At 64.6% G+C, this 57,176-nt stretch carries 54 protein-coding genes and 1 tRNA gene (1 of these 55 running past the window's edge); 25 read left to right on the forward strand and 30 right to left on the reverse strand.

The genetic code is table 11. The features are described 5' to 3' along the window. Positions 1–97 (forward strand): transposase domain-containing protein (locus J7359_RS16135; RefSeq protein WP_209058315.1); only part of this gene is annotated, 97 nt, incomplete at its 5' end. Between the two features lie 162 nt (positions 98–259). Here the strand turns inward: J7359_RS16135 and J7359_RS16140 are convergent. Together J7359_RS16140 and J7359_RS16145 are read right to left on the reverse strand one after the other, a co-directional pair. After that, complete coding sequence (locus tag J7359_RS16140) at positions 260–517, reverse strand: helix-turn-helix domain-containing protein (protein ID WP_247740473.1); 258 nt, start codon at positions 515–517, stop codon at positions 260–262. A gap of 220 nt (positions 518–737) precedes the next feature. Then, positions 738–1,178 carry a very short patch repair endonuclease gene (locus J7359_RS16145; protein ID WP_209058172.1) on the reverse strand — a complete coding sequence of 147 codons (441 nt, stop codon included), beginning with the start codon at positions 1,176–1,178 and terminating at the stop codon, positions 738–740. Positions 1,179–1,264: 86 nt separating this feature from the next. On the opposite strand from J7359_RS16145, the gene J7359_RS16150 reads away from it, so the two are divergent. Then, positions 1,265–2,758, forward strand: a complete 1,494-nt coding sequence (locus J7359_RS16150; RefSeq protein ID WP_209058173.1) for a DNA cytosine methyltransferase — start codon at positions 1,265–1,267, stop codon at positions 2,756–2,758. Between the two features lie 27 nt (positions 2,759–2,785). Here the strand turns inward: J7359_RS16150 and J7359_RS16155 are convergent, their stop codons facing one another. The 6 genes from J7359_RS16155 to J7359_RS16180 form a co-directional block, all read right to left on the reverse strand. Further along, the gene (locus J7359_RS16155) at positions 2,786–3,583 is read right to left on the reverse strand and encodes a hypothetical protein (protein ID WP_209058174.1); all 798 of its coding nucleotides are present in this window, start codon (positions 3,581–3,583) and stop codon (positions 2,786–2,788) included. After that, positions 3,580–4,434 carry a hypothetical protein gene (locus J7359_RS16160; protein ID WP_209058175.1) on the reverse strand — a complete coding sequence of 285 codons (855 nt, stop codon included), beginning with the start codon at positions 4,432–4,434 and terminating at the stop codon, positions 3,580–3,582. The genes J7359_RS16155 and J7359_RS16160 overlap by 4 nt, the downstream gene beginning before the upstream one ends. A gap of 53 nt (positions 4,435–4,487) precedes the next feature. Then, on the reverse strand, positions 4,488–6,311 hold the full coding sequence (locus tag J7359_RS16165) for a hypothetical protein (protein ID WP_209058176.1): 1,824 nt from the start codon (positions 6,309–6,311) through the stop codon (positions 4,488–4,490). Between the two features lie 5 nt (positions 6,312–6,316). Continuing rightward, the gene (locus J7359_RS16170; RefSeq protein ID WP_209058180.1) at positions 6,317–7,315 is read right to left on the reverse strand and encodes a PD-(D/E)XK motif protein; all 999 of its coding nucleotides are present in this window, start codon (positions 7,313–7,315) and stop codon (positions 6,317–6,319) included. After that, a complete protein-coding gene (locus J7359_RS16175) occupies positions 7,308–10,007 on the reverse strand; it encodes a Z1 domain-containing protein (protein WP_209058182.1) in 2,700 nt (899 codons plus the stop codon). The genes J7359_RS16170 and J7359_RS16175 overlap by 8 nt, the downstream gene beginning before the upstream one ends. Before the next feature lie 1,422 nt (positions 10,008–11,429). Then, positions 11,430–11,506: transfer RNA gene (locus J7359_RS16180), tRNA-Arg, on the reverse strand. 290 nt (positions 11,507–11,796) lie between these two features. On the opposite strand from J7359_RS16180, the gene J7359_RS16185 reads away from it, so the two are divergent. Then, positions 11,797–13,269: an aldehyde dehydrogenase family protein gene (locus J7359_RS16185; protein WP_209058184.1), complete on the forward strand. Its 1,473-nt coding sequence runs from the start codon at positions 11,797–11,799 to the stop codon at positions 13,267–13,269. A 109-nt stretch (positions 13,270–13,378) separates the two neighbouring features. Here the strand turns inward: J7359_RS16185 and ade are convergent, their stop codons facing one another. From ade to J7359_RS16220, 7 genes are all read right to left on the reverse strand, one after another. Beyond that, positions 13,379–15,073, reverse strand: coding sequence for an adenine deaminase (gene ade / locus J7359_RS16190; protein WP_209058185.1), 1,695 nt, complete (start codon positions 15,071–15,073; stop codon positions 13,379–13,381). 75 nt (positions 15,074–15,148) lie between these two features. After that, entirely contained in the window at positions 15,149–16,393 is a 1,245-nt protein-coding gene (locus J7359_RS16195; RefSeq protein ID WP_209058187.1) for a type III PLP-dependent enzyme, read from the reverse strand. Next, complete coding sequence (locus J7359_RS16200; protein WP_209058189.1) at positions 16,380–16,616, reverse strand: acyl carrier protein; 237 nt, start codon at positions 16,614–16,616, stop codon at positions 16,380–16,382. Before J7359_RS16200 ends, J7359_RS16195 begins: the two co-directional genes overlap by 14 nt. Beyond that, on the reverse strand, positions 16,613–18,190 hold the full coding sequence (locus J7359_RS16205) for an AMP-binding protein (RefSeq protein WP_209058191.1): 1,578 nt from the start codon (positions 18,188–18,190) through the stop codon (positions 16,613–16,615). Before J7359_RS16205 ends, J7359_RS16200 begins: the two co-directional genes overlap by 4 nt. Then, positions 18,187–18,657: a serine acetyltransferase gene (locus J7359_RS16210; protein WP_348524405.1), complete on the reverse strand. Its 471-nt coding sequence runs from the start codon at positions 18,655–18,657 to the stop codon at positions 18,187–18,189. The genes J7359_RS16205 and J7359_RS16210 overlap by 4 nt, the downstream gene beginning before the upstream one ends. Before the next feature lie 206 nt (positions 18,658–18,863). Further along, complete coding sequence (locus J7359_RS16215) at positions 18,864–19,910, reverse strand: glycosyltransferase family 61 protein (protein ID WP_209058194.1); 1,047 nt, start codon at positions 19,908–19,910, stop codon at positions 18,864–18,866. A 115-nt stretch (positions 19,911–20,025) separates the two neighbouring features. Then, positions 20,026–21,183, reverse strand: a complete 1,158-nt coding sequence (locus J7359_RS16220) for an SGNH/GDSL hydrolase family protein (RefSeq protein WP_209058195.1) — start codon at positions 21,181–21,183, stop codon at positions 20,026–20,028. A gap of 192 nt (positions 21,184–21,375) precedes the next feature. Here J7359_RS16220 and J7359_RS16225 point away from each other — a divergent pair, with 192 nt between their 5' ends. Together J7359_RS16225 and J7359_RS16230 are read left to right on the forward strand one after the other, a co-directional pair. Continuing rightward, on the forward strand, positions 21,376–22,290 hold the full coding sequence (locus tag J7359_RS16225; RefSeq protein WP_209058197.1) for an aminotransferase class IV: 915 nt from the start codon (positions 21,376–21,378) through the stop codon (positions 22,288–22,290). A gap of 275 nt (positions 22,291–22,565) precedes the next feature. Further along, positions 22,566–24,182: an alpha/beta hydrolase gene (locus J7359_RS16230; RefSeq protein ID WP_209058198.1), complete on the forward strand. Its 1,617-nt coding sequence runs from the start codon at positions 22,566–22,568 to the stop codon at positions 24,180–24,182. An 81-nt stretch (positions 24,183–24,263) separates the two neighbouring features. Here the strand turns inward: J7359_RS16230 and hisH are convergent, their stop codons facing one another. Genes hisH through J7359_RS16250 form a run of 4 tightly spaced genes read right to left on the reverse strand, consistent with a single transcriptional unit; the run spans position 24,264 to position 27,528 of the window. Further along, positions 24,264–24,893, reverse strand: a complete 630-nt coding sequence (gene hisH / locus J7359_RS16235) for an imidazole glycerol phosphate synthase subunit HisH (RefSeq protein ID WP_209058199.1) — start codon at positions 24,891–24,893, stop codon at positions 24,264–24,266. Beyond that, on the reverse strand, positions 24,890–25,477 hold the full coding sequence (hisB, locus tag J7359_RS16240) for an imidazoleglycerol-phosphate dehydratase HisB (RefSeq protein WP_209058200.1): 588 nt from the start codon (positions 25,475–25,477) through the stop codon (positions 24,890–24,892). The genes hisH and hisB overlap by 4 nt, the downstream gene beginning before the upstream one ends. Before the next feature lie 45 nt (positions 25,478–25,522). Beyond that, positions 25,523–26,875 carry a potassium transporter TrkG gene (locus J7359_RS16245; RefSeq protein WP_348524406.1) on the reverse strand — a complete coding sequence of 451 codons (1,353 nt, stop codon included), beginning with the start codon at positions 26,873–26,875 and terminating at the stop codon, positions 25,523–25,525. Then, on the reverse strand, positions 26,872–27,528 hold the full coding sequence (locus J7359_RS16250) for a TrkA family potassium uptake protein (RefSeq protein ID WP_209058201.1): 657 nt from the start codon (positions 27,526–27,528) through the stop codon (positions 26,872–26,874). The genes J7359_RS16245 and J7359_RS16250 overlap by 4 nt, the downstream gene beginning before the upstream one ends. A gap of 244 nt (positions 27,529–27,772) precedes the next feature. Here J7359_RS16250 and J7359_RS16255 point away from each other — a divergent pair, with 244 nt between their 5' ends. From J7359_RS16255 to J7359_RS16270, 4 genes are all read left to right on the forward strand, one after another. Beyond that, on the forward strand, positions 27,773–29,509 hold the full coding sequence (locus tag J7359_RS16255; RefSeq protein WP_209058202.1) for a BCCT family transporter: 1,737 nt from the start codon (positions 27,773–27,775) through the stop codon (positions 29,507–29,509). A 105-nt stretch (positions 29,510–29,614) separates the two neighbouring features. Continuing rightward, positions 29,615–30,259 (forward strand): hypothetical protein, encoded by a 645-nt coding sequence (locus J7359_RS16260; protein WP_209058203.1) that lies wholly within the window; start codon positions 29,615–29,617, stop codon positions 30,257–30,259. Continuing rightward, positions 30,260–30,622: a cell division protein ZapA gene (locus J7359_RS16265; protein ID WP_209058204.1), complete on the forward strand. Its 363-nt coding sequence runs from the start codon at positions 30,260–30,262 to the stop codon at positions 30,620–30,622. Positions 30,623–30,694: 72 nt separating this feature from the next. Next, a complete protein-coding gene (locus J7359_RS16270; RefSeq protein WP_209058205.1) occupies positions 30,695–31,012 on the forward strand; it encodes a hypothetical protein in 318 nt (105 codons plus the stop codon). On the opposite strand, the gene J7359_RS16275 is transcribed toward J7359_RS16270, so the two are convergent. Further along, the gene (locus tag J7359_RS16275; RefSeq protein WP_209058206.1) at positions 31,009–31,782 is read right to left on the reverse strand and encodes an alpha/beta fold hydrolase; all 774 of its coding nucleotides are present in this window, start codon (positions 31,780–31,782) and stop codon (positions 31,009–31,011) included. The two genes, J7359_RS16270 and J7359_RS16275, sit on opposite strands and share 4 nt — an antisense overlap. A 56-nt stretch (positions 31,783–31,838) precedes the next feature. Here J7359_RS16275 and J7359_RS16280 point away from each other — a divergent pair, with 56 nt between their 5' ends. Continuing rightward, on the forward strand, positions 31,839–32,237 hold the full coding sequence (locus J7359_RS16280; protein WP_209058207.1) for a hypothetical protein: 399 nt from the start codon (positions 31,839–31,841) through the stop codon (positions 32,235–32,237). Between the two features lie 103 nt (positions 32,238–32,340). After that, entirely contained in the window at positions 32,341–33,525 is a 1,185-nt protein-coding gene (locus tag J7359_RS16285) for an MFS transporter (RefSeq protein WP_209058208.1), read from the forward strand. Here J7359_RS16285 and J7359_RS16290 read toward each other — a convergent pair. Further along, entirely contained in the window at positions 33,446–34,207 is a 762-nt protein-coding gene (locus J7359_RS16290) for a DUF599 domain-containing protein (RefSeq protein WP_247740474.1), read from the reverse strand. The two genes, J7359_RS16285 and J7359_RS16290, sit on opposite strands and share 80 nt — an antisense overlap. A 216-nt stretch (positions 34,208–34,423) precedes the next feature. Between J7359_RS16290 and J7359_RS16295 the strand changes: the two genes are divergently transcribed. The 4 genes from J7359_RS16295 (at position 34,424) to J7359_RS16310 (ending at position 38,805) form a co-directional block, all read left to right on the forward strand. Continuing rightward, positions 34,424–35,881, forward strand: coding sequence for an FAD-linked oxidase C-terminal domain-containing protein (locus J7359_RS16295; RefSeq protein ID WP_209058325.1), 1,458 nt, complete (start codon positions 34,424–34,426; stop codon positions 35,879–35,881). Then, complete coding sequence (locus J7359_RS16300; protein WP_209058210.1) at positions 35,871–36,911, forward strand: FAD-binding protein; 1,041 nt, start codon at positions 35,871–35,873, stop codon at positions 36,909–36,911. Before J7359_RS16295 ends, J7359_RS16300 begins: the two co-directional genes overlap by 11 nt. Then, a complete protein-coding gene (glcF, locus tag J7359_RS16305) occupies positions 36,911–38,212 on the forward strand; it encodes a glycolate oxidase subunit GlcF (RefSeq protein WP_209058212.1) in 1,302 nt (433 codons plus the stop codon). Before J7359_RS16300 ends, glcF begins: the two co-directional genes overlap by 1 nt. Positions 38,213–38,352: 140 nt before the next feature. Continuing rightward, a complete protein-coding gene (locus tag J7359_RS16310; protein WP_209058214.1) occupies positions 38,353–38,805 on the forward strand; it encodes an Hsp20 family protein in 453 nt (150 codons plus the stop codon). A gap of 94 nt (positions 38,806–38,899) precedes the next feature. Here the strand turns inward: J7359_RS16310 and recR are convergent, their stop codons facing one another. From recR to gloB, 6 genes are all read right to left on the reverse strand, one after another. Next, a complete protein-coding gene (gene recR / locus J7359_RS16315) occupies positions 38,900–39,499 on the reverse strand; it encodes a recombination mediator RecR (protein WP_209058216.1) in 600 nt (199 codons plus the stop codon). Positions 39,500–39,511: 12 nt separating this feature from the next. Then, on the reverse strand, positions 39,512–39,856 hold the full coding sequence (locus J7359_RS16320; RefSeq protein WP_209058217.1) for a YbaB/EbfC family nucleoid-associated protein: 345 nt from the start codon (positions 39,854–39,856) through the stop codon (positions 39,512–39,514). Positions 39,857–39,860: 4 nt separating this feature from the next. After that, positions 39,861–41,645 (reverse strand): DNA polymerase III subunit gamma/tau, encoded by a 1,785-nt coding sequence (locus tag J7359_RS16325; protein ID WP_209058220.1) that lies wholly within the window; start codon positions 41,643–41,645, stop codon positions 39,861–39,863. Positions 41,646–41,703: 58 nt separating this feature from the next. Next, a complete protein-coding gene (locus J7359_RS16330; protein WP_209058223.1) occupies positions 41,704–42,432 on the reverse strand; it encodes a molecular chaperone DjiA in 729 nt (242 codons plus the stop codon). Positions 42,433–42,687: 255 nt separating this feature from the next. Then, entirely contained in the window at positions 42,688–45,012 is a 2,325-nt protein-coding gene (gene clpA, locus J7359_RS16335; RefSeq protein WP_209058224.1) for an ATP-dependent Clp protease ATP-binding subunit ClpA, read from the reverse strand. Between the two features lie 226 nt (positions 45,013–45,238). Next, positions 45,239–45,985: a hydroxyacylglutathione hydrolase gene (gene gloB / locus J7359_RS16340; RefSeq protein WP_209058225.1), complete on the reverse strand. Its 747-nt coding sequence runs from the start codon at positions 45,983–45,985 to the stop codon at positions 45,239–45,241. Between the two features lie 58 nt (positions 45,986–46,043). Here gloB and J7359_RS16345 point away from each other — a divergent pair, with 58 nt between their 5' ends. The 8 genes from J7359_RS16345 (at position 46,044) to J7359_RS16380 (ending at position 53,302) form a co-directional block, all read left to right on the forward strand. Then, complete coding sequence (locus J7359_RS16345; protein WP_209058226.1) at positions 46,044–46,814, forward strand: methyltransferase domain-containing protein; 771 nt, start codon at positions 46,044–46,046, stop codon at positions 46,812–46,814. Between the two features lie 96 nt (positions 46,815–46,910). Further along, on the forward strand, positions 46,911–47,633 hold the full coding sequence (locus J7359_RS16350) for a hypothetical protein (RefSeq protein WP_209058227.1): 723 nt from the start codon (positions 46,911–46,913) through the stop codon (positions 47,631–47,633). A 313-nt stretch (positions 47,634–47,946) separates the two neighbouring features. Next, the gene (locus tag J7359_RS16355) at positions 47,947–48,513 is read left to right on the forward strand and encodes a F0F1 ATP synthase subunit delta (protein ID WP_209058229.1); all 567 of its coding nucleotides are present in this window, start codon (positions 47,947–47,949) and stop codon (positions 48,511–48,513) included. Next, complete coding sequence (gene atpA / locus J7359_RS16360) at positions 48,513–50,048, forward strand: F0F1 ATP synthase subunit alpha (protein ID WP_209058231.1); 1,536 nt, start codon at positions 48,513–48,515, stop codon at positions 50,046–50,048. Before J7359_RS16355 ends, atpA begins: the two co-directional genes overlap by 1 nt. A gap of 10 nt (positions 50,049–50,058) precedes the next feature. After that, on the forward strand, positions 50,059–50,937 hold the full coding sequence (locus tag J7359_RS16365; protein ID WP_209058232.1) for a F0F1 ATP synthase subunit gamma: 879 nt from the start codon (positions 50,059–50,061) through the stop codon (positions 50,935–50,937). Positions 50,938–50,958: 21 nt separating this feature from the next. Next, positions 50,959–52,383 carry a F0F1 ATP synthase subunit beta gene (atpD, locus tag J7359_RS16370; RefSeq protein WP_209058233.1) on the forward strand — a complete coding sequence of 475 codons (1,425 nt, stop codon included), beginning with the start codon at positions 50,959–50,961 and terminating at the stop codon, positions 52,381–52,383. A gap of 10 nt (positions 52,384–52,393) precedes the next feature. After that, a complete protein-coding gene (locus tag J7359_RS16375) occupies positions 52,394–52,849 on the forward strand; it encodes a F0F1 ATP synthase subunit epsilon (RefSeq protein WP_209058234.1) in 456 nt (151 codons plus the stop codon). Positions 52,850–52,954: 105 nt separating this feature from the next. Continuing rightward, entirely contained in the window at positions 52,955–53,302 is a 348-nt protein-coding gene (locus J7359_RS16380; RefSeq protein WP_209058235.1) for an H-type lectin domain-containing protein, read from the forward strand. A 27-nt stretch (positions 53,303–53,329) separates the two neighbouring features. On the opposite strand, the gene J7359_RS16385 is transcribed toward J7359_RS16380, so the two are convergent. Then, positions 53,330–54,106: an alpha/beta hydrolase gene (locus J7359_RS16385; RefSeq protein ID WP_209058236.1), complete on the reverse strand. Its 777-nt coding sequence runs from the start codon at positions 54,104–54,106 to the stop codon at positions 53,330–53,332. Further along, the gene (locus J7359_RS16390) at positions 54,103–54,702 is read right to left on the reverse strand and encodes a 2-hydroxychromene-2-carboxylate isomerase (protein WP_209058237.1); all 600 of its coding nucleotides are present in this window, start codon (positions 54,700–54,702) and stop codon (positions 54,103–54,105) included. The genes J7359_RS16385 and J7359_RS16390 overlap by 4 nt, the downstream gene beginning before the upstream one ends. A gap of 88 nt (positions 54,703–54,790) precedes the next feature. On the opposite strand from J7359_RS16390, the gene J7359_RS16395 reads away from it, so the two are divergent. Continuing rightward, positions 54,791–55,807 (forward strand): ribose-phosphate pyrophosphokinase, encoded by a 1,017-nt coding sequence (locus J7359_RS16395; RefSeq protein ID WP_209058239.1) that lies wholly within the window; start codon positions 54,791–54,793, stop codon positions 55,805–55,807. Between the two features lie 45 nt (positions 55,808–55,852). On the opposite strand, the gene purD is transcribed toward J7359_RS16395, so the two are convergent. After that, positions 55,853–57,109 (reverse strand): phosphoribosylamine--glycine ligase, encoded by a 1,257-nt coding sequence (purD, locus tag J7359_RS16400; protein ID WP_209058241.1) that lies wholly within the window; start codon positions 57,107–57,109, stop codon positions 55,853–55,855. Positions 57,110–57,171: 62 nt separating this feature from the next. Here purD and xseA point away from each other — a divergent pair, with 62 nt between their 5' ends. After that, positions 57,172–57,176 carry the 5' portion of an exodeoxyribonuclease VII large subunit gene (gene xseA, locus J7359_RS16405; RefSeq protein WP_209058243.1) on the forward strand. Its footprint extends 1,552 nt past the window's final position, so 5 of the gene's 1,557 nt are visible here — the first part of the coding sequence; the start codon lies at positions 57,172–57,174; its stop codon lies off the right edge, out of view.

Genomic DNA, 57,176 nt, shown 5'->3' on the forward strand with positions numbered 1-57,176 from the left:
CGCCTACCTCAAGGCCACCCTCACGGCGATCGCCAACGGCCACCCGCAAAGCGACATCGACGACCTGCTGCCGTGGAACTTCGAGCCGCCAAACTGAACAGCCGGTGGTCCGCAGCGAACGCTTACGAATATCCTGCACAGCCCGCGGGTTCAGACCCGCCTGCAGGGCGAGCGCTCGCTTGCTGCTCCCGGACGCCCCGAGATAATCCCGAATTTGATCTTGAACCGTCATGTCTTCACTCCCGTGCTTGGCTGGCGCTCACTCGAGATCGAGATCCGCCCTCCGTACGGGGCGGATCCGATGCTCGAAGAGCGCCAGCCAATCGGGGTGCACGAGCCAGCTCTTGCCAGGCTTTGTCCCGTCCAGGAACACCCTGCCGCGTTCAGTCACGGTCCCTTTCACGATCCAGTCGCGGATCGTCCGCGGGTGTCGCCTCAGTTTCTTGGCGACGTCTGCTGTCGTCAGGTATTCGTCGTGGCTTTCATCTTCGGAGGTCTGCGTTTTATCTTCGGACATCTTGGTCTCCTCTTTGCGACAAGAGGGACCTACGCCCCGGCGGGGCGGCTCCAAAACGCGGACACAATCTTTTTTGGAGGCTCGGCGAAAACCCGGCGATGAGCGGCGAGAAGAAATCTGCTAATTTTGCGAAATCCGGTGCAAGTTAGCCCGATTAGCAGCAATAACCGTGCGTGGGTGCGTGCGCTATCATCTCATGGCGAGCACCGTTGAATGCCTCTCAACCGAACTCGCGATGCCGCCTGCCACTTCGAATGAAATCGATGACTTCTTCGATCAATGCTTGGTCCGCTTGCTTTCCGATAGCGCATTCCCAGACGATCGCAGTTCGCCAGCCCAATTGGTGAAGCTCCTGCAAAGCACGAGAGTCACGAGCCACATTCGCGGAGAACTTCCCGCTCCAAAACTCCACATTGCTGGAAGGCATCGTGGCTTTGGGGCATCCTGCATGTCTATGCCAGTAGCATCCATGTACCTGAACTGCGACATTCCACTTGCGAAGAACTAAGTCGGGAGACCCCGGCAATGATCGAACGTTCACACGATAGCGATATCCGGCGGCATGGAGCGCCTTCCTGAGAAGCATCTCGGGCTTGGTGTTCTTGCCGCGGATGCCGGACATCATCCGCGAGCGCGTCTTCTTGTCGACGATGTCTGTCATGACAGTGATATGGCTCCAAGTGGTAGATTTTCGACCTGGTTCCTGACGGCAAACCTGGTAGAACACCTCGACTCCGGAGGTGTGGTTTGGCGAAGAAATATGCAATCATCGATCTTTTTGCCGGGCCTGGGGGGCTGGGAGAGGGTTTTGCGCGTGCTGGTCAGGAAGCCGAGGCGAAAGCGCGCATCCACCTGTCGGTCGAGATGGAGCCCCATGCGGTTCAGACGTTGCGCCTTCGGTCGTTCCTTCGCAGTTTCGAGACTTTCCCTCGAGAGTATCATGATGCGCTAAATGCGGGTCATGGCCTGCCCGACTGGACAGAGCTGTATCCGTCAAACTGGCAGCAAGCCAACGCTGAGGTGAGGCAACGGGTACTCGGCCAAGAGGGCGTATTCGAGGAACTTGCCGTCGAGTTGGACAGAGCGCGCGAGACTCATCATGGCAATACGATCCTGATCGGCGGCCCCCCATGCCAAGCCTACTCCCTTGCCGGTCGTTCCAGAAACAAGGGCAAGCAGGGATACATACCGGAGGATGATGACCGGCACTATCTCTATCGCGAATACGTGCGGATCCTGAACCGCCTCGAACCGAGCGTGTTCATCATGGAGAACGTCAAGGGAATGCTGTCGTCCAAGGTCGATGGCGGCGGCATCTTCAGTCGCGTGCTCGATGACCTCGAAGCCGCCGGCGAACATGGGTATCGCCTCCTGCCTCTCGCAACGACGCCGCCCGCCGACGGCGAAAGAGCCGATGGCCGCGATTTCCTGATCCGGGCAGAGCAACATGGCGTCCCGCAGGCTCGGCATCGCGTGATCGTGCTTGGTATCCGCAATGACATTCCGATTCCCGCAATCGATGCTCCACTGCTCGGTGAACCACAGCCCTCTGTCACTGTTTCGGAAGCGATCGATGACCTCTGGCGCCTTCGCAGCGGCCTGAGTCGCAAGGACAGCGCCTCGGCCTGGCACGAGGCCGTGCGCGAACAAGCCAAGCGGATCGCGCGCGACAAGGCCACAGAGCCCGATGTCCGCCAGATCGCGCGTGATGTCGCAAAGGCAAACTCCCGGCCCGAGCTTCGGACAGCGCGCATGAGAGGTAACGGCGAGTTCCTTCCGAACCACCTTCGCGACTGGCTACTGGACGACACGCTCGACGTGACGCTTCACCACGAGACCCGGGGCCACATCCCCGCAGACTTGGGCCGATATCTGTTCTCGGCGGCGTATTCCCACGTTCATGACCGGGCGCCGAAGCTCTCGCAGTTTCCGGAGTTTCTGCAGCCCGAGCATCGAAACCGCGGCTCGGGAGACTTCGCGGACCGCTTCCGGACACAGGTCGCGACGCGTCCATCGACGACTGTGACGAGCCATATATCCAAGGACGGACACTATTTCATACATCCTGACCCATGCCAATGCCGCTCTCTCACCGTGCGAGAAGCTGCTCGGCTTCAGACCTTTCCCGACAACTACTTCTTCTGCGGTCCGCGGACCATGCAGTATCATCAGGTTGGGAACGCTGTTCCCCCTTATCTCGCCTATCAGATAGCGAAGGCCGTCCTGCGGCTCGTCGATTGAACCCGGTGTTACGCTATAGGTTGCGGCTCAGCTGTCCGCCGTTGCCAGCGGGCGCGACGCGGGAAAGTCGTCCGTCACGCCTGCCACGCGAAAGAAGATCTTCTCGATCTCCCGTTTCAGCACCGACTGCTCCAACTCCCCGAGATCGATGATCTCGTTGCGCAGCCTGATCATCTTCGTGGCGGCACGCATCACTTCCTCCATGCGCCCGCGGCCGATCCGCCCGGATGTCACCATCCAGGCGGACGCAATGGCTCGGGCCAGCTTGCGGTCCCCGGCAAGTGATGCGCGCTCGAAGATCTGAACCATCGCGTCTTCACTCAGGGCGTGCACCAACTGCCACCTGTCGACCGAGCCGGGGCCGAGATCGAGGGTGACCCCACGGATCCAGAGTCTCTGGAACGCATTGCGCACGCCGCCCCGAAAGCGCTCCAGATTGCGATCAGGGAACCGCCACGAGACGACATCGGCCAGAAGCGCCGACGAAAGGAACGCCCAGACGTCGTCCCTCAAGGCCTCGCCTGTCGAAAGGATGTCCTGATCGCCGAGCCAGGTGGTCACTTCCGCGTCGAATGCAGAGCGCGACTTCTGGTCCGAGCTCTCCGGAAACCCGTGCCTTTCCGCGATCTGCCTGATGTCCCGGGCAATATCGACAGCGGCTTCGACACTGACCGATCCCCCGCTGGGGGCGAACCAGAGGCAGGAGGAATGCTCGTCGAGGATATCGAGCACTTCTTTCGCGGTCGGCATCTCGTTACCGACGTCGTCGATGATCCTCATCACGCCCAGCTCGTTCAGGCGAGGCAACAGCAGGACACGTGTCATTCGCCCTCTCCGACCTGTGCAGCAGCCATGATTGTTGCGCGGAAACGTCCCGGAGCGCCGGCCATCTCCGCCCTGATCTTGTTAAGGGACTGCCCAGGGAACGCCAAGTCCAGCCAGTTCCTGACCTGATCCCCCACCGAGCCCTCGACACAGTCCTCGAGCGCCTCGTCGCAATCGGGCATGGCGACAACGTTCTCGATCATCTGGGACATCACATCCCCCAGCACCGCCTGGACCGTCACCGGATCACCAGCAACGAAGCGTTCGCAGAGTTCGGTGTTGTCGGCGTTCACGTAGACCCGCACGGCACCGCCGAAGTCAGCGTCAAGCAAGCCGCTGCGCCAATGCACATACCAAGGTGCCGAGGCATGCGGCTGGCCGGCGAATGCTGACGCGAAACTGATGGTCTCGAGCGGGAAGCGTGCCGCTCCGCCATCCTCGAGAAGGATGTCCTTGCGGTCTGTCCAGAGTCTGGCGCCCGGCATTGCCGGCGAAAGCGCACCGGGACTGGCAGGCTCTGCATCCAGCAAGATCCCGGCCTCCAGCAGAAGGCGCCCGGACAAGCGCGATCCCGTCACGACAGCACGCACCTCGAATTCCGGGGCGGAAGGCACAAGCTTTCGCGTCTGGATCCGCTCCATTCTTCTGGGCATCTTCCCTGAGCCGGTTCCGGCTTTCAGGACAAGGGCCATCGAAAGCTGGTCGAGCGGAATGTCGAGCTGCGCCGCCGCCCGCTCGAAATCGATCTCGAAACCGACACTGACCTCCAGGTCCCGTTCATAATCCCAGCCTTCGAAGATATCGGTTGCCGGCACCAGCGGTTCACCCGGATCGCCGATCCGCCACCCCATGAACCCCACTGAGGCCGGATCAAGACGGCTGAAGGGAAATGCAACACGCTGATTCATGTGCCCGCCTCCTCAAGCGACAGCCGCAACCCGATGGCCGCCTCGTCGGGCACGGGCACCCTGCAGACGACCCTGCCCGCCATGGTGCCGATTGCCATGCTCTCGCCCGGCTCCGTCGCGTCCGCGACGGTGAGGTCGAGGACCTGCCCGGTAAAGCCGACGTCCACATCATCCGAAGACGCGATGCCCCCATCCATGACCAGATGCGGCACTGCCCTCAGGACAAGATCCGGCGACCTTCCATCGTTCGACAGATCCGCTTCGAAGACGGCGACCTTTCGCCCGGCATCGATTTCCAGACGCGAGAAGCGGGGCGAGGACACTCTTGTCCGTTTCGTCGTTCCACCTCCGCCGCCGCCGGATCGGCGGCCGGGACCTTTGGCCGATCCCCCCTCCAGCAACCGGCCCATGAGCGTCGCCGTCGTCGCCAGGGACTGCCCTCTTTCCTCCGACTGCCCCGAAGCGGACAACGGAATGGCAAAGGTGCGCGCCGCTTCGTTGATCCGCTTCAGTCCGACGTTCACGAAGGTCTTCGAGCGTCCCTTGGGAAGGTTGTCGGGGATCCAGTCGTCATGCGCCGGTGGTTCGGCGTCGGCGAATGCCGCTTCGACCTCGTCGTCATCTGAGCAGACGAAAACGCCCCCCCATTCGAACCGTGCATCCGAGAACGCCTCGCCTTCAACATACTTGACGACCAGCTCGACCGGCCGCATCAGCGCGATGTGGCTGGCCTGTTTCGGGAACGGGCTATCGGCACGCAGCGCGGCCGGATTCCGATCGGAACGCAACCCCTTGACCATGGCAATTCGGCCCAGATCCATGGCCGGACGCTGGCTGCGGACGATCTGGCCGCCACCTGACCTGATGTCCGAAAGCGCCCGGGCGAAATGATCGAGCGGCGGATAGTCTTCCGGATCGGGAACGCGGACGTTCTGTCCGTCCACGTCGATGGACACCGAGAGCTTCCGATGACACGGCGTGTCCCTGCACATCCTCGGCCAGAAATTCCAGAGGACGGTCTCGAGCAGATGCGGACCGACCGGGAGCCGCTCATCCTCGTCGTCTTCCTCATCGAGGCGGGGCGAGACGATCATGATCGTCGTCCCTGTCGCTTCGGCGCTTCGTTCGGGCAGACCGAGCAAGCCTGCCAGACGAATAGCCTCATCCCCTGAGAACGGCTCCACTCCGCTCGTACCGTCGAGACTTCCCCACCAGTGTCGCCCAGTAAATCGCTTCCGCACGTCACCTTCGATCGCCGCGAAGGTTCCGCCAAGGCGGCATGCCATGAGCCTGCGAACCGGAAGGCCGTCGCAGGTCGTCTGGCTGTCGACGAGAATTGTCGAGTGGCGGCTCAACGCATAAAGCGACGTCTTGCCGTAACCATATGTTCCACCGCCATGACGGGTGTCGCGGGCGGCGCCGACATTCCGCATGAAATTCACGAAATCCGGATCTTCCGGCCCATCCGCCACAAGGTCCGCTCGGGTTGGCCCCGAAAGCCCGCTTGTCCCGAAATCAGCGATCTCGAAGACCTCGAGGCTTTCTCCCATCAGCTCCTCCTGAAGAAGAGCAGCGTCGGCGTCCTTCGGAATTTCCGCGAACACGCGACCGCGGAGCGCAGCGAATTCCTCGCCCCGAAGAACCCGGCTTCGCAGCATAACCGTCGGTCCTTGGTCCGGCAGCGTGGCGTCCATCGAGTTCTGCAACGCTTCGCGGATGACCGTCTGCAGAAGCCCGAGCGCCGGCCGCCCGAGAAGCCGTCTGAAGCCCTCGCCGGTAATATTTCCCGTCGTGGCGAAAGGTTCGCTGTAAAGCTCCATAGACTTCATTCCGGAAATCCTTTCAGCAACCCTTCCATATCCTCGTGAGGAACAAGGAAGTCGCGAGCATGCGAAAGATCGATTTCATAGGAAAGCTTCGCGACACCTGCCGGCAAGACAGCGGCCGAGAAATCATCGGGCGTCAGTCGCGGAAACCCCGGCTCTACGCGATAGATGTCCAAGCCTTCGAAAGAGAAACGCGTGCGGTTCCACCTGTCGTCATCAGGCGCGTCGCACCCAAGCTTGCCCAGAGCCTCGGTCAGAAGGTGGGAGTCGGCACCAGCCTCTACGATCGACTTGCACAGACCGGATACAGACAGGTTACCCTCCTCCGCCCTTTCCAGGCGAACGTGCGTCAGAAGTAGTGTGCCCCCCTCCGGCGGATCGAGCTGCAGTATCCCGTTGATGCCCAGATGCCCGGCATCCGCGCGTCCCGATGTCTTCACCTCCAGCGCACGATCACCGCTCCGGAAGTCGTGTCGCTGGCCGAAGGGCCCAGTCCACGATGAAATGGCGCCAGGCTTCAGATCCACTATCCGTTTCAGGATCAGCAACTCGCCGACCAGCCCCATGACCTCTGCCGACGACGGATCCTTGCGGCCCCGGCCCATCAGCAGTGCCCGGAAATCCGATATCGTTCCCGACACGGCCTTGGCAGGCGCCTGCCCGTCGCGAAGCCTGATCAGGATTTCACCTGCGAGCTCCGCGAAGACGTTGTCGAGTTTCCGCTCCGAAACCATCACGTCGATGAAGGACACCGAGCTTCCGTCCATCGTGAACGTGCTGATACCGGCGAAGAGGTTCGGCCCCGACCCCAGATCCTTCGGCGGGGATCTTCTGCCGAAGGGAACAAGCAGGCGCGGCTCGCCATCCGGCCCCACGGCATACAGAGCCGGACCGTATCCCGTCTCGACGCCGGTGTTCAGGGTCGGCACCTCGAGCCGTCCATCACCACCACCTGTCGACCTCAACCGGCTCCAGAACTCCCGTGCGCCGTCAGGCATCCTGAGGCTCCCGCGGTTCGCCGATTTCCTCCAACTCGTCCTCTTCGAACTGATCCGCGGCTGGCGCATCCAGTTCCACAGCGAAGTAGCCGCCCGAGCGATCCTTCTGCCCCGGAAAGACGATACCGAAACCCATTACATCCTCGACCGCGTCGAGAGGAACACGCGTCTTCGCTGGCCCCTTCGGTGGAGATTTGGAATCGATCGGGTAAAGCAGCAGCAAAGGCACCTTGGGCCGAAGGGACTTCAGGTTCGTCCAGTCTTCCTTGCCGTCGAAATCAGTGATGCGTTTGGGCTCCGCATCGACAAGGACGTCTCGTTTGGACATGAGCGCCTTTATGTCCGCGTAGTGATCCGGGGACGCCTCCAGCCGCGAACGACGTATCGTCCCGACCTGCCCGAGTTCACCGAGTTCCCGCGTGGATCTCGTGTCGCTCCGCGGTTGCATGACAGCTACGTTCCAAGGTCCGAATGTCTCTCCCATCTCGTCAAGATAGCCGAGAAGATGAGGCTTTTTCAGATCCATGTGCTCGTTGCAGATCTCGGTTGCCACGAAGTAACTCCGGATCGCTTCGAATGGCACCTCCCGAAAGAGCACGTGGCTATTTTCATTCGATCTCGTCCCGGCTCCCTCGATGCAGGCGTCCACAAGGTTTGCTGCAGCGCGCCAGTTACCCCGCAGAACATCCGCCTTCCTGTGATCGAAGCGGATCGTCTGAACATGCTGACCGTCGTAGCTCATGCTGGTGCGATGGACATGCTTCATCTTTGCTGCCGACGTGATGGCCATGCCGGGAATCGACCGGACTTTCACGGCGAAGTGCATAGGCGTCAGATTACGGTTGTTATATTCGGCGATGTCTTCCCGGATCTCCTCTTCGATTCGCGCCAGCGCCCGGAAGTTCGCGATCAGATCCGCGGTCGTCCACAGCCTCGGAAGGTCGTCATAGCCGGGCCGGTATCCGAACCAGCGCCCCATCTGCAGAAGCGTATCGTATTGTTTCGAGGTCCTGAGGAAATAGGACACGGTCAGCCCCTCCAGCGTCAAGCCGCGCGCAAGGACCGTGCCGCCGACCACGATGCAGGTGACGGGACCCTTCTCGTAGTCGAGCCGCCGATCGCTTCTCCCGTTTTCGACCGGGAAGGTCAGCGCGTCCAGAACATCCGGCAGATAGTCACGGACGGCCTCGAGACTCTCCGGAATGCGGTCCGCGCCCGGAGGCGCCGTGCGCTCGACCTCGTCAAGGAAAAGCGCGTCGAACCGTGCGCCCGTCTCTCCGGAACCGGAAACGATGTCGGGGCCATGCGTTTCGATCCAGTTTCTGATCAGGTCGGACATGTAATCGTGTTGGGCGACATACTGCGACGAGTGAACCAGCATCGACATGTGCTGGTCCTGATGCCCACGTGACCGCCGGATCGCGCAACTGGCGAGGAACCACATGATCGCGTTCTCGAGGCTTGCCGTCATGATCGGACGGAAGCTTTCCTTCCCGTCGTTTCTGGTTGGTCGGATCAGGTCCGGGTCGTTCTTGGCAAGCAGCCGCACCATGTCGCGACCGTCGTCCTCTTCTTCGGCCGAGTCGCTTCCGAATACTTCTGCCGCCCCGAAGTAACCGATCGGCTTCTCGAGCGCCGTGATGAAGTCGGCAGGATACAGATCGTCCAGTTCCTCCTGATTGAACGGGAACGGATCGATGAAGACATTCGCGAAGGGAGTCGCGGTATACCCGACATACGAAACTGCCGGTAGTTCGGCCAAGACTTGCCGGATCGCCTCGTTGATCCGGGTCATGTCGAAATCCCCCCTCGATGAATTGACAGACGCCTGATCGCATTCGTCATCGATCAGCAGAACCTTCAGTTTGTCCATGACGATCTTCGGGGTCTTCCTGATCGTCTTACGCAAGGCACGGAGGCGGCTGACCTCCTTCTTCATCACGATGAGCTGCGCATGACCCTCATGCGGCATCGTGAAGGCGCCGTTTGCGGGGTGGCTGAAGTCTCCAGTTTCGTCGCTGGTGGTATAAAGCTCCCACAGGTGCCTGTGCCTTCCGACTACGTCCTTGGCAAAGCGATCCTGGGTCTGCTTCCTGAGCTTATTCGTCACGCCGCCCAGTACGATGATCAGGTTGTAGCCAGCATCGACGGCCTTCGCCATCACGGCCGTCATGTTGGCCGTCTTTCCGGATTGGACATAACCGACAACAAGCCCACGGCATCGAAACTGATCCTTCGAGGGGTTGTCGAGGAGTGAAACCACTTCGTTGGACGCTTCATCCAGCGACCGGATCGTCTCTTCGGCCCAGCCTTTCGTGTTCAGCAGATAGGCGTGGAGCGCGGGCCAATGACGATCGTTGCCTCGAGGACCGTCATACCATTTTTCCCGATCCGAGATTATCGAATTCTTCCGGAGAATAACGACATCCTGCTCCGTTGCTCGCACCCTCTGCACTGCCTCGTCGAGGTCCGAGATCATCTGCTCGGTGAAACTCATGCCCCAGCTCTCGAGGTTCTCTCTCACTGCCGCGGCAACCTGTTCCAAGTTGTCGTAGTTCGACTTGCGGTCTCGAATTTCTTTTTCGAACTTGAGAACCTGTGGTGAAGCGGTGATCACTATGTTGCCCTCCTGCAATTTCTCTCTTTCTGCGTAATCGCGGCAAACAAATCCAGAGAAGTCGATTCGCAGCATGTATTCGAAGCGACCCATGTGCCGTAATTGAGGCAGGTTGGTTCATTTCTCTCAACAATGAAAAGCTCGGTGTTGTTTGCTTCGCGAGAATGAACCCCCACGCTAAGGTCGCCCAATCTGGGCGAAAGCGGAGGCCCCAAAATAACCGGGACTTCCGTCGCTGTCGAAGGTGTCCCAGGCGGAGAGCACGGGGGCCAAGCCTCGGACACGGCCGCATCGACAAGTCGCGCAAGCACCCGCCGCGACGCCGCGTGCAGTCTCATCTCCCGACGCGCTGTCGCGCGCCGCTCGGGTCTTGAGCGGCGAGTCGAGGTGGAGATCAGCCACGTGGAGGAACTCCACGGTCTGGTCCTTTCGATCCGGACGGCCATCATGCGGCCGAGGGAGCGGTCTGCAAGGGGACTGTGGCGGCGCGCGGCGCGCCGGTGCCTCGGACCAGCCGCCGTGCCAGACCCTCGGCCGCATCTCCTCCTCACCCAAGAAGGTGCGCACAGAGAAGACTGGAAGCGACCTTTCTTTGCGCCCACGAGGGCCGGTCCCCAAGCGGGATCGGATACCAGCGTGGCGAGCTCGCCGTCCCAGACCCCGTTGGGGAGAGGCAGGTATTCGTCATCTCCGTCACGCAGTGGGTCCTCGCAGTCCAGATGGGCGAGCTTCTCGCCAGCTTGCGAAGGTATTGGTCGATGGCTAAGGACCGCTCGGGGCATATCGGAACCGAGGGCACAACAAGGCTGGTGGGGCCCCTAAGGCTGGCCCGGTAGAGCTCACCTGCGTGGCTACATCCCGTAACAATTTTCAGTGCTTGATTTGGTGCCCGGAGTACGCCACGACTCCGGGCACATCTTGGAGTCTGCCCGGAGCCGGTGCACGGCCGCGTCGGAAATTCCTTTGAAATCAAGGGGACTTGGCTGCGCGGAGGGGCCCCTACCGCCGGAGCCATAAAAATCAGGCGCTTAAGCTGATTTTCGTGCTGCCTTCAGGGCCCAAGAAAACAACGCGCTCAGCGGTAGATTGAGCTTCGGGCGTCGTCGCATTCGCCGGGATCGTATGTCATCGCATCGTTGACCTCATCCGCCTTTGCGGCTCTTCACATTGGTGGTGACTTGGTCGTTCGTCTGGGTCGGGCCGTTCGCGGATCTCATGCGCAGGCTCGGAAGCTTGGTCAGTATTCGCCGGTTCGCGACCTGGCCCGTCAGGTCCCGCCGACAAATCGTCTGCCGGGTGGCAGCTCGCCGCAGACCAGTCGCGGAGAAAACCTGTTTGTTCCAGCTATTCCAGCCGTTCCCTGTCCAATGAGCGAAAGGATGGTTCCTGCGACGATCAGTGGGATTTCCCTGATCCACCCGAATTCGTTCCTCTGACGCGCGCCATACAGCGAACCGATCAATTTCCATGCATGGCGTGGCACCAGGGCAGGCATGGTGGCGACCCCGCCAGGACTTGAACCCGGAACCTAGCGCTTAGAAGGCGCTTGCTCTATCCAGTTGAGCTACGGGGCCGGGCCGTGTGCTTCGTCGCGACATTTCCGACCAGCGCCCCGCGCCAAACGGCGATAGCCGGATCGGGATGCGGGGCACCGACTGTCTAGCGATTCCATGATGGCTGCGCAATCTCACATGACGCAGATCGCAGAGACAATATGGCGAATGCCGGTGAACCGGTGCGTTTGCGGACCACCTGTTGCTGCGTGACATGCTCGCAGCCCGTCGCCGGTCAGCAATGCATCTTTCCCGGACCGCTTGCACCCAAGATCGCGATGCGCAACTGTCCTGCCGCGAGGAGAGATGACATGAACCTTCAGTCCCCGAACCCAAGCCCGGCAGCCGTGTCTGACGGGGTCTTCATCGACAACGACTGGCGCGCATCGGCCAGCGGCGCGACGCTGGATGTCGTCGCCCCCGCGACAGGCGAGGTGTTCACCCGCATCGCGGCCGGAAATGCCGACGATATCTCGGCGGCGGTCGCGGCCGCACGGCGCGCACGCGAAGCCGACTGGGGCCAGATGACCGCGACGCAGCGCGGCCGCATCCTGACGCGCGCGGCGGATCTTGTAATCAGGTGCCACGACCAGCTTGCCGCGTTGGAGGCCCGCGACACCGGCAAGCCGCTGTCCCAGGCACGGGCCGATATCGCGGCGACCGCGCGCTATCTGGAATTCTACGGAGGAGCCGCGGACAAGCTGCATGGCGACACGATTCCGTTCCTGCCGGGCCATTTCGTCACCACCGAATATGTGCCGTTCGGGGTCACCGGGCATATCATCCCTTGGAATTATCCTGCCCAGATGTTCGGCCGCACGATTGCCGCATCGCTGGCGATGGGCAATGCCTGCGTGCTTAAACCGGCCGAGGACGCCTGTCTGACACCGCTGCGGTTATGCGAGATCCTGCGCGAGGCGGGTCTGCCTGCCGGGGCGCTGAATTGCGTGCCGGGGCGGGGCGATCAGGCCGGCGCGGCGCTTGCGGCGCATCCCGGCGTCGATTTTCTCAGCTTCACGGGCAGTCCCGAAATCGGTGCCGCCGTCCAGATCGCGGCGGCGCGGAATCATGTCGGCTGCACGCTGGAACTGGGCGGGAAATCCCCTCAGATCCTGTTCGAGGACGCCGATCTGGACCGCGCCTTGCCTGTGGTCATGAAGGCGATCACCCAGAATGCCGGGCAGACCTGTTCCGCCGGGGCGCGGCTGCTGGTTCAGGAAAGCCTGCTGGCGACGGTGACCCAACGGCTGCGCGCCGAATTTCCAGGGCTTACCGCCGCAGATCCCGAAAGCGACCGCGATCTTGGCCCCTTGATCAATCCACGGCAGATGGACCGGGTGCGGCGGTTCTGTGCGCAGGCGGACGCCGACGGCATACCGCTGATCGCCGAGGGCCGCATCGATTCGGGCGTGGTCACGGGCGGCAACTGGATCGCGCCGCGTGCCTATGGTCCCGTGCCGCGCGACCATCCGCTGGCGCGACAAGAGGTGTTCGGCCCGGTACTGTCGGTCATGAGCTTTGCGGACGAGGCCGACGCCATCGCCTTGGCCAACGACACCGAGTACGGTCTGGTGGCGGGAGTCTGGTCCAGTGATGGATCCCGGGCGATCCGCGTCGCGCGCCAGATCCTGGTCGGACAGGTCTTCGTCAACGCCTATGGCGCGGGCGGCGGCATAGAACTGCCATTCGGCGGCATGAAGAAATCCGGACATGGCCGCGAAAAGGGCTTCGACGCGCTTTATGAATTCGCGGCGACCCGCACCATGGTGATCCGCCACGATTGAGGCATGTCACGCGTCTTCTTTGCCTAAATACCCCCGGGGTCCGGGGGCAGCGCCCCCGGTCATCGCCGCCGCTGGCGGCCGACATCCCGGATCGCCACAGATCGGCATGCTAACCGGCGATGATCTCGAACGCCTCGACATCCACCATGCCCCGATCGGTGATCTTCAATGCCGGGATCACCGGCAGCGCCAGGAATGCAAGCTGCAGGAAAGGCTCTTCCAGCTCGACGCCCAGGGTCTTCGCGGCGTCGCGCAGTTCCGCCAGACCGTCGCGCACCGTCTCGAAGGGCTCCAGGCTCATCAGCCCTGCCACCGGCAACGCCAGTTCGGCCAGGATCCGGCCGCCGTCGGTGACCACGAAGCCGCCCTCGATCTGGGACAGGCGGTTGGCCGCCAGCGCCATGTCATCGTAGTCCGCCCCGACCACGGCGATATTGTGGTGGTCGTGACAGACCGTTCCGGCGATCGCGCCGCGTTTCATGCCAAAGCCGCGAACGAAGCCCGTCGCGATATTGCCGTTCCGCCCATGTCGTTCGATCACCGCGATGCGCAGCAGATCGCGGCCGGGGTCGGGACGCTTGTCGCCATCTTGTGGTGCGATCTCCTCGTTCAGATGCTGCGTTATGATCTTGCCTTCCATGATCCCGATGACCGGCGTCCGCGTGGTATTGCCAGTGCAGCGGAAATCGCCGGCAGCCACGCTCGGTGCCTTGACCGAGCCGCGCCCGACCGGAGGAATGGTTTCACGTCCGAGAAAGGCCGTGTCATCGACCACGCGACCGCCGCACAACACCAGCGAGGCGTTGCAGCCTTCCAGACTGTCCAGCGCCACGATGTCGGCGCGCATGCCCGGTGCGATCAGACCGCGATCCTTCAGCCCGAACGCCTCGGCCGCCGACAGCGATGCCGCCCGATAGACGGCCAGCGGCGGGGTGCCCATCGCGATCAGCGTGCGGATCATGTAGTCCAGATGCCCGTGTTCGCCGATGTCCAGCGGGTTCCGGTCGTCCGTGCACAGGCACATATAGGGCGCGGTCCGTTCGGTCAGCACCGGCTGCAGTGCCTGCAGGTCCTTGCTGACCGACCCTTCGCGGATCAGGACCCGCATCCCCTTTCGCAGTTTTTCCAGCGCCTCTTCTGCGGTCGTCGCCTCGTGTTCGGTCCGGATGCCCGCGGCGACATAGGCGTTCAGGTCGCGCCCGGACAATTGCGGGCAATGCCCGTCGATATGGCCGCCGGCGAACAGCCGCAGCTTGGCCATCGCCGCCGGGTCGCGATGGATCACGCCGGGATAGTTCATGAATTCAGCCAGTCCGATCCCCGACGGATGGTCCATCATCGCCTGCAGGTCGTCCGCCTCGATGCGCGCGCCTGATGTCTCCATTTCGGTCGATGGCACGCAGGATGACAGCTGCACGCGCAGATCCATCAGCAGATGCCGTGACGCGACCTGAAAATAGCGGATGCCGTCCAGACCGATCACATTCGCGATCTCGTGCGGATCGCAGATCGCCGTCGTGATCCCGCGCGGCGTCACGCAGCGGTCGAATTCGAACGGGGTGACAAGGCTGCTTTCGACATGCAGATGCGTGTCGATGAAGCCGGGCACAAGCACCTGTCCGGTGACGTCGATCACCCTGTCACCGTCATAGTCCCCGATGCCCGCAATCCGGTCGCCGCAGATCGCCACGTCGCCGTCCAGCATCTCGCCGGTGATCAGGTCGAAGACCTGGCCTCCGCGCAGGATCAGATCGGCGGGTTCGTCGCCGCGTGCTTGCGCGATGCGTGTTTCCAGGTCGTCCATCGTGGCCTCCGTCGTCGTGATGGCGACCACAGAACCCGATCGCGGCGGCGGCGTCCAGATGCGCCGCCGCATGGATCAGTCGCGCAGGCCCGCGCCTTCGATCCTGGTGGCGTCGGTCATCTGACCGCCCGTGACCAGCACTTCGCGCGGGGTCGGGTGGCTGATGAAGTTCACCGGGCTGGACGTCGGCCCATAGGCGCCGCTGGCATGGATCGCGATCAGGTCGCCTTCCTCGACACGGGGCAGCACGACATTCGTGCCCAGCTTGTCGATCGAGGTGCAGAGCGGCCCGGAAATGTCGATCTTTTCCTCGCCCTCACCACCGCCGACGCGGTGGATCACATAGTTGCGGCGCAGCACCATGCCGAAATGGCCCGACGCGGCCAGATGTCCGTTCATGCCGCCGTCGCAGATGGCGATCCGCGCGCCGCGCGAATCCTTGGTCGAGGTGACGCGCGTGACGAAATACCCTGCCGGTCCGACCAGGTAGCGGCCCAGTTCCAGAACCAGTTCGGTGTCCGAAAAGCGTGGTTCCGCCTTCAGCGCGTCCAGTTCGGGCGCGGCGGCGGCCGCGACCTCGTCCAGATTCAGCGCCTGATCGCCGGGGTGATAGGGGATGCCAAGGCCGGATCCGAATATCAGTCGGTCGGGCCGCAGATCATGCGCGGCGCACAGTTCGCGGAAAATACCGATGAAGATGCCCCAATTTTCGACGATGGAGGCCGGTTTCAGGCATTGCGTGCCCGAATAGATATGCAGCCCCGCGACGCGCAGGTTGGGCAGCGCGATGATCTCGGCCAGTGCCGCCTCGGCCTCCTCGATGTCGATGCCGAAGGGGCTGGGCCGGCCGGCCATCTGGTCACCAAAACCCTTCGGCACGCGGTCGGGCGCGATGCGGATCACCACATCCTGACGGCGGCCCGCCTCGGCCGCGATGCGGTCGGCCAGACGCGCCTCGCGCAGCGATTCGACGACCAGCTCGCCCAGTCCGGCCTGGATCACCGTCCGCAGTTCGATCTCGCGCTTGGCGGGTCCGGTAAAGCTGGCGTGTTCCGCCTCCCAGCCGGCCGATTGCGCCAGCAGGAATTCCCCGCCCGATGACACGTCGATGAACGGCACGCGGCTGCGCAGCCAAGACAGCAGCGCCGGGTTCGGGTTGCATTTCATCGCGTAGGACAGCCGGAACCAGCGTCCGAACGCGGATTCCAGCGCGGCGATGCGGTCTTCGACAAGATCCGTCAGATAGACATAGGACGGCGTGCCGAAACGGTCGGCAGCGTCTGTCAGGATGCGGTCGATGTCGGATTCAGGCCTGGTCACACGCGTAGTCCACGATCCGTTTGCAGGTGTCGAAATTCTCCAGCGTCACGTCGGCGGGCCGCACCTCGATTTCGGCCTTTTCCTCGACGAAGCCGATGATGTTCATCATCGCGACGGAATCGAGCACCCCGGTCGAGAACAGTTCCGTTTCGGCATCGATGTCGTCCTCGACATTCAATTCGTCGCGGATGAAGCGGATCAGGTCTTCGGCGGTCATGCTCATGTGGCGTCCTTCTGGTGGGCCGCTTTCGTCGCGGCAATGATATTGGGGCGGTCCAGCTTGCCGCTGGCGGTTCGGGGCATTGCACCCTGCCACGCGTGAATATGGCGCGGAACCATGTAATGCGCCATGGCCCGGCGGCAGTGCGTCAGCAAGGCAGGCGTATCGGCATCGCCGATCAGGCAGGCGGCGACATGCACGACCTGTCCGGCATCGTCATCGTCCACACCGAACGCCACGACATCGGTGACGATGCCGGACTGAGACAGGATATCCTCGACTTCGGTCGGCGACAGGCGAAAGCCCTGGGTCTTGATCATGTCGTCCATCCGGCTGACGAACCACAGATCGCCGTCATCGTCCACGCGCACCAGATCGCCCGAACAGACCACCGGCGCGTCGCCCAGGTGATCGCGCAATTCAGGAAGCACGCGGATCTTTTCGGCGGTCAGTTCAGGACGTTCCCAGTAGCCAAGGCTGACCAGCGGGCCGCCATGGACCAGTTCGCCCTGTTCGCCGGGTCCGGCGACGCCTTCGCCGTGCTTGACGACAAAGATCTGCGCATTGGGGATGCCGCGCCCGATCGAGCCCATCTTGGCCGCGAATTTCGCGGGGGGCAGATAGGTGGACCGGAACGCCTCGGTCAGACCGTACATCAGGTAGATGTCCACGCCGGGAAAGACCTGCGGCATCATCTGCAGGATGTTCGGGGGGATCTTGCCGCCGGTATTGGTCACGCGCCGCAGTGCGGGCAAGGCCGTGCCGCTGTCTGCCAGATAACGCACCACCTGGTTCCACAAGGGCGGCACGCCGGCGATGGTCGTCGCCTGATGATCGGCTGCCATGCGCACCACCTCGGACGGCATCGAGACGGGCTGGTGGATGACCGTCGCGCCCATCAGGAACGCATCGGTCAGCTGGTTCAGCCCGGCATCGAAGCTGTAGGGCAGGACCGACAGCAGCCGGTCGTCCTGCGTCAGTCCCAGATATTCGCTGACCGAGATGGCGCCCATGCGGATGTTGCGATGGCTCAGCATCACGCCCTTGGGTTTGCCGGTCGATCCAGAAGTATAAATGATCGCGGCAAGATCGCCGGGGTCGGGCACATGTTCGATGGCGGCACTGGGCGAGACGGCTTCCCACAGGGTTGCGCTGTCGGGCAGGGCGGCCACGCGGCCCTGGACCAGAAGATGTTCCAGCGACAGGGGCAGCGGATCGGCGGCCAGGCCCTTCAGCACATTGGCGCCCAGAATCGCGGCACGCGCCCGGCAGTCATGGGCGACATAGGAAAGCTGCGCGGGCGTCCACTGATGATTGACGTTGACCACGACGGCGCCGATCTTCCACGCGCCGAACATCGCGGTCACCTCGTCGATGCCCTTGCGCAGATGGACGATCACCCGGTCGCCCGGCTGAATGCCCTTGGCCGCCAGCCAGCCAGCGACCAGACCGGCCTCGTCCGTCACCTGCGCATAGGTCGCCTGCCGCTTGGCGTCGATCAGCGCGACCTGGTCCGCGTGCTGCGGCAGGTTGTCTGCCAGAAGCCGCCACATCGATGCATCGCCTGTCGCGTTCACGCCTCGCCTTCCTTCTTCTTCGCCGCGAAGATCGGCAGCTTCGGAAAGATGCGGGCGGGCGATCCGATCACGATGCTGTCGTCAGGGACATTGGTGCTGACCGCGGTGTTCGCGCCGATATTCACGCGGTTTCCGATCTTGATGCGTCCCAGCACGGTCGAGTTGACGCCGATGAACACGTCATCCCCGATCACCGGCGCGCCGCCGCGCATGTTGGTGCCTATGGTGACGTTGTGCATGACACCGAAGCGGTCGCCGATGACGACGTCGGGATGGATGGACAGCGAGCCTTCGGCGTGGATGATGTGAAATTCGTCACCGATCCTGACGGTGGGGGGAATCCAGACCTTGGTGATGTTCAGGATCAGGATGCACAGCAGACCGTACAGCTTGTTGGCAAACCACCGCCCGACCCGGCTTTCACGCTGCAATGCCCATCGGCCATAGCGATAGATTGCCAGCGACACGAAGGCAGGATCACTGATCCTGCGGCCATGTCTTTCATAATCCTTGCGAATTTCGCCCCACACTGATCGAACACTCCGAACCGAGAAAACAAGTGGAGGGTGAACATCCTCCTGACCGCACTGCCCCCGAGGGCGCCGCAAAAATGACCGGCAAGCCGTGTCATTTCAAGCGCATATTGGATCGATTGCAGCCAAATTGTCCAAAACTACAGGATGAGGTCCAGCGTCCGGCGCAGATCGTCCCATGCGATGCGGAATGAACCCGCGTGTCCGGCGCCCACGATCATCGCAAAACGCTGCTGCCAACGGTCGCTCAGCAGCTTCATCGCGGTGGTCGCGCGGTCGGCGGGCTGCAGCGTCAGCAACGTGCCGCCCGGCGGCATGACCGCCATGCCGTGATTCAACTGGCTTCCCTCGACCCCGGCGACGATCCGGGTCGCACCACAGGCTTCCAGCAGTTCGTCCACCGTGTGATCTTCGGGAAACATGATCCGGAAACCGTATTGCGCCTGAAGTTTCTCGGCCAGCTCATCTTCGTTCTCCAGCACCCGCGCATCGCCGCTGCGCCCGCGATACAGGAACACGCCCGGGTTCGGCGCAGGATCGCGCCCGGCCAGCAGCCTGTCGCGCATGTCCTGCGCCCGCGCCAGACGGCCCGAGTTGTTGTGATGGTCGTCAAACAGGATCAGTTCGTCGAAGTGAACATCCTCGACGCGCGCGGGCGACATCGACAGCAATTCCTCGTAGCGTGGAACGTGACCGCCGCGCGGCGGTGTCGAGGTCACGGGATCACCGGCGGTCTCGGCCAGCCTGTAGGACAGGCAGTCATCCAGCAGCCAGTTGCCGAACCAGCGATTGCCTACCCACGTCTCGTAGATCGCGCCCGAGATGCTGTGCCGGGGCCTGCGATGCGCCAGTGGCGACCGACGGCGCCGGCGCAGATGCAGTTCCGCGTTGCCAGCGTAAAGCACGCCATCGACGAAATCCACGTCGCGCAAACGATAGGCCATCGTCGCGGGGATGTGTTCGCAGGGGTCGCCGTGCAGCGACATCAGGACGTCGCGCAGCGGCGCGAATTCCGTGCGGGTGATCCGTTCGGCCTGACCCGGCAGGCAGATCGCGGGCGGCACCTCGCGGATCTCGGCGGGGCTGATTTCCCAGCGCTCGATGGCAAGATCGGTCAGGTCGCCCGAACCAAGTCCTGCCATCCGTCGCAGCTTGTTGGTCAGCGGGCGCAGATCCTGAAGATGCATGGAGTGATCGCTCGGACTGATGGTTCGTGAAGCGCGCGAACAGTTTAGTCGAAAATCGTCCAACTGGAAACCCGGCGGCAAGCGACGCGCTGCGGCGGGCGACGGCTTTCGGCCGCTATGGCAGACCCGACGTGGCCTTGAGCAGTCGAGTCAGTTTCGCCGAGATGACCTGATGATCGTTCAGCGAGGGATGCCAGTGACAGGCGGTCCGCGCCAGTTCGGGAAGGACAAGCAGGTCGGCGGCATCGCCTTCGGCGACGAACGCGTTCCGGGCCTGCCTGTGCGCGGCGACCAGATCGTCGCCGTATTCGCCGAATGCCAACAGCACGATGCGCGCCGAGGGTGAATCGGCCCGCCGGTCGCGCATGAATTGCAGCAGCGCGTCGGCAAAGCGGTCGCGCTGGCGTTGCAGTTCCCTGCGGCTCTGATCCGGTTCCGGTCGTTCGGCGAAGTCGTTCGATCCCAGCCCGATCACGACCACATCGGCCGCGCGCTCTGGGGCCGAGGCTGCGTCGGGGCGCGATGGCAGGGCGCGGTCATACAACTGCGCCATCGCCGGATCGGAACCGCCGCCCAGATTGCGCACCAGCCCGATCCCGGATGCGGCGATCACGCGATAATCCGCACCAAGCGCCCGCGCCGTCATCGGCCCATAGGCCTGCGAGGTGTCGGTTGCCAGATATTGCTGTTCAGACGTGCAATCGCGTCCCGGCGCCGTGTTGCCGTAGCCGACGGTATCGGAATCGCCCACGAACTCGATCAGCGGAACGGCTGCCGGCGGGGGCAGGGCGGTGCCTGCAGCGGGCAGGAAGAAGCCGTCGAAGCGGCCGATCTCGGACCGCTCGCTCAGTTTTTCGATGCGGATCTGGTGCGGGCCGTCGGAAAGCCCTTCGATCCGCAGCATTCCGGCACCCGGCCTGGTCAGCACGATCGCAGCGTCGTCCAGCGTGACGCGATACCTGTTGACGGCATCGTCAAGCGCGACCGCGACGCTGTGGCCCGAAAACCGGGCAGAGGCGTGAAATGCCGGCCACTGATGTTCATATCCACGCGCCCCGATACTGGCGCGGCCGGTGATGCGTGCATCCAGACCTGTCATGTCGGATGTCGGCTGCGCGCCGGGGATGAACTGCGCGGACATGCCGGCTGGCGCGGCGACCACGGGAACCGGGCCGTCCGCCGGACGCGGCGGCTGCGCGGCCAACAGCCCAAAGGCCAGAAGACCGGCCGAGGCCAGCGCGGGCAGCATCGCCCAGACAGTGTTGACGGACATCCGTCCCCCGCGATTCCAGCTTGATTCGTGGCGATCATATCGCTGGCGCGGCGCGGGGCAACGACCATCGCTGCGCCTTGCACAAATCGACAGGTCATGATTGCTTTCGGCAAAGCAGGACCGCCGAGCCGCAACACGATGATGGTCGTTGGCGCGGCGATATCGGCGCAGTGCCGCAGGAGACATCAGATCATGACCGACGCCAGCCGCGACAGCGCACAAGCCTATGCCCCCGATCCGCGCAACGCCGAGGTGCTGGTCTATGTGAACGGCGCATTCGTGCCGCGCGATCAGGCGGTCGTATCCATCTTCGATGCGGGCTTCGGCCTGGGCGACGGTGTCTGGGAAGGGCTGCGTCTGGTCCGCGGGCGGATCCTGTCGCTGGAGGCGCATCTGGACCGGCTGTATGAAGGCGCGAACGCGATCCGGCTGCAGATCGGCATGGATCGCCAGGCGCTTGCGGGCGAAATCCATCGGACGCTGTCGGTCAATGGGATGCAGGACGGCACCCATCTGCGACTGATGGTGACGCGGGGCACCAAGTCCACGATCAATCAGGATCCGCGCTTTGTCCTGGGCGGGCCGACCATCGTCATCCTTGCCGAATACAAGCGTCCCGACCCGGCGCGGAAGGCGCGCGGTCTGACGCTGATGACATCGGCCATTCGCTGTTCGACCCCTGATGTATTCGATCTGCGGCTGAATTCGCATAGTCGGCTGAACTTCATCCAGGCGCTGAACCAGGCCATCGACATGGGCGCGGACGAGGCGCTGATGCTGGACGATCGCGGCTTCGTGGCAAGCTGCAACTCCACCAATTTCTTCATCGTGCGCGGCGACGACCTGTGGACCTCGGACGGGGGGTGCTGCTTCAACGGGATCACGCGGGCGACGGTCATCCGGCTGTGGCGCGAGGCGGGCGGCACGGTGCGCGAGGGGGATTTCACGCTGGCCCAGACCTACGGCGCGGACGAGGCGTTCGTGACCGGCACGCTGGGCGGTATCACGCCGGTGGCCAGCATCGATGGCAGGCCGCTGCGGTCCGGGCTGCCGGGACGAGTCACGGACCGGGTGGATCAGCTTTACACCGCCTATGCCGAAGGCTGATCGGTGTTGCGCAACGCAGCGTGCGTTGCGCGATGACAGCCGGACGACGGAGATTGCGCTGCGGCCAGCAAATGCTGGGAAATCGGCGGCACAACCCGTACACCGGCGCGACACAAATCGTGCACAGGCTGTACACAGCTAGCGCGCGCAGCTGTTGCGCGGTGTGGTGCCCGGCCGCACCGATCCGTCTTTACCCAAGCGCGGCCCGGACATAGCATCATGTATGTCCACAAGGTCGGGACGCGAGTCTCGGCCAAGATCCGGGGATCTGCGCCATGCAGCTGCGTCCGATTGCCGTTCTTGTCCTTTCTCTGACGTTCTGCGGATCGTCTGCCTTCGCCGAAGAGCCCGGCACCCTGACATGGGCGGCCTGTCCGCCTGCCGAACAGGGGGCCGCCGGCACCGAAGGTCTGGTCTGCACGATGGCCTCTGTGCCGATGGACCATCGCGATCCCGGCGGTCCGGGTTTCGATCTGGCGGTCATCAAGGCCCCGGCGCGCGGCCCCGGCGACCGGATCGGCACGCTGTTCTGGAACCCCGGCGGCCCCAGCGATTCGGGAACCGCCTATCTGCCCGCCGCGATCGGCGGTTTCCCGGACGAGGTGCGCGACCGGTTCGACATCGTCAGCTGGGATCCGCGCGGGATGGGCGGGCGCACGACCCCAGTGGTGCAGTGCTTTGCCAGCGCCGAGGAAGAGGCGGCATTCCTGCACGGCAACCTGCCCGATGGCCTGCCGCTGACCCCGTCCGAGATGGCGCGGAACCATGCGGGTCGCACCGCCTTCAGCAAGGCATGCGCGGCACGGGCTGGCGATCTGCTGGCCCATGTCTCGACCGCCGACAACGCCCGCGACCTGGATCTGCTGCGGCAGGCGGTGGGCGAGGAAACGATCAGCTATTACGGCACATCCTATGGAACCTTCCTGGGCGCGACCTATCTGAACATGTTTCCGGACCGGGTCAGGGCGGCGGTGCTGGACGGTGCCATCTCGCCCTCGGCATGGGTGGCGGGGCCGGGTGAGGACGGCGGGCTGAGCACCTTTGTGCGCGTCGGGTCGGATTTCGCCGGACAGTCCAGCATTGGCGCGTTCATGGATGCGTGCGGCGCGGTGCCCGCCTCGGCCTGTGCCTTCTCGGCGGGATCGCCCGAGGCCACGCGGGCCAAGTGGGATACGCTGCTGACCCGCGCGGCGGCGGGGCTGTCGCTGGATGGCGACAGGATCGATGACCGCGACCTGATGACCTATCTGGGAAGCTCGATCTACACGGTCGAACCGCTGCCGGGTTTCGGCCGGTTTCCGGGATTCGTGGCCGTCGCGCAGTTTCTGGAACGGCTGTGGCAGGCCGATGCCGCGCCGGACGTGGCGACGGTCGCGCCCGATCCGGACAATGCCGCCAACGCGACGCCCGCAGCGGCAGGGGCCGCGGGCGCCACGACCGTGGATCAGACCTATGTGACCAGCGCCGGGCGGCAGCTTTCGGTGATCTGCGGGGAAAGCCCCAACCCGGTGGACGCCGAGGCGATCGCGGCACAGATCAGGGCCAGCTATGCCCGCGCGGGATATTCCGGCTGGCCGCTGGCCGCATCATGCGAGGGTTGGACCGCGCGCGCCGCCGACCCTTATCCGGGGCCGTGGGACAGGCCGACCGGCGCGCCGGTTCTGGTCATCGGCAACAGTTTCGACCCGGCGACGCCCTTTGCCGGATCGGTGCGCATGGCGCAGGAACTGGCCGATGCGCGGCTGCTGGTGGTGCATGGTTTCGGCCATACCGTGCTGATCAATCCCAGCCGCTGTGCGCAGGATTACATCGCGGCCTATCTGATCGACGGGGTTCTGCCGCCCACCGGCGCGACCTGCCGACAGGACCGGGCGCCGTTTCCCGGCGGCTAACGGGACATTGCATCGTGGCGCGCGCGGCGCGCGGGCGGACCGGAAGCCGCCGAAAATGCGGCTCTGACGCGCGCCCCGGCCTCAGGGTGTCCAGTGCAGGAAGTTGGCGATCAGGCGCAGGCCGATGGCCTGCGATTTCTCGGGGTGGAACTGGGTGCCGACGATATTGTCGCGGCCCACGACCGCCGTCACGGCGCCGCCGTAATCGACATGCGCAAGACGATGCGCGGGGTCGGCCACGCGGAACTGCCAGCCATGGACGAAATAGGCGTGATCGCCGGTCGCGATTCCGTCCAGAACCGGGTGCGGGTGGTCGATCACCAGATCGTTCCAGCCCATATGCGGGACCTTCAATCCGGGCGCGTCGATCTGCACGACCGCGCCGCCGATCCAGTCCAGACCGGCGGTTTCGCGATATTCATGGCCGGTCGTCGCCAGCATCTGCATGCCGACGCAGATGCCAAGGAACGGCACGCCGCGCGTCAGAACCGCCTCGCGCAGGGCCTCGGCCATGCCGTCCACCTCGCCCAGGGCGGTGCGGCAGGCGGGGAAGGCACCGTCGCCGGGCAACACGATGCGGTCGGCGCGGGCGGCCACGTCGGGGTCCGAGGTCACCACCACGTCGGCGCCCATCTCGCGGCCCATCAGCTGGAACGCCTTTTCCGCCGAATGCAGGTTGCCGCTGTCATAGTCGATCAGCGCAACCTTCATAGCGCGCCCTTGGTCGAGGGCAGGGCGCCCGACATGCGCGGATCCGGCTCGACCGCCTCGCGCAGGGCGCGGGCGACGGCCTTGAAGGCGGCCTCGGCGATATGGTGCGAATTGATCCCGTCCAGACGCGCGACATTCAGGCTGATCCCGCCATGGGTGGACAGCGCCTGGAAGAATTCGCGCACAAGCTGGGTGTCGAAGCTGCCGATCTGCGGGGTGGGGAAATCCACGTTCCAGACCAGATAGGGCCGTCCCGACAGGTCCAGCGCCGCGCGGACCAGCGAATCGTCCATCGCCAGCAGGAAGCTGCCATAGCGGCGGATGCCGGTCTTGTCGCCCAGGGCCTGCGTCAGGGCCTGGCCGATGGCGATGCCGGTATCCTCGACCGTGTGGTGGTCATCGACATGCAGGTCGCCCGTCGCGCGGATGGTCATGTCGATCAGCGAATGCCGGGACAGCTGGTCCAGCATGTGATCGAAGAACCCGACGCCGGTCCGGTTGTCATAGGTTCCGGTGCCGTCGAGGTCGATCGTCACCTCGATCTGCGTCTCGGCGGTGTTGCGGATGATGGTGGCCTTGCGCATGCGGTTTCCTTTCAGGACGCGGGCCTTATAGGCCGGGCCGGGCGATCAGCCAAGATGCACCTGACCCTCGGGGTAACGCACGCGCGGGGTGATCCGGGTGGCCAGAAAGAATCCCAGCGTCAGCGGACCGACCCGGCCCAGGAACATCACCACCATGATGACGATGCGCCCGAAATCGGAAAGCTCGGCCGTGTAGCCGCGCGACAGGCCGGTGGTGCCGAAGGCCGAGGCGACCTCGAAGCTGATGTCCAGAAAGTGCCCCTCGTGGCTGGCGATCAGGACGAAGGTCGCCGAGAAGATCAGCACCGAGGCGATGGCGATCAGCGCCATGACCTTCAGGACCTCGTCCAGCCCGATGGATCTTCCGAAGGCCCAGATCTGGGTGCGGCGGCGAAAGAACGCCAGCGTGGCCAGCAGCATCACGACGACGGTCGTCACCTTCAGCCCGCCGCCGGTCGAGGTCGGCCCCGCGCCGATCACCATCAGCGCCATGTAAAGCAGCGAGGTCGAATCGTGCAGCCCGCCGATATCGGTCGTGTTGAACCCCGCCGTGCGGGTGGTCACGCCCTGGAACCATGCCACCGTCAGCCTTGCGCCGGCGCTGTCGAACTGCGCCAGCGTGCGCGGGTTGTTCCATTCGAGGATCGCCGTCAGTCCGACGCCGATCACGATCAGCGCCGCGGTGCCGACCAGCATCAGCCGGGTGTGCAGCGTCCAGCCGTGCCAGAAGCGCCGGTTGTGGATGTCGGCGACCACGACATAGCCGATGCCGCCAAGAATGAAGAGGGCGGGAATGACGAGGTTCACGACCGGATCGGTGGCATAGCCCGTCAGCCCGGCCGAAAAGGTGGAAAAGCCCGCATTATTGAAGGCCGACACGGAATGGAAGATCGCGTGCCACAGCCCCGGCCCCAGCCCGGTCGCCGGCATGAAGCTGAGACACAGCAGCATCGCCCCGGCGATCTCGGCCATCAGCACGACGCGGAAGATCGTCCAGACCAGCCGGGTCAGCCGGCTGTAGGATGTCTGGTTCAGATCCTCGCGCAGATAGGTGTGGTGGGTGATGCCCATCTGCAGCCCCAGCGCCGACCAGACGAGGACCGCGAAGGTCATCAGCCCCAACCCGCCAAGCTGGATCAGGGTCGCCAGCACCAGCTGACCCCAGAAGGTCAGCGCATATTGGGTGTCGATGACCGCAAGGCCGGTCACCGTCACCGCCGAGGTCGAGGTGAACAGCGCGTCCGAAAGGCTGATCGTCTGGCGCGTCATGAAGGGCAGTTTCAGCGCCAGCCCGCCCAGAACGATCAGCGCCAGATACAGCACCGCCAGCACCGCCGGGGGCGGCGTGCGCCCCAGCCAGCGGCGCAGGGCGACGATCGGCTGCGGACGGCGTCTCACAGCTGGTCGCCGAACCGCGTCAGATCGACCCGCTTGCCCAGAAGCAGCAACCGGTCGTTGGTCTGCAGGGCCGGATCATTGTCGCGCAGTTCGATATATTCGGTGCCGCGCATCAGTCCCAGCGGCGTGATCCCCGGTCCGGTGTTCAGATCCGAGAGTTTCCTGCCCTTCAGCCTTTCGGGGATCAGCAGGTTGACGACCGAGAAGCCGTTGCCCAGGGCGACATAGTCCTGCACCGCCGGGTTGTTCAGCATCTGCGCGGCATGACGGCCCATTTCCAGACCCGGCAGGATCACCCGGTCGGCGCCGATCTTCGACAGGATGCGGTGATGGGTGCGGCTTTCCGCCTTGGCCCAGATCGTCTCGACCCCGATCAGGCGCATGTTCATCGCGGCGATGACATTGCTTTCCAGGTCGTTGCCGATCGACACCAGCCCCACGTCATAGCGGTCAACGCCCGCCTCGCGCAGCGCGCCTTCGTCCGTGGCGTCCAGGATGACGACGTTCGACAGCTGTTCGGCCAGCGCGGCGACGCGCCTGTGGTCCTTGTCGATGCCCAGCACCCGGTTGCCGAAGCGCGCAAGTTCGGTCGCCACGACGCTGCCGAACGCGCCAAGTCCGATCACCACGAAGCTGCGGTTCTGTTTGCCCATGACACCCCGGCAAGTTTGCGGTCCAAGAGCCCGCGATACTGCATGGGCCAGAGAAGGCGTCAAGATGACGCAGCCCGCAGTCCGGGATGTCGTTTCCCGTCACGATCCCGTCGCTTGCGTGCGCAATTTTCCGCGCCGGTAGCCATTCTGAGCGAATTGTGAGAGGTATGTGACCGAACCGGCAGCTTCTTGCCGGTGCCCGTGCACGAACGACCCGATCCAATAGAGAAAGAGAAAGGGACGCATGTCAAACCAGAAAACACCAGAGGGCGGTCGCAAAAACCTCAAGGGCCGACCCGGCGATGAACGCCGCGAGCAAGAGGCGCTGAAGGGGCGATACGAGCCCGAACCCGAACCCGAAGTAGAAGCCATTCCCCAGCCCGAGGGCGTCACCGAAATCATCGAGACCGACTACGAGATCGGCCAGAACAATATCGAGGGCGTGAAGCCGTTCCCATTCGATATCCACAACCCGGTCTTCGCGATTTCGGCCATTTCGGTCGTGCTGTTCACGGTCGTGACGATGCTGTTCCCGACCCAGCTTGAACCGCTGTTCGTGCAGATGCGCGATGGCGTGACGGGCAATCTGGACTGGTTCTTCCTGATCGCAGGCAACGTCTTCGTGCTGCTTTGCCTGTATCTGATCGTCACACCGCTGGGGTCCGTGCGACTTGGCGGGCCGGATGCGACACCTGATTTCAGCCTGACGGGCTGGTTTGCGATGCTGTTCGCGGCCGGCATGGGGATCGGGCTGATGTTCTATGGCGTCAGCGAACCGATCAGCCATTACCAGACCGCGTTCGGCGGCGTCACGCTGGAAGATGGCGTGCGCACCGACTGGGCGCCGCTGGGCGGCGCCGAGGGCAACGAATTGGAGGCGCGCCGTCTGGGCATGGCGGCGACGATCTTCCACTGGGGTCTGCACCCCTGGGGCATATATGCGGTGGTCGCGCTGGCGCTGGCGCTGTTTGCCTATAACAAGGGCCTGCCGCTGACCATGCGCTCGATCTTCTATCCGCTGCTGGGCGAGCGCGTATGGGGCTGGCCGGGCCATATCATCGACATCCTGTCGGTGTTCGCCACGATCTTCGGTCTGGCCACGTCTTTGGGCTTTGGTGCAGAACAGGCGACCGCCGGTCTGAACTTCCTGTTCGGGATCCCGAATTCTGACATGACCAAGGTCATCCTGATCCTGGCGATCAGCGGCGTCGCGACCCTGTCTGTGGTGCTGGGCGTCGAGAAGGGCGTCAAGCGCCTGTCCGAGATCAACATGGTGCTGGCCTTCCTGCTGCTGCTGTTCGTGATCCTGGTGGGTCCGACGGCGGAAATCTTCCGCGGGTTCTTCGGCAATCTTGGAACCTACGCCAAGGAATTGCTGCCGCTGTCGAACCCGTTCGGGCGCGATGACGACAACTTCCGCCAGGGCTGGACCGCGTTCTACTGGGCGTGGTGGATCAGTTGGTCACCTTTCGTCGGCATGTTCATCGCCCGCGTCAGCCGCGGCCGCACCGTGCGGCAGTTCCTGATCGCGGTTCTGATCGTGCCGTCGCTGATCTCGGTCCTGTGGATGACCGCGCTGGGTGGCACCGCGATCAGCATGACCATCGGCGGCTTTTCAGGCATCACCGACGCCGCGCTGGAACTGAAGCTGTTCCAGATGCTGGGCCAGTTGCCGCTGACCGCCATCACCAGCTTCATCGGGATCGTCCTGGTGATCGTGTTCTTCGTCACCTCGTCGGATTCCGGCAGCCTGGTGATCGACACGATCGCGGCGGGCGGCAAGGTCAACGCACCGGTTCCGCAGCGCATCTTCTGGTGCACCTTCGAAGGTCTGGTGGCGATCGCGCTGCTGCTGGGGGGCGGTCTGACCGCGCTGCAGGCGATGGCGGTCTCGACCGGGTTGCCGTTCACCATCATCCTTCTGGGCGCATGCTGGGCGATCGTGAAGGGTCTGCAGGGCGAGCGGCGAGAACTTGCCTGAAGCCTGACCGGCAGAGATATGAACGGGCGGGGTTTTCCCGCCCGTTCTTGTTTTATGACGCAGGCGGTGTCAAAACCGTGACTGAGCCAACAAAGGACCGACGCGATGAGCGATATTTCCGTCAGCGAACGCCGCCTCAGCGCCGCGCTGGACCGCATCGACCAGTTGCTGGAGGCCGGGACCGGGCATTGCCGGGATGCGCAGGCGTCTGCGGACACGCCCGACCGGGCCGCGTTCGAGACCCGGATCGAGGACCTGCAGTCCGAGAATGCGCGTCTGGCGGGCGAATTGGCGGCGCTGCGCGCGGATCGGGGCGGCCCGCTGGAGGCCGCGCTGGCCGAGGCGCGGACGCGGCTGACCGGGGCCAGCGAACAGGCCGCGCGACTTTCGGCCGCGAACGAGGAACTGGCCGAGGCGAATCGTGTCCTGATCGAGGCGGCCTCGTCCGAAGGCGGTTCGGAGGATGCCTCGATCGCCGCGCTGGAAGCCGAGATCGAGGCGCTGCGCGCCGCCCGCGCCGCCGAGATCGCGCAGATGGGCGATATCATGCAGGAACTTGAACGCCTGCTGTCCGAGGACGATCAGCGACCGGCGACCTCGGCATCGCGCGCCGGGGATGACGCGGTTCTGCCCGAGGTCACCGGCGACACCGCCGGCGTGCCCGAGGACGAGGTGGCCGAACAGGCCGACGACGCGGGGCACATGTCCGGTGGCGATCATGACGACGCATCCAGGGGCGGGGACAGGTAAATGGCCGAAGTCGATTTCACCATCGGGCACAAGGAATATCGTCTTGGCGCACAGGATGGCGAGGAAAAGCTGCTGAAACGCGCCGCCGCGCTGCTGGACGGCGAGGCGCAGCAGATTCTGGAACAGGCCGGGCGGATGCCGGAACCGCGCCTGCTGCTGCTGGCCGGGCTGATGCTGGCGGACCGATATGCGACCATGGAAGACCGTGCCGAGAAGGCCGAGCGGCATCTGAACCGCCTGCAGTCGAACCCCGCGCGGGTCGAGGTGCCGGTGATTCCCGCCGACCTCAAGGAGGCGATGGCCGAACTTGCCGCGCGGGCCGAGGCACTGGCCGAGCGGCTGGAGGATCAGCAGGCCGACTGAGCCGGGGCATCGTCCGCGAAAGCCGGGACCGCGTTAACCCTGCGTTAACGGTTGCCGTGTCATGAACGGCGCATGCGCCATTATATGTCCGCCCTTGTCCTGCTGATCTCTGCCTGCGCCAGCGGCTCGCCCGACATGCTGGGCGCGCGCCGCCACGAACTGCGCCAGGACGGCATCGAATTCGTGATCCTGCAGAAGGACTCCGAGGCTGAGGTCATCCGGATGGGTTATCTTGGCCGGGCACAGCGCGCCGCCGTTCCCGCGGCGATGGCGCGCGCGGTGGCCACGGCCACCGGCTGTGCGGTCGTTCCGGGCAGCATGACGACGCGCATTCCCGGCGATACCGGCGTCGCGCGGTTCGATCTGGATTGCCGCGCCGGTCAGGGCTAGCCGTCGCCCAGAAACGCCGCCAACGTGTCGGCCACTGCCTCGGGCGCATCCGCATGCATCCAGTGACCGGCATTCTTCAGGGTCACCAGCCGCGCCTGCGGGAAATGGCCGCGCATCGCGTCCTCGCCCTGCGCATCGATATAGTCCGACCGCTCTCCGGCCATGAACAGGCACGGCCCGTCGAAGGTGGCGCGCGGCAGGTCATCGGGCCATCCCGTCACCTCGTCCATCGACGCGCGCAACACCGGCAGGTTCAGCCGCCAGCGCGCCGGCTGCGCCTTCAGGTCAAGCTGTTGCAGCAGAAAGGCGCGCAGCCCGTCCGAATCGATTCCCGCCGCAAGTCGGCTGTCGGCATCGCTGCGACGATCGAGATCGTTCAGATCCATCGCCTGCATCGCGTCGATCAGATCGTTCTGGCTGTGCCGGTAGGCCACCGGCGCGATGTCCATCACCACCAGCTTGCGCAGCAGGTCCGGCTGCGTCAGGGCCAGCGCCATGGACGCCTTGCCGCCCATCGAATGCCCGACCAGATCGGCGCGACCGCCGAACTCCGCGATCGTTTCGGCCAGATCCCCGGCCATCGCCCGATAGCTGTGATCGGCATCATGCGGGCTGTCGCCGTGATTGCGCAGATCGACGGTGACGACCTGCCGCCCGTCGGCCAGCCGACGCGCGATCGCGCCAAGATTGCGGCCCTGACCGAACAGGCCGTGAACCAGGATGACGGGCAGGCCGGATTGCGGCCCGGTGACGGTGCGATTCAGTTTCATGCCGCCGATCCTAGGGCGTCTGGCGCCCGCCCGCCATCCCGTCTATTCTGCGCGCCATGAGCCGCGATGTGCAGAGTTTCGAGGATATCCGGGTGATGGCCGACGAGGTGTCGCGGCTGATGGTCGCGCGTTTCGGCGGTGCCCGCCGCGGAGAGCGCCCGTCCCTGCAGGTGATGCTGCGCCGTCGCGGCGGCGCGTTGCCGGCCAAGCTGCGAAAGCCCGCGCGCAGGCTGGCCGAGGCCGATCGGATCAGCGCCCAGCCAAAGGTCGCCCGCCAGCTTGACCTTGCCGCGCTGAGCCGCGCCCACGCGGCGCTGACAGAACATCTGCGCCCGCTTGGCGAGCTTAGCCGGTGGCGCGGCAGGGCGATCAGCTTTGCCGCTTCGGTGACATTCGGACTGCTGGTACTGGCCGCCGCGGTCATCTGGATCATGGTCCGGCGCGGCCATCTGTAAGGGCTGGCTTGCACGACACGCAAACCGGCATCCTGCCCGGCGCCCCTTGTCAAGGCAGCGTTCGGACGCGATGTTGGGGCTAACATCCTAACAGGACCGCGCCATGACCCAATCACGTGATCTTCGTCACGCCATCCTTGCGCTTGCGCTGGGGGCGTTCGCCATCGGCACATCCGAATTCGCGGCAATGGGGCTGCTGCCCTATTTCGCCGCCGATCTTGGCATCACCGAACCGCAGGCAGGTCATGTCATCAGTGCCTATGCGCTGGGGGTGGTGGTGGGCGCGCCCGTGACCTCGATCCTGGGCGCGCGGCTGCCCCGGCGACGTTACCTTGCCGCGCTGATCGCGTTCTATGGCGTGATCAACCTGCTGGCGGCGGCGCTGCCGGGATATGCCACGCTGACCGGGATGCGGTTCCTGGCCGGTCTGCCGCATGGTGGCTTTCTGGGCGTTGCGATGCTGTATGCCGCCGACGCCCTGCCGCGCGAACATCGGGCACGGGGCGCGGCGCAGATCGTGATGGGGCTGACGGTGGCCAATATCGCGGGTGTGCCGCTGGCGGGCGCGCTGGGACAGGGCATCGGCTGGCGCTGGGGATTTGCGCTGCCGGGCGTGCTGGCACTGGCTTCGGCCTGGCTGATCCTGAAGGTCGCGCCGCGTGTCGGCGGCGACCCCGACGCGCGCCCCTGGGACGAGGTGCAGGCGCTGCGCAACCCCCGCGTTCTGTGGATCCTGGCTGTCGGCGCGATCGGCTTTGGCGGGTTGTTCGCGGTCTATGCCTTCCTGACGGCCGCGATGCTGGCGACCACCAGCGCGCCGGGCTGGGCGATTCCGCTGGCGCTGGCGCTGTTCGGGGTCGGTGGCACGCTGGGGATCTGGGCCGCCGGACGCCTGACCGAACGTCTGGGCCAGATCCGCGCCGCCTTTCTGCTGCTGGGAACGATGGCCGTCACGCAGGGCTTTGCCGCGCTGGTGGTGGGCGACTGGACGCTGATGGTGCTGTCGTCCTTCTTGCTGGGGGCCGGGTCCGGGCTGGTCATTCCGTTGCAGACCCGGCTGATGGATGTGGCGGGCCGGGCGCAGAACATGGCCGCCGCGATGAACCACGCCGCCTTCAACGCGGCCAACGCGCTGGGGCCGTTCCTGGCGGGTCTGGCGCTGGCCGCCGGTTGGGGATGGGCCGCGCCCGGGCTGGTGGGCATCGTGCTTACTGCGGCGGGTGCGGTGGTTCTGACGCTGGCCGTGTGGCAGGATCGTGCCGCCGCGGCGGCGGCAGGCAGCGCATGATCGCCCGCCGCGAGGCCGAGGCGAACTCGCGCCGCCAGGTGACGAACAGGACCACCGTGACCCCGGCGATCAGCGCCCAGGGCCCCGCCAGCCAGCCAAGCGATCCCATCGCGAAATAGACGCTGCGCAGGCCAGAATTGAAGCTGCGCGCGGCGGTGATGTTCAGGTCGGCGGCCTGCTGCGCGCGCTGCGGCGCGACCGGGTCGGTCGGATCGTTCGGCACCGCCGCCATCATGATCGCGCAGTAGCCGAACAAGCGGTGCGACCAGACGAATTTCAGGAAGGCGTTGACCACGAAGAACATCGTGACAAGCAGCTTCGCCTCCCACAGCACGGCGGCGCCGCGCGAGAAGTCGAATTCCTGCGCCAGTCCCTGCAATTGTTCGGCATTGCCGATCAGCGCAAGAATGCCGCCCGTCGCGATCATGCAGGCCGAGGCGAAGAAGGCCGTGCCCTCGCGCAGGCTGGCCAGGATGTTGCTGTCGAAGATGCGCGGATCGCGGGTGATGAACTGCAGCATCCATTCGCGGCGAAACCGCATCATCAGGATCGACACCGACGGCCTGCCCGCGGGCGGATGTTCGGTGACCCAGCCGATGGCGAACCAGCTGACGAACAACAGCACGAGCGCGGCCAGATCGGCTGTCTGAAACATCGTCGGCAGGCTGAGATCGATCCGCATGACCTAAGTTCTACGCCGCGCCGCACCGCCTTGAAAGCCCCGGTCGCGCGCTCTATCGTCGATCATGGGACACGCGCCCGGTCCGGAGGTTTTTCGGGGCATCCCCCGTGCCGTTTGCGAAGATTTCCCGACGGCGGGGGCTGTTGCGCGGCATGACGTCGCGCAGGTCCCGCGCGCCAGCCGGACATCGAGGCCAGGGGAGGGGCCGCCGCGATGATGCAGATGCCTGAACCCGATGCGTCGGTTCTGTCGCGCCGCGAGGCGATCGTCGCGGCACTGCGGGATGCGGTGCCCGGCGCGGTGATCGACGACCCCGCCGAGACGCGGGTCTATGAATGCGACGCGCTGTCGGCCTATCGCTGCGCGCCGCTGGCGGTCGTGCTGCCGCGCACCACCGACGAGGTGTCGCGGCTGATGTCCCTGTGTCATCAGCATGGCGTGCCGGTGGTGCCGCGCGGCGCCGGAACCAGCCTTGCGGGCGGGTCGATGCCCACGGCGGACGCGGTGGTGATCGGGCTGGCCCGGATGACCGAGGTGCTGGAGATCGCGCCCGGGGACCGGCTGATCCGCGTGCAGTCGGGGCGCACCAACCTGTCGGTCTCGGGCGCCGTGGACGGGCAGGGCTTCTTCTACGCGCCCGACCCGTCAAGTCAGCTGGCCTGCGCGATCGGCGGCAATATCGGCATGAATTCCGGCGGCGCGCATTGCCTGAAATACGGGGTCACGACCAACAACCTTCTGGCCGTCACCATGGTGCTGATGGACGGCACGGTGGTCGAACTGGGCGGGCCGATGGGCGAGGCAGGCGGGCTTGACCTTCTGGGCGTGGTCTGCGGGTCCGAGGGTCAGCTTGGCATCGTGACCGAGGCGACGCTGCGGATCCTGCCCAAGCCGCCTGGCGCGCGACCAGTGCTGATCGCCTTCGACAGTAGCGAAACGGCGGGCGCCTGTGTCGCGGCGATCATCCGCGCCGGTGTGCTGCCGGTCGCCATCGAATTCATGGACCGGCCCTGCATCCGCGCGACCGAAGCCCATGCCCATGCCGGTTACCCCGATTGCGCCGCCCTGCTGATCGTCGAGGTCGAGGGAACCGCGCCCGAGATCGATGAACAACTGGCCCTGATCCGCGACATCGCGCAGGGCTTCGATCCCGTCGAGTTCCGCGAAAGCGGGTCCGAGGACGAATCCCGCCGCATCTGGCTGGGCCGCAAATCGGCCTTCGGCGCGATGGGCCAACTGGGCGACTATATCTGCCTGGACGGCACGATCCCGGTCTCGGCCCTGCCACGGGTGCTGGCCCGGATCGAGGAACTGTCCCAGGATTACGGCCTGTCGGTCGCCAATGTCTTCCACGCCGGCGACGGCAACATGCACCCGCTGATCATCCATGACGCGAATACCCCCGGTGATCTGGACCGGGCCGAGGCGCTGGGGGCCGATATCTTGCGCCTTTGCGTCGAGGTGGGCGGATGCCTGACCGGCGAACACGGCGTCGGCATCGAAAAGCGCGACCTGATGACCGCGCAATACACGCCCGCCGATCTCGAGGCGCAGATGCGGGTCAAGGACGTGTTCGATCCCCGCTGGCTTCTGAACGCCGCCAAGGTGTTTCCGCTGGACGTGTCGGCCAGCCGACGAAACGCGCGACCGAACAGGGGCCGGGATGCGGCCTGACAGCGAAGCGGCGCTGGCCGCCTGTATCCGCGACACGCGAGAGCCGCTGTCGATCACCGGCGGGGCCACGCGGCTTTGTCCGGGCGAGGGGCTTGGGACGCGGCTGGACGTGTCGGGCCTGTCGGGCATCATCCGTTACGAACCCGAGGCGCTGACTCTGGTGGTGCGCGCCGGCACGCCTTTGGAAACCGTGCAGCAGACGCTGGCCGCCGATGGGCAGATGCTGGGATTCGAGCCTTCGGGACTGCCGGGATCGACGATCGGCGGGGTGATCGCCGCGAACGCATCGGGTCCGCGCCGCGTGCAGGCGGGGGCCGCGCGCGACGCGTTGATCGGGGTTCGCTTCCTCGACGGCAACGGCGATGCGGTCAGCAATGGCGGGCGGGTGATGAAGAACGTCACCGGCTATGATCTGGTCAAATTGATGGCCGGCAGCCGGGGCCGTCTGGGCGTGCTGACCGAACTCAGCCTGAAGACCGCGCCGGCCCCGCCGCTGCGCCGCACGTTGTGCATGCCGGGTCTGGATGCCGCCGCCGCGATCCCGGCCCTGACCGACGCGCTGTCCGGCCCGTTCGAGGTCAGCGGCGCCGCATGGTTGCCCGGTCGCGGCGCGTTGATCCGGCTTGAGGGGCTGGAAGGCTCGGTCGCGATCCGCATCGCTGCCCTGCGGGACCGGCTTGCCGTGCATGGCGATGTCACCGAGACCGGCGATGACCCCTGGCATCTTCTTTGCCCAAATACTGATGAAACCGAAGGCGATCTGTGGCGCATCGTCTGCCGACCGTCCGAGGCGCCTGCGATCATCGCCGCGCTTCCCGCGCCGCTGTCGGTGGATTGGGGCGGCGCGCTGATCCATGTGCAGCTGGAACGCGACCAGATTCCGCGATTGCAGCGCTTTTGGGGTCATGCCCGGCGGATCGGCGGCAGCGCGGCGATGATCCTCCCCGCCCCCGATCCGGTGACGCACCGGCTGCAGGCGGGGCTGCGGCAGAAATTCGATCCGCGCGGGATCTTTTCGGGGGGCGACTGATGCAGACCAATTTCACACCCGAACAGCTGAAAGACCCGGCCACCGCCAGATCGAACCAGATCCTGCGAACCTGCGTCCATTGCGGGTTCTGCACCGCGACCTGCCCGACCTATCAGGTTCTGGGCGATGAGCTGGACAGCCCGCGCGGCCGGATCTACCTGATCAAGGACATGCTCGAGGCGGGACGGCCCGCCGACGAAAAGACCGTGAAACATATCGACCGCTGCCTGTCCTGCTTGGCCTGCATGACGACATGCCCGTCGGGTGTCCATTACATGCATCTGGTCGATCACGCGCGCGCGCATATCGAGGCGACCTATCGTCGCCCGTGGCGTGACCGGGCGCTGCGCTGGCTGCTGAAACAGGTGATCCCGCATCCGGGGCGGTTCCGGCTGGCGCTGGCGGGGGCGAAACTGGCCCGGCCCTTTGCGCGGCTGATGCCCGATGCGCGGTTGCGGGCGATGCTGGCGATGGCGCCGAAAACCATTCCCCCTGTCAGCCGCAACGATGACGGCCAGACCTTTCCCGCGATCGGCGAACGCCGCGCGCGGGTCGCACTGATGATCGGCTGCGCGCAGCGAGCGCTGAACACCGAGATCAACGACGCCACGATCCGCCTGCTGCGCCGCGCGGGTTGCGAGGTCGTGATTCCCGAAAAATTCGGCTGCTGCGGTGCGCTGACCCTGCATATGGGCCAGCAGGACGATGCCAAGACGCGTGCCCGCGACAGCATCGCCCGGCTGTTGGCCGCCGAACGCGACGGGGCGCTGGATGCGATCATCATCAACACCTCGGGCTGCGGCACGACTGTCAAGGATTACGGCCATCTGTTCGAAAACGACGACATCGCGGCCGAGGCCGCGCGGGTGTCGGGGCTGACCCGCGATGTGACCGAGTTCCTTGAGGGGCTGGGCCTGCCCGACCGCGCCCGGACCGAGGGGCAGGGCGCGCGTGTCGCCTATCATTCGGCCTGCTCGCTGCAGCATGGCCAGCAGATCAAGTCCGCGCCAGGGACCTTGCTGACCCGGGCCGGTTTTCGGATCGTGGAGCCTGCGGACCCGCATCTGTGCTGCGGCTCGGCAGGCACCTATAACCTGTTGCAGCCGGAGCTGTCGTCCGAGCTGAAGCGCCGCAAGGTGGCCACGCTGGAGGCGACCTCGCCGCAGATCATCGCGGCGGGCAATATCGGCTGCATGATGCAGATCGGCGGCGCGACCGATGTGCCAGTGGTGCACACGGTGCAATTGCTGGACTGGGCGACCGGCGGACCACGGCCCGACGGGCTGGGCGCGATTGCCTGAGATTTGCGCATCGCGCGGGTCTTGAACCGCGATAAGCGCTGCCTACATTTTTCCTGCCGGCGGCCATAAAGGCGTCGGAATGCGCCCGCCCGATGACCGGGGGGCATGACATATGCATCGCTTATGAGAGGATGTGACACATGCGTAACTTTGACCTGACCCCGCTTTATCGTGCCTCGGTCGGCTTTGACCGTCTGGCCGATGTCGTGGACCGCGCCATGGCGGCCGACGTGTCGGTGCCGACCTATCCCCCCTACAATATCGAGAAGACCGGCGAGGATGCCTATCGCATCTCGATCGCGGTGGCCGGATTTGCCGCCGATGATCTGAGCGTCGAGGTGCGCGACGGCGCCGTGATCGTCGCCGCCCGCAAGGCTGACGAAGACGACAGCCGCAGCTATCTGCATCGCGGCATCGCGACCCGCGCCTTCGAACGCAAGTTCACCTTGGCCGATCACGTCCGCGTGGACGGCGCCAGCCATGTCGATGGCATGCTGCATATCGATCTGGTCCGCGAGATCCCCGAGGCGCTGAAACCGCGCCGGATCGAGATCGCCAAGGCTTCGCCCAAGGTGGAAAAGCTGGACGCCTGAGAATTGCGTCCCGCGACGGCCGGGGGGCCAGCCCCCCGGACCCCCCCGGGGATATGTCGACAAGGAAGAAAGGGCTGCACCACGCAGCCCTTTTTCACAGCTTGCGGCGTGCGCGCAGCGCGGCGCTGATCGTGCCGTCGTCGAGATAGTCGAGTTCGCCGCCGATCGGCACGCCCTGGGCCAGGCCGGTGACGGCGACGCCGCTGCCCTCCAGCACCTCGGCGATGTAATGGGCGGTGGTCTGGCCATCGACGGTGGCGTTCAGGGCCAGGATTACCTCGGTGATGCGTTGGTCCCGGATCCGGTCGGTCAGGGCGGGGATGCCCAGATCGTCGGGGCCGATTTCGTCAAGTGCCGACAAGGTGCCGCCCAGTACGTGATAGCGGCCGCGAAACGCACGGCCACGTTCCAGCGCCCACAGATCGGCCACGTCCTCGACCACGCAGATCTCGCCATTGGCGCGGGCGGGATCGGTGCAGATCGCGCATTCGTCGCGGTCGGTGATGTTACCGCAGATCAGGCATTCGCGGGAACTGGTCGCGACGCTGCCCAGAAGCTGGGCAAGTTGTGCCATCTGTCCGCCGCGTTTCCGGATCAGGGCCAGCACGATGCGGCGGGCCGAGCGCGGGCCCAGGCCGGGCAGTCGGGCCATCAGGGCGATCAGGGCCTGAATATCGTCGCTGCCTTCGGCCATGCGCGGCGGTCGTCAGAACGGGAATTTCATGTCGGCGGGCAGGCCCAGATCCTGGGTGATCCGACCCATTTCCGACTGCATCTTGTCCTGCGCGCGGCGCTGCGCGTCCTTGATCGCGGCAAGGATCAGGTCTTCGACCACCTCTTTTTCCGAGGGCTGGAAGATCGACGGGTCGATATCCAGCGCGGTCAGTTCCCCCTTGGCGGTGCAGGTCGCCGTGACCAGCCCCGCGCCGGATTCGCCGGTCACGGTCAGTTTTTCCAGATCGGCCTGCATCTGGCCCATCTTGTCCTGCATTTCCTTGGCGGCCTTCATCATCTTGGCCATGTCGCCAAAGCCGCCCAGACCTTTCATCATCGTCTCAATCCTCATCCTCGAACGGATCCCATTCCTCGACTTCGGCAACGGGACCCTGGGTGTCATGGGGGTTCGCGGCACCATCGGCCGCGATGTCTTGCGCAATCTCGGGATCCGCAGCGATCCGGGTCACGGCCTTCAGCCGTGCCTGCGGAAACGTGGCCATCACCTGCTGCACGATGGGCAGGTCCAGAGCGCGCCGATGAGCCTCGGCCATCTCGGCCGCGCGCCGCTCGGCGACGGTCGGGGCACCACCCGAACTGGTGACGCTGACCGCCCAACGCTGGCCCCCGCACCAGCCGCGCAGCCGTTCGCCCAGCTTCTGCGCCAGATCGGCCGGGGCGTTGCCGCGCGGTTCGAATTCGATCCGGCCGGGGCTGTAGCGGACCAGCGCGACGTGGTTTTCGACCTGCACCAGCAGCAGCATGTCACCCATCCTGCGGATCAATTCCAGCACCGAGGCGAAATCCGGGAACGCCGCGAAGGCATCGGGCGAGACGGCCAGCGCGGCCGCGCTGCCGTTCTGCCGGACGCTGACCGTGGGGGCGCTGCGTGCGGCGCGCGGGGCCTGTTGCTGGTCGTTCGATGCCGCCGGCGTGGCGGCGCGGGTAAAGTCACCCGCAGCCTGAGCCTGCTGGACCTTGCGGATCAACGCCTCGGGATCGGGCAGATCGGCCACATGGGTCAGCCGGATGATCGCCATTTCCGCCGCCATCATGGCGTTGGGTGCGGCCGAGACTTCGTCCAGCGCCTTCAGCAGCATCTGCCACAGCCGGGTCAGGACGCGCATCGGCAGGCGGTCGGCCAGATCCTGTCCGCGGGTGCGTTCATCAGGTGAAATCGTTGGATCTTCAATGGCTTCCGGCGTGATCTTCACAACCGAAACCCAGTGCGTGTTCTCGGCCAGGTCGCGCAGCACGGCGACCGGATCGGCGCCATCGGCATATTGCGATTGCAGTTCGGTCAGCGCCGCCGCCGCATCGCCGCGCAGGATCATCTCGAACAGGTCGATGACCCGGCCGCGATCCGCAAGGCCCAGCATCGCGCGCACCTGGTCGGCGGTGGTCTGCCCCGCGCCATGGCTGATCGCCTGATCCAGAAGGCTGGTGGCATCGCGGGCCGACCCTTCGGCGGCCCGGGTGATCAGCGCCAGCGCATCATCGGTGATCTGAGCGCTTTCCGAGGCCGCGATCCGGTTCAGAAGTCCGATCATCACCTCGGGCTCGATCCGGCGCAGGTCGAATCGCTGGCAGCGCGACAGGACGGTGACGGGCACCTTGCGGATCTCGGTGGTGGCGAAGATGAACTTCACATGCGGGGGCGGTTCCTCCAGCGTCTTGAGCAGCGCGTTGAACGCGCTGGTCGACAGCATGTGAACCTCGTCGATGATATAGATCTTGTAGCGCGCGGACGCCGCCCGGTAATGCACGCTTTCGATGATTTCACGGATGTCGCCGACGCCCGTGCGGGATGCAGCGTCCATTTCCAGCACGTCGACATGGCGGCCCTCGCTGATTGCGACACAATGTTCGCAGGTGCCGCAAGGTTCGGTCGTGGGCCCGCCCTGTCCATCGGGTCCGATGCAGTTCATGCCCTTGGCGATGATTCGGGCCGTAGTCGTTTTTCCGGTTCCCCGGATCCCGGTCATGATGAAGGCCTGCGCGATCCGGTCGGCGGCGAAGGCGTTCTTCAGGGTGCGCACCATCGCATCCTGACCGACCAGATCCGCGAAGGTTTCGGGCCGGTATTTCCGGGCCAGAACCTGATATGTCTGCTGCTCGTCGCTCATGCGCCACCCGGGTCTTTGCGCGTCATTCTAGCCATGGTTGGTTGGGCCTACAACCGGATCACGCGGGGCGTGGTCCCGCGCCGGCATGCATCGCGCGAAACTTCTCCCACGCCTCGTTCAGACGGCGGGTGCGGGCTTCGGCAAGGCGCACGGCCTCGGGCGGCAGCCCTCGCGCGATGGCGCGGTCGGGATGGGCGTCACGGACAAGATCGCGCCAGCGTTTGCGGGCCTCGGGCAGGGGGGTGTCGATCGGGATGCCCAGCACTTCGCAGGGGGGGCAGCCTGCCTTGGGATCGTGGCTGGCGCGGATCGCGGCGATCCGGGCGGGGCTGAGCCCGAAGATGCGGCCGACCTCGTCCAGGAAGGCGATCTCGGTCTGGTGCATGTCGCCGTCGGCCACCGCGATGATGCACAGCCCCTCTAGCACATCGGCCAACACCGGATCGCCGGCAGGAAACATCGCGGCGATGCGGCGTGCCCATGCGTCGAATCCCGCCACGTCCTGTCGGGCCAGATCGAAGACGCGGGCCGCGTTCTTTTCCTCGGCGCGCGGGATGATGAAGACGCGGCGGAAGGCCGCGACCTCGGCCCGCGCCACGGTGCCGTCGGCCTTGGCCATCTTCGCCCCAAGCGCGATCACCGCAATGGTGAAGGCGACCGAGCGTTCGGGCGGCGTTGTCGTCCGCTGACGCCCCAGCATCGCGGCCATGCGATCGGCGATGCGCTGCCAGAAGCTGCGGGGCTTCGGCAGGTTCGGGCAGTCGTATTGTCGCGCGCTGGTGTCCATCGGGTCACGATCCTAACCGGCTTCGTGGCAGGACGATAGGGCGAACTGGCTCGTGGCCAACCCGATCATGTTCAGTTGAACACCGAATAGTGCACCTTTTCCCACATCGCTGGTCTGATCCGAGTTCAGGGCGCGTCGTGTTGACGTCACGACCGCCAAATCAAACCGGCCTGCAGCGTCTGCTGCAGGCCGGTTCGTGTGCCGGGTTACGGTTCCACCAGGACGGCGATGTGCCGTCCTGTCGCCTGAATGACTTTAGTCCGCAGTCAGAAGAGGCGGCCTGGACTTGCCGATTCGCAAGGCGTCGGGGCCGGTGATGTCGAAGACCGGCTTGTCGTCCTCGATCTTCACGCGCACCACGCCGCCCTTTGTCAGCCGCCCGAACAACAACTCCTCGGCCAGAGGCTTCTTGATGTTCTCCTGGATCACGCGACCCAGCGGGCGGGCGCCCATCTTGTCGTCATAACCCTTTTCGGCCAGCCAGTCGGCGGCTTCCGGGGTCAGCTCGATATGCACGTTGCGATCCATCAGCTGTGCCTCGAGCTGCAGGACGAACTTTTCGACGACATGAACCACGACATCGCGGGACAGTGGCGCGAAGCTGATGACGGCATCCAGCCGGTTGCGGAATTCGGGCGTGAAGGTGCGCTCGATCGCGGCGGTATCCTCGCCTTCGCGGCGATCGCGGCCAAAGCCTATCGCGGCCTTCGCCTGATCGGCGGCGCCGGCATTCGACGTCATGATCAGGATCACGTTGCGGAAATCCACCGCCCGGCCATTGTGGTCGGTCAGCTTGCCGTGGTCCATCACCTGCAACAGGATGTTGAACACATCCGGGTGCGCCTTCTCGATTTCGTCCAGCAGCAGGACGCAATGCGGGTGCTGGTCGACGCCGTCGGTCAGCAGGCCGCCCTGGTCGAACCCGACATATCCCGGCGGTGCGCCGATCAACCGGCTGACCGCATGTTTTTCCATGTATTCGGACATGTCGAAGCGCAGCAATTCCACACCCAGCGTCGAGGCAAGCTGCTTGGCGACTTCGGTCTTGCCGACACCCGTCGGTCCCGCAAAGAGATAGTTCCCGATGGGCTTTTCGGGTTCACGCAGACCTGCGCGTGCCAGCTTGATCGCAGAAGACAGCGCCGCGATTGCCGCGTCCTGGCCAAAGACCACGCGCTTCAGGCTGGTTTCCAGATCGCGCAAGACCTCGGCGTCGTCCTTGCTGACATTCTTGGGCGGAATCCGGGCGATCTTGGCCACCACGGCCTCGATCTCCTTCGGACTTATGGTCTTGCGCCGCTTGCTTTCCGCAACCAGATGCTGCGCCGCGCCGGCCTCGTCGATCACGTCGATCGCGCTGTCGGGCAGTTTGCGGTCGTTGATATAGCGGTTCGCCAGTTCGACCGCAGACTTGATCGCGTCATTGGTGTAGCGCAGCTCGTGGTGCTTTTCGAAATGCGGCTTCAGCCCCATCAGGATCTTCACCGCGTCGGGCACCGACGGTTCGTTCACGTCGATCTTCTGGAACCGGCGGCTGAGGGCGCGATCCTTCTCGAAATGCTGGCGATATTCCTTGTAGGTGGTCGAACCCATGCAGCGCAGCTTGCCGCCCGCCAGTGCGGGTTTCAGCAGGTTGCTGGCATCCATGGCCCCGCCAGAGGTCGCGCCCGCGCCGATCACGGTGTGGATCTCGTCGATGAACAGGATGGCGTCTTCGTGGTTTTCCAGTTCTTTCACGACAGCTTTCAGACGTTCCTCGAAATCACCGCGATAGCGCGTGCCGGCCAACAGCGCGCCCATGTCCAGCGAATAGATGGTCGCCCCAGACAGGACTTCCGGTGTCTGACCCTCGACGATCTTCTTGGCCAGCCCCTCGGCGATGGCGGTCTTGCCGACACCCGGATCCCCGACCAGCAGCGGGTTGTTCTTGCGCCGCCGGCATAGCACCTGGATGCAGCGTTCGACCTCGTTCTCGCGGCCGATCAGGGGATCGACATCGCCCTTTTTCGACTTGGCGTTCAGATCGACGCAGAATTTCGCAAGCGCGGTTTCATCCTTGGCCTCATGCGCGGCCTCGGCCTGCTTGGCTTCGGCCGGCTCGTCCGAACCGACCACCTTGCGGCTTTCGCTGAAGGACGGATTCTTGGCCACGCCATGGGCGATGAAATTCACCGCATCATAGCGGGTCATGTCCATCTCCTGCAGGAAGAACGCGGCGTTCGATTCCCGTTCCGCGAAGATCGCGACCAAGACGTTGGCGCCGGTGACCTCTTGCCGGCCGGAACTTTGCACGTGAATCGCCGCGCGCTGGATGACGCGCTGGAATGCCGCGGTCGGCACCGCCTCGGAGCCTTCCACGTCGGTGATCAGGGTGGACAGGTCATCCTCGATGAAATCGACCAGCAGCTTGCGCAGTTCGTCCAGATCCACATTGCAGGCGCGCATGACCTTGACCGCATCCGGTTCCTCGGTCAGCGCCAGCAACAGATGTTCCAGGGTCGCCAGCTCGTGTCGATGTTCGTTCGCCAGCGCAAGCGCCTGGTGAATGGCCTGTTCCAGAGAGGTCGAGAAACTTGGCACGGTCGTCTCCTGTCAGTCGGCTGGCGGTATGGGCATATCTAGCGGCCCACCTGCCCAGACTGTCACGATACAGTTAAGATTTGGTGGATTTCGCCCGGCATCAAGTGCTTTTTCGCCAAACCGGCACGTTTTTCCCATGATTGAGGCAGATGTGATCGCGGGGAAGGCGGATTTCAAGCACCGACAAGAAAACTTGGGAAAGCGCTTGCCGGTCCGTGCGACCATCTCAGAACTCGTCCTTCAGCTTGCGCAGCCGTGCGAACACCTCGGCGTCGGTGGCGCCCTGCATGCCCAGAGGATCGCGCAACTCGTTGACGCGAAGAAAGGGGTTGGTGGCGCGTTCCTCGGCCAATGTCGCAGGCGAGCAGGGCTGTTGGGATTGGGCGACGGCGTCCAGGCGTTCCCGAAGCGCCGTGTTGTCGGCGTCGACGGACAGGGCGAAGGCGCCGTTCGCCGCACAGTAATCGTGACCCGAGCAGATCAGCGTCTCGGCGGGCAGGGCGTTCAGGCGCGACAGGCTTTCCCACATCATCGCGGCATCGCCCTCGAACAGGCGTCCGCATCCCATTGCCATCAGGCTGTCGGCGGTGAACGCCATGCCGGACTGCGGAAAGTGGAATGCGACATGGCCGATCGTGTGGCCCGAAACATCCAGCACGGTGATGGCTTCGCCCAGCACCTCCAGTTGCTCACCCGGCATCGCCGCGATATCCAGGGGCGGCAGGCGGCGGGCATCGCCAGCATTGCCGATGACACGAGCGCCCGTTGCAGCGACGATCTCTGCGACGCCGCCGATGTGGTCATCGTGGTGATGGGTCAGCAGGATGGCATCCAGCCCCCAGCCCTGCGCCTCGATCTCGGTCAGGATCGGCATGGCTTCGGGCGCGTCGATCAGGACGGTGCCCGCCGGTCCGTGCAGCAGATAGGCATAGTTGTCGCGCAGGCATCGCAACGTGACCAGTTCCAGCGGCATTGGCAAATCCTTCCCTCTGTGCTGTGGTCAAGGGTGACAAAAGCGCGGCTTGGGTGCAATGCATCACGACATCGAGGAACTTCGGCGGTTCTATTATCAGCGTTCCCTCGGGCGCGTTGTGCAGCGAATTCTGCGCGACCGGCTGACCCGTCGCTGGCCCGCCGAGGGAACGACGGGGATGACCGTTGCGGGTTTCGGTTTCGCGGCGCCGCTGTTGCGTCCGTATCTTGGCCCGGCGCGCCGGGTCACGGCGCTGATGCCCGGTCCGCAGGGCGTGATGGCCTGGCCGGCGGGGCTGCCCAATCACAGTGTCCTGTGCGACGAGACCGCGTGGCCGGTCGAGACAGGCAGCATCGACCGTCTGGTGCTGCTCCACGGGCTTGAGACAAGCGATCATCCGGGCGCGCTGCTGGCCGAGGCATGGCGCGTTCTGGGACCCGGCGGACGGCTGATCGCCATGGCTCCGAACCGGGCTGGATTGTGGGCGGCGTCTGACCGGACCCCGTTCGGGCTGGGGCGCAGCTACACGGCCGGTCAGTTGGAAGGACAGATGCGGAGCGCGGGATTCGTGGCGGAATGGCATGGGTCCGCGGTCTATATCCCGCCCTCGGACCGGCGTTTCTGGCTTGGCAGCGCGCAGATGTGGGAACGGACCGGGGCGCGGATCAGCCGGGTGCTGATCGCCGGAGTGGTTCTGATCGAACTCAGCAAGCAGACGCGCGCGCCTGCCGGGCCCGGCGTCAAGGTGCATGTTCCCAGCCCGCTTGATATTCTGGACGGGGTCAGGCTGCCCCGACCCGGACGCGCGCCCAGTGCCCGGAATTTCTGACCGCCTGGTTCGAAACCTGTCCAAATGGTGAGGTGTCAAATAGGCGAAAAATCGCCTATGCTGACCGAGTAGTAAGTTTTTAGGCGGTATGGTGTCATGTGTGCTGTTTGCGTTTCGCCGGCATTGGAAGGCTGGCCGATCTTCATTCTATGTGGTGCGGGTGTGCAGCGTCGCGAGGGTCAGTTGACCGAGACGCTTCGTTCCTGCCGGGTGCCGTTTCAGGTTGTGGAAACGGTGCGCGGCGGTTCTTTGGTCGGATGGAGGTCCGGGCTTCACCGGCGCGCCTGGCGCCAGATCATTGATCAGGATTTGCCGGGTGCGATCATCATCGAGGACGGGGCGCGGCTGAAGCCGGGCTTCGTCGAATTCCTGGCCTCCGGCGGGTATCTGCACGCCGATCTGACGCAGTTCTGCTATGGCCGCGCGCGGGTCTGGCGCTGGGGCGGCGCCGAGGCAGCGCCTGGGGTCAAGCTTCAGCCATTGGCAGCAAGCAGCGGTCTGGCGGCGGGATATTCGCTGTCGCGTCGCGGTGCGGGCTATCTTCTGGAGGCGCCCGTTGCGGCCCGCGCAAATTCGCCGTCCTCGCAGGCCGACTGGCCTCGCGACGTGGCGCGGCTGGACGCGCTTGTGACACGGCCGGGGCTGGTCGATCCACCGGATTGGTTGCTCGATTCCGCACCGGCACCCTTGCCGACCCCACAGGCCGACCGCGCCGCCTGGCTGGATCTTCCGGCAGCGACATTGCCGCAAAGCACGGCCGATCGGCTGCGCGGCTTCGCGCGGAACAGCTTCAGCCGCGAATTGTCCCACGGGTTCTGAGTTTCTGCAGGGTTGTAGCATTTGAGTGGCCGTCGCCGCGTTTGCCGGTGGCGGCCCCGATTTGTGCGTGGATGCGACATGCTGCCGCACCCCCTGCGCGGCGTGCAGGATCTGCGGACCGGACGAGGCGGATCTGTGCGTCCCTGATGCTCTCCTTTCCGTGTGCTTGCCTGTTGCCGCCCGCGAAATCACCTGCTAGAGACGCCGCAGATTTCCGCACGACCCTCCAACAGCCGTGCGACCGCGACCCGCACCCCGCGACAGACCGGACGGACGTCCGGCCCGCCAGCGGGGTTTGCGCAAACCGTAAAGGATGACCGTGGCCAACTCTGTCTCCATGTCCCAGAGCATCGCCGGGCGCTATGCGCAGGCTGTCTTCGACATCGTGAAAGAAGAAGGAGGGCTGGACGATCTGGCCCGCCAGACGCAAGATCTGGGCGCCGCGCTGGCCGAAAGCCGCGAATTGCGCGACATGATCTCGTCACCGATCTACACACGGGACCAGCAGTCCCGTGCCATTTCAGCGCTGGCCGAGAAGATGCAGCTGTCAAAGACGCTGTCGAACACGGTCCGGCTGATGGCGCAGAATCGCCGTCTGTTCGTGCTGCCGCAGCTGGTCGGCAAGCTGCAGGCCCTGATCGCCGAGGCCCGCGGCGAGGTCACCGCCGATGTCACCAGCGCGATTGCGCTGTCGGACGAGCAGCAGCAGCGTCTGACGCAAGCCTTGACCGAGAAATCGGGCAAGACGGTCAAACTGAATACCCGTGTCGATGAAGGACTCATCGGCGGAATGATTGTCAAGCTGGGCTCGCAGATGATCGACTCGTCGGTCCGCTCGAAGCTCGCCTCCCTCCAGAACGTTATGAAAGAGGTCGGATAATGGGAATCCAGGCAGCCGAGATTTCGGCGATCCTCAAGGATCAGATCAAGAATTTCGGTCAGGAGGCCGAGGTGGCCGAGGTTGGCCAGGTGCTTTCCGTCGGCGACGGGATTGCGCGCATCTACGGTCTCGACAAGGTGCAGGCCGGCGAGATGGTGGAATTCCCGGGCGGCGTCCGGGGCATGGTGCTGAACCTTGAAACCGACAACGTCGGCGTCGTGATCTTCGGTGACGACCGTGACATCAAGGAAGGCGATACCGTCAAGCGCACCCGTTCCATCGTGGACGTTCCGGTGGGCAAGGCGCTTCTGGGTCGCGTTGTGGACGGTCTGGGCAACCCGATCGACGGCAAGGGCCCGATCGAGTCGACCGAGCGTCGTGTTGCCGACGTGAAGGCACCGGGCATCATGCCGCGCAAATCGGTTCACGAGCCGATGGCGACCGGGCTGAAGGCCATCGACGCGATGATTCCCGTCGGCCGCGGCCAGCGCGAACTGATCATCGGTGACCGTCAGACCGGCAAGACCGCCATCGCGCTGGACACGATCCTGAACCAGCTGAACTACAATGGTCGCGAAGACGACGGCATGAAGACGCTGCACTGCGTCTATGTGGCTGTCGGGCAGAAGCGTTCGACCGTCGCGCAGCTGGTCAAGAAGCTGGAAGAAACCGGCGCCATGGCCTACACGACCGTCGTCGCCGCGACCGCTTCGGACCCCGCGCCGATGCAGTTCCTGGCACCCTATTCGGCGACCGCAATCGGGGAATACTTCCGTGACAACGGCATGGACGCGCTGATCATCTATGACGACCTGTCCAAGCAGGCCGTGGCCTATCGCCAGATGTCGCTGCTGCTGCGCCGTCCGCCCGGCCGTGAAGCCTATCCGGGCGACGTTTTCTACCTGCACTCGCGCCTGCTGGAGCGTTCGGCAAAGCTGAACGAGGCCAACGGTTCGGGCTCGCTGACCGCGCTGCCGATCATCGAAACGCAAGCGGGCGACGTGTCGGCCTATATCCCGACCAACGTGATCTCGATCACCGACGGCCAGATCTTCCTGGAAACCGACCTGTTCTTCCAGGGTGTCCGTCCCGCCGTGAACACCGGTCTGTCGGTCAGCCGCGTCGGATCGTCGGCGCAGACCAAGGCGATGAAATCGGTCGCCGGTCCGGTCAAGCTGGAACTGGCGCAGTATCGCGAAATGGCGGCCTTCGCCCAGTTCGGTTCCGATCTGGACGCCGCGACCCAGCGTCTGCTGAACCGCGGCGCGCGCCTGACCGAATTGATGAAGCAGCCGCAGTATTCGCCGCTGACCAACGCCGAAATCGTGATCGTCATCTATGCAGGCACCAAGGGGTATATCGACAACGTGCCGGTGCGCGAGGTCGTGGCCTGGGAACAGGGTCTGCTGCAGTTCCTGCGCAACCAGAAATCGGATCTCTTGGATGACATGACCAAGAACGACCGCAAGGTTGCGGGCGATCTGGAAGAGGCGATCAAGGCTGCGCTGGACGAATACAACAAGACCCGCGCCTGAGGGGGAATAGATGCCCAGTCTCAAGGATCTCAAGAACCGGATCGGAAGCGTCAAGAATACGCGGAAGATCACCAAGGCGATGCAGATGGTCGCCGCCGCGAAACTGCGCCGCGCGCAGGACGCGGCGGAGGCTGCACGTCCCTATGCGGACCGGATGGCCGCCGTGATGGCCGGGCTTACGGCGAATTCCGCGGGGTCTGACACGGCGCCGCGGCTGCTGGCCGGAACCGGCTCGGATCAGAAGCATCTTTTGGTGGTGCTGACATCCGAGCGCGGCCTTGCCGGTGGCTTCAACAGCGCGATCGTCAAGCTGGCCCGCCAGCATGCCGAGGATCTGCGTGGTCACGGCAAGGATGTCACCATCCTGACCGTCGGCAAGAAGGGCCGCGAACAGCTGAAGCGCGACTATGGCCAGTTGTTCGTGAACCATGTCGATCTGTCCGAGGTGAAGCGCGTGGGCTATGAAAACGCCCGCAGCATCGCCGACGACGTGCTGGACCGTTTCGAAGCCGGCGATTTCGACGTCTCGACGCTGTTCTACAACCGTTTCGAATCCGTCATCAGCCAGGTTCCGACCGCGCGTCAGATCATCCCGGCCGAAGTTCCCGAAGGCGAGGATGCAGCCGCGGCATCGTCCTCGTATGACTACGAGCCGGGCGAAGAGGCGATTCTGACCGAATTGCTGCCCCGCTCGGTCGCGACGCAGATCTTCGCGGCGCTTCTGGAAAATGCGGCCTCCGAACAAGGGGCGCGGATGACGGCCATGGACAACGCCACGCGCAACGCCGGCGACATGATCGACAAGCTGACGACCGAGTATAACCGTTCTCGTCAGGCGGCGATCACCAAGGAACTCATCGAAATCATCTCGGGCGCCGAAGCGCTCTGACCGTAACGCAGAGGTAACATCATGGCAGAGGCCACTGGCAAAATTACCCAGGTGATCGGCGCCGTCGTTGACGTGCAGTTCGAAGACCACCTGCCGGCGATTCTGAACGCGCTGGAAACCGAAAACAACGGCAAGAAGCTGGTGCTGGAAGTGGCGCAGCATCTGGGCGAGAACACCGTCCGCACGATCGCCATGGATTCGTCCGAAGGCCTGGTGCGCGGCGAACCCGTACGCGACACCGGTGGCCCGATCACCGTTCCGGTCGGCGACGCGACCCTGGGCCGGATCATCAACGTCGTGGGCGAGCCCGTCGACGAGGGCGCCGAGATCACGTCGTCGGAAAGCCGTTCGATCCATCAGCCCGCCCCCGACTTCGCCGCGCAGGCGACCAGTTCGGAAATCCTGGTCACCGGCATCAAGGTCATCGACCTGCTGGCACCCTATTCCAAGGGCGGCAAGATCGGCCTGTTCGGCGGCGCCGGCGTGGGCAAGACGGTTCTGATCATGGAATTGATCAACAACATCGCCAAGGTGCACTCGGGCTATTCCGTGTTCGCGGGCGTTGGCGAACGCACCCGCGAAGGCAACGACCTGTATCACGAGATGGTGGAATCGGGCGTCATCGTTCCCGACAACCTGTCGGAATCGAAAGTTGCGCTGGTCTATGGCCAGATGAACGAACCGCCGGGAGCGCGCATGCGCGTCGCCCTGACCGGTCTGACGCTGGCCGAACAGTTCCGCGACGCTTCGGGCACCGACGTTCTGTTCTTCGTGGACAACATCTTCCGCTTTACCCAGGCAGGTTCCGAGGTGTCGGCGCTTCTGGGCCGCATCCCGTCCGCTGTGGGCTATCAGCCGACGCTGGCGACCGACATGGGCCAGATGCAGGAACGCATCACCTCGACCAAGAACGGCTCGATCACCTCGATCCAGGCCGTCTACGTTCCGGCCGACGACCTCACTGACCCAGCGCCCGCCACGACCTTCGCCCACCTGGACGCCACGACCGTTCTGTCGCGCGCGATCTCGGAACTGGGCATCTACCCGGCCGTGGACCCGCTGGACTCGAACTCGCGCATCCTGGACCCCGCCGTTGTTGGCGAAGAACACTACCAGGTTGCCCGCGACGTTCAGGGCATCCTGCAGAAATACAAGTCGCTGCAGGACATCATCGCCATCCTCGGGATGGACGAACTGAGCGAAGAGGACAAGCTGACCGTTGCGCGGGCGCGCAAGATCCAGCGCTTCCTGTCGCAGCCCTTCGACGTCGCCAAGGTGTTCACCGGTTCGGACGGCGTTCAGGTGGCGCTGGAAAAGACCATTGCCTCGTTCAAGGCCGTGGTTGCGGGCGAATACGATCACCTGCCCGAAGCCGCGTTCTACATGGTCGGCGACATCGACGAAGTGAAGGCGAAAGCCGAACGTCTCGCGGCCGAAGCCGCGTAAAGGGGGCAAGATGGCCGATACCATGCAGTTTGACCTCGTGTCGCCGGAACGGAGGCTTGTCTCTGTCCCGGTGCGCGAGGTGCGCCTGCCGGGCACGGATGGCGACCTGACCGCCATGCCCGGCCATGTGCCGACGATCGTCACGCTGCGGCCCGGCATCGTTTCGGTGCTGGCTGAAGGTGGCGCGCAAAGCGATTTCGCTGTCACGGGCGGCTTTGCCGAGATCAACGGCGACTCGGTCAGCCTGCTGGCCGAACGCGGTCATCCGCGTGAAGAGATCACGCAGGAAATCTTCAACGAGATGATGCAGGACGCCCATCGCAAGAAGAAGGCTGCGCAGGACAAGGCCGAGCAGCATTCCGCGGGCGAGGATATCGTGACTGGCGCGGTCAAGTTGCTAGCCGACATGGAGGCCCTGGGAACCCATATCGGTCTGGACCCGAGACAGGCGACGATCCCGGACTGAATTCGGATCGTTAACCACGGCAGCAGATAGCAGGCCCCGGCAGCGTTGCCGGGGCTTTTCTTTGTTCGCTGGCCAACGGTATTCTTCGATGAATGGGAGGGCTTGATGCAGCGTATCAGTAATGGTGCCGTCGGCGTCGCGCGTGGCGCGGCGATGTTGTTTTCGGCGTTCGAGGATAATGGTCCGATGTGGACACAAGAGGGACCACGGGTGGAACGGAAACAGGTTCGTTTTTCCGCACCCTTCCTTGCGCCGCCGGTGGTGCATGTGTCTATCTCGATGTGGGATATCGACGGCGCCTCGAACCAGCGTGCCGATATCTCGTCCGACAGGATTTCCGAAGCCGGGTTCGAGATCGTTTTCCGGACATGGGGCGACACGCGCGTCGCGCGTATCCGTGCCGAATGGCTCGCCATCGGTCCCGTGCGCCACGACGACGACTTCGAGCTTTAGGTTCCGCGGCTGCTTGTCTTGGCGCCCTCAGGCGCGGGACAGGTTTACCCCGATCAGTCCTGCGACCTGGTCGGGATGGGTGATGGGCAGCATATGTCCCGCCTGGGGGACATTGGCGCGTCCGACATCGGGCAGCCTCGCGGCCAGTGCATCTGCGATGTGGTGGATCACGGCGGGCGAGCGTTCACCCGAGATCAGCAGAACCGGCGCCGCGATGGACTCCAGGCCACCGGGGCGCAGAATCCGCGCGCGGTCTTCGGCCAGGGTCGGGCCGGTCGCCTGAACCAGATCGATCCGGTCACGCATCTGTTCCTGAAGCTCAGGCGTCAGATCACCATAGGGCTGCGCACCCCAGACATCCACAAAGCGACGCGTGGCGTCCGCGCGATGCCCCAGCGCCATCAGTTCCGACATTTCCCGGTCGCGCGCCTGCTGCGCGGCCTCGGGCGCGGCGGCGAAAAGAACCGGTTCGATCAGCGTCAGGCTGCGGACCGCGTCGGGCGCGGCCACCGCAAGTCTCAGTGCGACGGTCGCGCCGAGGCTGTGGCCGATCAGGTCCAGAGGACGGCTGATGAAGCTGGCGGCGATCCGGGTCACCGCGGTGTGCAAGTCGGGATCATCGGCACCCGGTTGCCAATCGCCGCTGCGGCCATGCCCCGGCATGTCGAACCCTTTCAGGTCGATCTGCCCCCCAAGGCGTTTTGCGATCGGCCCCCAATAGCTTGCGCTGGCCAGCATGCAATGCAGCGCAAGGGCAGGGCGGTCTTCGTCGCCCGGCCAGTGCCGCTTGTAGATGCCGCTCATGCGGATGCCAGATGCCGGTCCAGAAAGTCCAGCCGGTCCTGGCCCCAGAAGCGCTGGCCGGTCTCGCGGACGACATAGAAGGGTGCGCCGAAGGCGCCTGCCTCGACCGCCTGTTCCAGATTTCGGCCATAGGTTTCCGCGCCGATGAACAACCCCTTGTCGGCCAACGCGGGATCGAAGCCGTGGGCTGCCAGAATCTCGCGGATCACCGAATCGTCGCTGATGTCGCGTTCCTCGGCCCAGACCGCGCGGGTAAAGCCGTGGACCAGCCCGCCCAGATCGCCGCCGCCCGCGTCCTGCGCGGCGATCAGCGCATAGGACGACGGCGCCATGTTCACCGGCCAATGCGCCGGTTTCAGGTTGAAGGGCATATCCAGATGCTCGGCCCAACGCGGCAGTTCCTGAGCGCGGTATTCCATCCGGCTGGGATGGCGGTCGGCGGGGCGAATTCCACCGGTCCGGTCGAACAGCTGCAACAGGTCAAGCGGCTTGTAGGTGATGCTTGCGCCGTGCCGTTCGGCGATGTCTTCGAGCCGCGTCCCGGCAAGATAGCAATAGGGGCTGATCGTTCCGAGGTAATAGTCGATATTGGCCATAAAGAGAGGTCCTTCTAGGTTTGCCCGCAGGCTAGCGCGGTGCTAAGGCGTCTGCAATCTGACGCAACCGCCAAAGGCCCCCGAACCCATGCCCGTCATGACCGAACCCAAGCTGATCGCAGGCAACGCCAACCAGCCGCTTGCCGCCTCTATCGCCCGCAGGATGTCGATGCATCGCGGCATGAATGTCGGTCTTTGCGACGCAAGGGTTGAACGCTTCAACGATCAGGAGATCTTCGTCGAGGTGTTCGAGAATGTCCGCGGCGAGGACATGTATATCATCCAGCCGACCTCGAACCCGGCCAACGACAACCTGATGGAACTGCTGATCATGGTCGATGCGCTGAAACGCTCATCAGCCGCGCGCATCACCGCCGTGATTCCGTATTTCGGATATGCGCGTCAGGATCGCCGCGCCAAGGCGCGCACCCCGATCAGCGCCAAGCTGGTTGCAAATCTACTTACCGAGGCCGGGGTGGATCGGGTCCTGACGATGGATCTGCATGCCGCTCAGATCCAGGGCTTTTTCGATATTCCGGTTGATAACCTTTATGCGGCGCCGGTCTTCGCGCTGGATGTGCAGCATCATTTCCGTGGCCGCATGGACGATCTGATGGTCGTCTCGCCCGATGTCGGGGGCGTGGCGCGGGCGCGTGAACTGGCGGCCCGGATCGGTGCGCCCCTGTCCATCGTCGACAAGCGCCGCGAAAAGGCCGGCGAGATCGCCGAGATGAAGGTGATCGGTGATGTCGCGGGCAAGGCCTGCATCATCGTCGATGACATCTGCGACACTGCCGGAACGCTGGTCAAGGCAGCGCAGGTGCTGACGGATCAGGGCGCGACCGAGGTGCATGCCTATATCACCCACGGCGTACTGTCCGGCCCCGCGGTTGAACGGATCAGCAAATCGGTCATGAAATCGCTTGTCATCACCGATTCCATCCAGCCGACCGAGGCTGTGAAGGCCGCGCCGAATATCCGAATCGTGCCGACCGCGCCGATGTTCACGCAGGCGATCCTGAACATCTGGAATGGCACATCGGTGTCCAGCCTGTTCGAGACGGACACCCTGCTGCCGATCTACGAAGGTCTGTATTCGACCTGATACCCGCGCGCGCCTGTGCGGCGCGCAGAGATTGGTTGGCGCGCCCTACAGCGCGCGCCAGCCGATATCACGGCGGCAGAAGCCTTCGGGCCAATCGATGGAATCGACCAGCGCATAGGCCCGGCGATGTGCCTCGGCCAATGACTCTCCGCGGCCGGTGCAGGCAAGGACGCGACCGCCGCTGGCCGTGACCATCCCGTCACGTTCGGCCGTTCCGGCATGAAAGACCATCTCGAAACTGCTTTCGCTTATGGTGTTCAGACCATTGATAACAGTGCCTTTCTGATATGATCCTGGATAGCCTTCAGCCGCCATGACCACGGTCAGCGCGTGATCATCGGCCCAAGTGACAACGGCATCCGAAAGGCGAGCTTCGGCGCAGGCCAGAAGCAGGTCCAGCACCTGTGCGCCAAGCCGCATCATCAGCGCCTGACATTCAGGGTCGCCGAAGCGAACGTTGTATTCGACCAGCCTTGCCTGTCCCTCATGGATCATCAGGCCCGCATAGAGGACGCCCTGGAATGGCGTGCCGCGCCGCGCCATCTCGGCCACGGTGGGGCGGATGATCCGGGCCATCACCTGTTCCTGCAACTGCGGTGTCAGGATCGGCGCGGGGCTGTAGGCGCCCATGCCGCCGGTATTCGGGCCCGTGTCGCCCGCGCCGACACGCTTGTGATCCTGCGCGGTGCCCACGGCCAGGCAATCACTGCCGTCGCACAAGACGAAGAAGCTGGCCTCTTCGCCCGCCATGAATTCCTCGATGACGACCGACATGTCGCCGAATTCCCCGTCGAAGATGGCGTCGATGGCGGCGTTGGCCTGCTCGACCGTTTCGGCGACCGTCACGCCCTTTCCGGCCGCCAGCCCGTCCGCCTTCACGACGATCGGCGCGCCCTGTTCGCGGATATGGGCGCGGGCCGATGCGGCATCGCCGAAACGCGCCCATCCTGCGGTCGGCGCGCCACAGGCATCGCAGATTTCCTTGGTGAATGTCTTCGATGCCTCCAGCTGCGCGGCCTGCTGCGACGGGCCGAAGACCAGAAAACCGGCGGCACGCAACGCGTCCGAGACACCGGCGGCCAGCGGCGCCTCGGGTCCGATCACGACGAAGTCGATCGCATTTTCCTCTGCGAACAAAAGCACTTCGCTGCGAGAATTTATGTCAAGACTTGCACAGCGCGCGACCTCGGCGATGCCGGCATTTCCGGGCGCGACGATCAGCCGGTCGCATTTCGGGTTCTGCCGGATCGCCCATGCCAGCGCATGTTCGCGACCGCCGCCGCCCAGGATCAGGATGTTCATCTGCCGCCCTTTCGCTTGACTTCCGGGCGTTCTAGTCTGGCCGGCGAAGGGGAACAAGACGCATGGA

Source organism: Paracoccus sp. R12_2, assembly GCF_017744015.1.
GTDB lineage: Bacteria > Pseudomonadota > Alphaproteobacteria > Rhodobacterales > Rhodobacteraceae > Paracoccus.

Coding starts and splice junctions, on each gene's coding strand:
- J7359_RS16140 (WP_247740473.1), bottom strand. CDS start 517: ATGTCCGAAGATAAAACGCAGACCTCCGAAGATGAAAGCCACGACGAA.
- J7359_RS16145 (WP_209058172.1), bottom strand. CDS start 1,178: ATGACAGACATCGTCGACAAGAAGACGCGCTCGCGGATGATGTCCGGC.
- J7359_RS16155 (WP_209058174.1), bottom strand. CDS start 3,583: ATGACACGTGTCCTGCTGTTGCCTCGCCTGAACGAGCTGGGCGTGATG.
- J7359_RS16160 (WP_209058175.1), bottom strand. CDS start 4,434: ATGGGGTGGCGGATCGGCGATCCGGGTGAACCGCTGGTGCCGGCAACC.
- J7359_RS16165 (WP_209058176.1), bottom strand. CDS start 6,311: ATGGAGCTTTACAGCGAACCTTTCGCCACGACGGGAAATATTACCGGC.
- J7359_RS16170 (WP_209058180.1), bottom strand. CDS start 7,315: ATGCCTGACGGCGCACGGGAGTTCTGGAGCCGGTTGAGGTCGACAGGT.
- J7359_RS16175 (WP_209058182.1), bottom strand. CDS start 10,007: ATGCTGCGAATCGACTTCTCTGGATTTGTTTGCCGCGATTACGCAGAA.
- J7359_RS16185 (WP_209058184.1), top strand. CDS start 11,797: ATGAACCTTCAGTCCCCGAACCCAAGCCCGGCAGCCGTGTCTGACGGG.
- ade (WP_209058185.1), bottom strand. CDS start 15,073: ATGGACGACCTGGAAACACGCATCGCGCAAGCACGCGGCGACGAACCC.
- J7359_RS16200 (WP_209058189.1), bottom strand. CDS start 16,616: ATGAGCATGACCGCCGAAGACCTGATCCGCTTCATCCGCGACGAATTG.
- J7359_RS16215 (WP_209058194.1), bottom strand. CDS start 19,910: ATGCATCTTCAGGATCTGCGCCCGCTGACCAACAAGCTGCGACGGATG.
- J7359_RS16220 (WP_209058195.1), bottom strand. CDS start 21,183: ATGTCCGTCAACACTGTCTGGGCGATGCTGCCCGCGCTGGCCTCGGCC.
- J7359_RS16225 (WP_209058197.1), top strand. CDS start 21,376: ATGACCGACGCCAGCCGCGACAGCGCACAAGCCTATGCCCCCGATCCG.
- J7359_RS16230 (WP_209058198.1), top strand. CDS start 22,566: ATGCAGCTGCGTCCGATTGCCGTTCTTGTCCTTTCTCTGACGTTCTGC.
- hisH (WP_209058199.1), bottom strand. CDS start 24,893: ATGAAGGTTGCGCTGATCGACTATGACAGCGGCAACCTGCATTCGGCG.
- hisB (WP_209058200.1), bottom strand. CDS start 25,477: ATGCGCAAGGCCACCATCATCCGCAACACCGCCGAGACGCAGATCGAG.
- J7359_RS16250 (WP_209058201.1), bottom strand. CDS start 27,528: ATGGGCAAACAGAACCGCAGCTTCGTGGTGATCGGACTTGGCGCGTTC.
- J7359_RS16255 (WP_209058202.1), top strand. CDS start 27,773: ATGTCAAACCAGAAAACACCAGAGGGCGGTCGCAAAAACCTCAAGGGC.
- J7359_RS16260 (WP_209058203.1), top strand. CDS start 29,615: ATGAGCGATATTTCCGTCAGCGAACGCCGCCTCAGCGCCGCGCTGGAC.
- J7359_RS16265 (WP_209058204.1), top strand. CDS start 30,260: ATGGCCGAAGTCGATTTCACCATCGGGCACAAGGAATATCGTCTTGGC.
- J7359_RS16270 (WP_209058205.1), top strand. CDS start 30,695: ATGCGCCATTATATGTCCGCCCTTGTCCTGCTGATCTCTGCCTGCGCC.
- J7359_RS16275 (WP_209058206.1), bottom strand. CDS start 31,782: ATGAAACTGAATCGCACCGTCACCGGGCCGCAATCCGGCCTGCCCGTC.
- J7359_RS16280 (WP_209058207.1), top strand. CDS start 31,839: ATGAGCCGCGATGTGCAGAGTTTCGAGGATATCCGGGTGATGGCCGAC.
- J7359_RS16285 (WP_209058208.1), top strand. CDS start 32,341: ATGACCCAATCACGTGATCTTCGTCACGCCATCCTTGCGCTTGCGCTG.
- J7359_RS16290 (WP_247740474.1), bottom strand. CDS start 34,207: ATGCGGATCGATCTCAGCCTGCCGACGATGTTTCAGACAGCCGATCTG.
- J7359_RS16295 (WP_209058325.1), top strand. CDS start 34,424: ATGCAGATGCCTGAACCCGATGCGTCGGTTCTGTCGCGCCGCGAGGCG.
- J7359_RS16300 (WP_209058210.1), top strand. CDS start 35,871: ATGCGGCCTGACAGCGAAGCGGCGCTGGCCGCCTGTATCCGCGACACG.
- glcF (WP_209058212.1), top strand. CDS start 36,911: ATGCAGACCAATTTCACACCCGAACAGCTGAAAGACCCGGCCACCGCC.
- J7359_RS16310 (WP_209058214.1), top strand. CDS start 38,353: ATGCGTAACTTTGACCTGACCCCGCTTTATCGTGCCTCGGTCGGCTTT.
- recR (WP_209058216.1), bottom strand. CDS start 39,499: ATGGCCGAAGGCAGCGACGATATTCAGGCCCTGATCGCCCTGATGGCC.
- J7359_RS16320 (WP_209058217.1), bottom strand. CDS start 39,856: ATGATGAAAGGTCTGGGCGGCTTTGGCGACATGGCCAAGATGATGAAG.
- J7359_RS16325 (WP_209058220.1), bottom strand. CDS start 41,645: ATGAGCGACGAGCAGCAGACATATCAGGTTCTGGCCCGGAAATACCGG.
- J7359_RS16330 (WP_209058223.1), bottom strand. CDS start 42,432: ATGGACACCAGCGCGCGACAATACGACTGCCCGAACCTGCCGAAGCCC.
- gloB (WP_209058225.1), bottom strand. CDS start 45,985: ATGCCGCTGGAACTGGTCACGTTGCGATGCCTGCGCGACAACTATGCC.
- J7359_RS16345 (WP_209058226.1), top strand. CDS start 46,044: ATGCATCACGACATCGAGGAACTTCGGCGGTTCTATTATCAGCGTTCC.
- J7359_RS16350 (WP_209058227.1), top strand. CDS start 46,911: ATGTGTGCTGTTTGCGTTTCGCCGGCATTGGAAGGCTGGCCGATCTTC.
- J7359_RS16355 (WP_209058229.1), top strand. CDS start 47,947: ATGACCGTGGCCAACTCTGTCTCCATGTCCCAGAGCATCGCCGGGCGC.
- atpA (WP_209058231.1), top strand. CDS start 48,513: ATGGGAATCCAGGCAGCCGAGATTTCGGCGATCCTCAAGGATCAGATC.
- J7359_RS16365 (WP_209058232.1), top strand. CDS start 50,059: ATGCCCAGTCTCAAGGATCTCAAGAACCGGATCGGAAGCGTCAAGAAT.
- atpD (WP_209058233.1), top strand. CDS start 50,959: ATGGCAGAGGCCACTGGCAAAATTACCCAGGTGATCGGCGCCGTCGTT.
- J7359_RS16375 (WP_209058234.1), top strand. CDS start 52,394: ATGGCCGATACCATGCAGTTTGACCTCGTGTCGCCGGAACGGAGGCTT.
- J7359_RS16380 (WP_209058235.1), top strand. CDS start 52,955: ATGCAGCGTATCAGTAATGGTGCCGTCGGCGTCGCGCGTGGCGCGGCG.
- J7359_RS16385 (WP_209058236.1), bottom strand. CDS start 54,106: ATGAGCGGCATCTACAAGCGGCACTGGCCGGGCGACGAAGACCGCCCT.
- J7359_RS16390 (WP_209058237.1), bottom strand. CDS start 54,702: ATGGCCAATATCGACTATTACCTCGGAACGATCAGCCCCTATTGCTAT.
- J7359_RS16395 (WP_209058239.1), top strand. CDS start 54,791: ATGCCCGTCATGACCGAACCCAAGCTGATCGCAGGCAACGCCAACCAG.
- purD (WP_209058241.1), bottom strand. CDS start 57,109: ATGAACATCCTGATCCTGGGCGGCGGCGGTCGCGAACATGCGCTGGCA.